The sequence below is a fragment of the Rhizobacter sp. genome, assembly GCF_046595475.1.
Classification (GTDB): Bacteria; Pseudomonadota; Gammaproteobacteria; order Burkholderiales; family Burkholderiaceae_C; genus Rhizobacter.
The window spans coordinates 1-55,563 of record NZ_JBKJOQ010000039.1 but is presented as its reverse complement, the minus strand read 5'-3'; the positions used below and the strand labels follow the sequence as shown (position 1 = coordinate 55,563).

Below are 55,563 nucleotides of genomic sequence, written 5' to 3'. Positions count from 1 at the left end.
ATGGCGCACAGCGGGCTCTCGCTCGTCACCACCTTCGATGGGCTGGCCGACCACTGGAACACCAAGCCGCCGCTCGTGGTGTGGCTGATGTCTGTGGCCATCCGCTTGTTTGGCGCCACCGAATGGGCCGTGCGCCTGCCCTCGGCGCTCGCCTCGCTGGCCACCGCGCTTTTGGTCTATGGCTTTTGCAGCCTGCGCCTGCGCCGGCCCACCGTAGGCTTTGCCAGCGTGATGGTGCTGCTCATGACCTCGGGCTACATGGTTCATCACGGGGCCCGCGCGGGCGACTACGACGCCATGCTGACCCTGTGCACCACCGCCTTCCTGATGTCGGCCTATCTCTATTTGCACGGGCGCAGCGCCGACCGTGCCAAGTGGCTGGCGCTGTGCACGCTGTGGGTGCTGCTGGCCTTCATGACCAAGACCATTCAGGGCCTCATCTTCCTGCCCGCGCTCTTGCTCCCTGCCGCCTGGCAGGGCCGGTTGCCGCACATCTTGCGCAGCCGCGCGGTGCACGCGAGCGCGGCCAGCGTGCTGCTGGTCGCAGTGGGTTACTACCTCGCTCGCGAGCGGGTCGATCCAGGCTACTTCGAGATGGCGCAGGCCAACGACCTGCTGGGCCGCTTCAACACCGTGCTGGACGGCCACGAAGGCCATGCGTGGGATTACCTGTTCCGCTTCGACCGCTCGATCTGGCTGCTGCCCGGCCTGGGTGCGGCAGTGTGGTTGGCCTGGCGCGGCAAGGGTGAGCGGCGCCGGTTGGCCGCCTACTTTGGCGTGCTCTGCCTGTTCTACCTGGCCGTGATCTCGCTCGCGAAGACGAAGCTGCCTTGGTACACCATGCCGCTCTACCCGCTGCTGGCCATGCTGGTGGCCCTCGGCCTGGAAGACTTGATCCGGCGCGCCGCTGCCGCACACCACCGGCCGGCGCAGGTGTTCGGCGGGTTGTGCGTGGCGATGGGCGCGCTGGCGCTGGCAAACAATCTGGTGGTTCAACATCACTTGGCCCAGGTGTCGGCCATAGACGAACGCGATCACTACAGTCTCTTTCTTCGCTCACCGGTGTTGCGTGCGGCGGGGCTGCGCAAGCTGGTGGTGCTGCACCCCGGCTACCCGAGCAGCCAAGGCGTGTACTACATGGCGCCCACGCTTTTTTACGCGCAAGTGCTCAGGCGACAGGGCTACTCCGTGGTGGTGCAGCCGACCACCGAGCCTGTCCCTGCCGATGCCGAAGGGGTGGTGCTGTGCGGTGGCGCACGCGCGTGGTCTGCCGCACCGCCTCTGGTGTCGGAGCGCGATTGCGGCGTGTACCCCGCCAAGCCCACGCTCGCCCATGGACAAGGCTGAGTTCGACGCCGTCGCCGACGCGTATGCGCAGCTGCACGCGCGCAACATCGCGGCCTCGGGCGAGACTCCGGAGTTCTTTGCCCGCTACAAAGTCGAAGACACGGCGAAAGAGGCCCGCGCGCACGGCGTGCAGGCCAGCGAGATCCTCGACTTCGGCTCGGGCATTGGCAACTCGCTGCCGCACTTCGGGGCGTTGTTCCCGCAGGCGCAGCTGACCTGCGCCGACGTGTCGGCGCGCAGCCTCGCGGTCAGCCAGTCGCGCTTCCCCCATGCCCCGGCGCGCTACCGCGAAATCACGGTGCCCCTGCAGCTGCCCTTTGGCACCGAGAGCTTCGACCTCTCGTTCTCAGCCTGCGTGTTCCACCACATCCCGCATGCGCAGCACATCGCCTGGCTGGCCGAGCTGCGCCGCGTCACGCGGGCCGGCGGGCTGCTGGTGGTGTTCGAGCACAACCCCTTCAACCCGCTCACCGTGTCGGCCGTGCGCACCTGCGAGTTCGACGAGAACGCGCAGTTGGTGCGCGGCCACGCGCTGCTGCGCAGTGCCCAGGCGGCCGGCTGGCAACAGGCGCGCCTGGTGTACCGCATGTTCTTCCCGCGCGCCCTGGCGTTCGCGCGGCCGGCCGAACGCTGGCTGCGCCGCGTGCCGCTGGGGGCGCAGTACTACCTGGTGGCGCGCGGCTGAGGCGCGAGCCCGGGCCAGTGCGTGGCGCCGGGCACCGTGGCCGCGCGGCCATGCTCGCGCAGGCCGAGAACGCCCATGAACAGCGAGGCCGACAGCACCTGCATGCCGGCCAGCAGCAAGGCCAGCGCCGGGATCACGAGGCGCATGCCGACCCGAGGGTCGAGCGGGCCGAACTGGCTGTGGTCCCAGGCCGCGACCGACATCAGCGAGAGGCCCAGCCCCAACAGCACCATCAGGCCACCGCAGACCAGGCCACGCTCTAGCGAGAACCAGCGCGCAAAGCGCGCGATCTGTGGCGTGAGCGGCAAGAAGCCGTGGTCCGCGGCGAAGACCCTGGCGAACACCGCAAACGCCACCAGCTGCAGCCCGATCACTGAGGCGCCGGCGGCATAGAGCATCGTGTGGACGTCGAGCACCACCTTGCCCACCGGCAGCGGCCCCTGCAGCAGCACCGCCTGCCCGAGGCCGCCCAGCCACAGCAGCGCGAGGCCGGGGTAGAGAAACAGCCAGCTGGGGCTGAACAGCAGCAAGAAGCGCAGGTGCCGCCAGCCATCGCGCCAACTGCGCAGGTGCGGTGGCCGGCCCCGCCCGTCGGGCGACAGCGTGGTCGGCACCTCGGCGATGTGCAGGCCCTGAAGCGACGCCTTGACCACCATCTCGCTTGCGAACTCCATGCCGCTGCAGCACAGGCCCAGCGACAGCACGTCCTCGCGGTGGAAGCCGCGCAGCCCGCAATGGAAGTCGCGCACGCGCGCATCGAAGAGCACGCGGCCGACGGTGCTCAGCACCGGGTTGCCCAGCCAGCGGTGCAGCCGCGGCATGGCGCCCGGCGCGATGCCGCCTTGGAAGCGGTTGCCCATCACCAGCTGCGTGCCGTGCCTCAGCTCGGCGACGAAGGCATCGAGCTGGCTGAAGTCGTAGCTGTCGTCCGAGTCGCCCATGACCACCCAGCGCCCGCGTGCGGCCTGGATGCCGGTGATCAGCGCGGCCCCATAGCCGCGGCGCGGCACGTCGACCACGCGCGCACCCAGCGCCCGTGCGATCTCCTGCGAGCCGTCGGTGGAGCCGTTGTCGGCAATCAACACCTCACCGTGGATGCCGGCACGCCGCAGGAACGCGTGTGCTTTGTGGATGCACACGCCGACCGTGCGCGCCTCGTCGAGGCAGGGCATCAGGATGGTCAGTTCCATGGGGTGGGTCGGCTCGGTGCCAGTTCAGAGCAGGGTCGAGGTGTCCTGTTCGGCCGGCGCGTCGGCGCTCAGCTTGAGCTCGGACAGCAGGCGCAGCTCTTGTTCGCTCAGGCGTTCGCGGCGGCGTGAGTGGCGCGGGCGCTGCTTGCCGGTGAAGACGTCGCGTGGCACCTCGCCGTAGGCCTGTACGACGGTGTTGATGCGCGCGCGCGCCTCGTCGTCGGCATGGGGCAGGAAGTCGCTGCGCGACAGCTTGCGCAGCTCGGGCCGGGCCAGGTGACGCTCGAAGCGCACCGCCACCTCGAAGGCCGAGCGGCAGCTGCGGCGCACCCCGGTGATCAACTCGCGACCCTGCGTCTCGGTCATGCGGTCCTTGCGTACCAGGGTCTTGACCAAGCGCACGAAGTAGTCGAAGCGCAGCACCAGTTCGGCGATGGCGTACCCATAGGGGCTGCGGAAACCGATCTCCAGTTCGGCCGGCTGCTTGGAGCGTTGCACCGACAGGCTCAGGCCGCGCTTCTTGCAGGCCTCGATCTCCTGTTCGCGCGAGGTCGTCGCTTCGTCGATCAGCTGGCCGGCGGTCTCGATGGCGGCGCTGGTGGAGATCAGGCCCCAGTCGGCATAGGGGTTGTCGTTGCTCGACAGCAGCCAGATCGAGCGCGCCGCGGCGGCGGCGCGGCGCCCACCCACGATGCCCGAGACCTGGCTCTTGGAGTCATGCGCACGGCCGGCAAAGAGAAACATCGCCTCCTTGGTGTGCATCACCATCTTGTCCTGGTCTTCGTCGACCAGGTCGCCCACATCGATCCGGTGCCGAGCCGGCGCCTTGGGCGCGCGACCGAGCGTCGGGGCCGCCGCCACGTGGACCGGCTCCAGCACGTCGAGTTCGTCATCGGCCTCGTGCATGGCGCTCAGGCCGTGCAGCGGCAGGCCCACGGGGGAGGACGCGGGGTGGACGCCGTTGATCGGTGGTGTGGTGGTGCTCATGGTGGATGCCTCCTGCGCCGGCGGCGCATGTGTGTGTAGGTCAGGTGGACTCGATGGCTGCGCACAGCGTGGCCAGCGAGAAATGCGGGAAATGCTCTTTGAGGCGCCTGTAGCGCAGGCGTGCGCTGGGCTCTTGCGCACACAGCGTCTTCCAGCAGCGGTAGATCGCGTAGGTGGTCTCGGGCTCGGGCAGCGGCGGGCGCCCGCCGCGCGACTCGCAGCCCAGGCGCTTGCGGTGCTGCGCGATCACGCGCGCGCTGACCTTGGGGAACAGCGTTCGCACCAGGGCCGGCGTGGCGCCGTTCAGGATGAAGAAGTCGAGGTCGGTTTCGTCGCGCTTGAGGGCGCGGTACGAGTTGACCACCGCGGCGGCCTTCTTGTGGTCGATCACCACCCCCAGGCATGCACTGGAGCCGCTCAGGATCTTGGCCACGTCGTTGATGGGCATGGTGCTCATCTCGCTGACCAGGCTGTCCTCCCAGCCCATGTCCTTCAGCGAAGCGCGTTCCTTGGTCGACATGCCACCGAACAGTCGGTTATGCAGAAACAAGGCCACCAGGCGACCAAGCGTGTCGTCCTTCTCGATGGGAAAGATGGCCTGGCCGCCCGATGCGGTGAGGTTGGAATGTGCTGATTCGTGCATGCTGTTTACCCCTTGAAACGACGTCTCTGTTTTCGTGCAGCTGCGGCTTGTGAACTGCTTGCAGCACGCGCTTTTTGCGCTTGTCATCGAAGCTGACGCGATTCGCTTGGTCGATGACGAGGATGAATGTTCGGTGGCGCTGAGGCCGTTCGATAGAACGCACATGCTGCGACCGTATCGGGCCATTGGGATGCGTGACCACAGGTGTCCAAACCCCCCTGAAAGCGCGCGTTATCACCAACAACTCTTGAATCTGCATGCTGGTCTGGTTTCAGTTCGTTGCAATGTTTTCGCGCGCTGGTGAAGAGGTGTTTGAACCCAGATGCTGTGGCGAGCGATGTAACTCAGATGTACTTCTTGTAGTACGTCCACTGCACCCGCGCGAGCACCGTGATGCCGAGCGCGAAGCCCACCATCGTGAGCACCGGGTTCACGTGCAGGGGCAGGCACAGGGTGGTGATCAGGAAGGAGCCCACGAGCGCGTACTGGAAGTACTTGGTGCGGTGGTAGACGCTGGCCGACTCGCGCCCCGCGCAGGCGCGGCGGATGGCGCGCTCGGCCCGGCCGTCGGCATGCGCCACCAGGTAGAGCAGGCCCAGCAGCGGCAGCATGCCCACCAGCATGGCCAGGCGAACGCCGAAGACCTGCGTGGCCACGAAGACCACTTGGAACACCGGCGCGGTGACGCCGATCACGCGGCCGAGGCTGCGGTTGAGCTCGGAGGCCGCGGCCGCGGGTGTCGGGTCCTGGGCCATCGACTCCAGGCCGGTGGCGACGAAGAGCGTCTGGTGCAGCCACTGCGTGAGTTCCTGCGCCACGCGACCCATGTGCGCGAGCGGGCGGCCGGGCGCGATGTCGCGCAGGGCGGCGTCGAACAGCGAGGCCAGGGCCGCGGTGTCGCGGTGCCATGCACTGAAGTACAGCCACAGGCACAGGCACCAGAAGGCCAGCAGCAGCGCGGCCATGCCCATGACCACGGTCAGCACCAGCCGCACCGGAGACAGCAGGGCCGCGGCAAGCTGCCGGTTGGGAAGCAGGATGGTGTCGCTCATGGTGCGGTGGCTCCCAGGGCAGGTGAGTGCGCGTGCGCGGGCCGGGCCGGGTCTTCGTAGCGCGCCGCCAGGCGCCGCGCAATGTCGGTGGCGCTGGCCAGGAAGTGCGGGTCCCCCTCGGTGGCCAGCAGCGGGATGCGCAGCTTGTAGAGCTGCCCGCCGTTCAGCAGCGCGAAGGCATGGCCCTTGGGCAGCTGGCCCAGGTCGGCGGGTGAAAGCGCCGTCACCTTCTCGAGCGTGAGGCGGTCTTCGTTGCTGCTGGTGAACTCGGCAAACTCCTCGGCGTCGTTGGAGTCGCCGGCGCGCGAGACGGCCGTCATGCTGGCCACGTAGACCTCGCTCAGGCGCAGGATGAAGCCCTGGGCGGTGGCGTCGTCGAGCACGCGCATGTAGATGCGGGTGTTGAAGTTGCCCTCGATCTGCCGCGCCTTGGCGGGCGTGCCGATCTTGGCCTCGATGTCGGCCGCGGTCTGGGTGTAGGCCACCACCTGGAAGCCCGCGCCGCCGGCCTTGTTGATCATCGGGATGAACTCTTCGCCGATCAGCTCGTTGAACTCGTCGGCATGGATGCACAGCTTGCGCGCGGGCAGCGCGCTGCTTTGCCCGTCGTCGATGCCGCGCTTGTAGATGCGGCTGGCCACGCTGGTGAGGTCGGCGAACATGGCGCTGCCCACGGCCGCGGCCACGCTGCTGGAGCTGAGCGCGTCCAGACCCACGTAGACGATGCCGCCGTTGCCGATCACCGTGCTCCAGTCGAACACCGGGCGCAGGTCGGTGGGGTCGGTGTAGTCGGGCGACAGCAGCTCGCCGGCCTTGCCCCCGGTCAGCTTTTCGAGCAGGGGCCGCACCGAGGCGACCAGCTTCTCAAAATGCGAGCGCGGGTGCGAGATCACCGAGATGAGCGACTCGGCCACGTCGTCCTGCAGCTTCTTGCGCTGCATGTAGGCGATCAGCTTGGCCGCGCGCGGGCTGCGCTCGCGCAGCTCCTTGTCGATGCCGCTTGCGCGCAGGTCGGTGCGCGCCGCTTCGATGTCTTCGCGCCAGCCGATGGCCTCGCGCGTACGGTCCAGCCACCACTCGATGTAACGCACGGTGAGTGCGTCGCTGTCGTTCAGGTAGCGGCGCAGGTTCTTGTAGCTCGGCCGCTCGCCGAGCGCGACCACGCCGCGCATGGTGCCGTTGACGTAGTGCCACACGAACTGCTTGAAGCTGCTCGCGCTGCCCTCGCCGGGCACGCCGTTGGCGATGCGGTCGGCCACCTCGGTGATGCGGGTGAAGTCGCCGATCGGGTTGTAGCGCGCCGACAGCTCCGGGTAGCCGAGGTGGAAGAAGTAGAAGCTGTCGCTGCGCCCGCTGCGCTCGGCCTCGGCATACAGGCGCTGCAGCACGCCCAAGTCGCCCTTGGGGTCGAGCACGATCACGACGTGGCCGGCGTGGATGTCTTGGCTGGCCATTACCTCCAGCAGGCGCGACTTGCCCACGCGCGTGGTGCCCACCACCAGCACGTGCCCCGGTCGCTCCGACACGTTGAGGCCCACCTCTTCCTCGTCAGGCTCGACGCCGTGCATGCCGAGCGAACCGCCGAGTTCCTGGGCGGTCGACAGCCGCGCCGGCCTCATGGCCGGGATCAGCAGGCCGACGAGCGTGGTGGCAAGGCCATCGCGCCGCACCCGTGTCATCAGTGAGTCGGCGCTGCGCTTGTGCGCGTCACGGCCGTCCAGGCGCGAGAGTTCGCGCTGCAGGTCGTACCAGCGCTGCGTGTGGCGTGCGGTCCAGCGGAAGCCCCGGCCCAGGAAGGTCTGCTGAGCGGGCCGCGGCAATTCGTCAGGCGTGAGCAGGTAGGGGCGGGGTTGCTCCAGCCCACGCCGGTAGCGAACGATGCGCAGGCCTTGGTTGGTGCGCCACGCGGCATGCAGCACCAGCAAGGCGCCCAGCACGAACGCGGGCAGCGCAGGCAGCGCGAACGACGGGTAGGACAGCATCAAGGCCAGCGCCGAGCAGAACGAGACCAAGGCGGCGCCGAACTCGACGGGCTGGCGCAACAGATTGTCGATGGGGTAGCTCACAGGGCCTCCTTACATCAGGCGCGACAGCCCCGGGTGGGGCGGTGGCGGTGTGGTGATGAAGCGTTGCGGCGCCTGGATCACCAGCGCCCGCAGCACGGGGGGTGTCTTGCCGTCGCTGCTGCGCTTGAACTGGAAGCGGTGCATGTTGGCGTTCTGCGGCCCGCGCAGGTGCCAGCCTTCGGCGCACACCGCGCGCAGCACCTCTTTGCCGAAGGCGGTGATGTCGGGCGGGGTGGCCTGGAGCGGCCCGTTCGGGTGCTCGCTGGCGTATTGCTGGAAGATGCCCGGCGCCACCAGCACCATGCCGTCGGCGGCAAAGTGCACCCGGGCATCGGGCGCGTTGCTCAGGATGGTTTGGTCGGCCAGCCCTTGCGTCAGCCACTGCATGAAGCCTTGTGCCAGCGCAGGGCCCGAAGTCGCGGGGGGTGCGTGCGGCGCGGGTGAGGCGCGGGTGGGTTCGGGCCTGTCGTCGGCTGCCGTCGTGGCGGGTTCTTGCGGGGCTGCGTTCGCGGGCAACAAGGCTGCTGCCGCGGATGTGATTGCGGCCACGGGTGCGTCCACCGATGCGGGCTCGGCCGCAGCGGGCGGCGGCAGCGTCACGGCAGCTGCAGCCGCCTGGACCGTGACCGCCGCGGGCCTCTCCAGCGTGTGTGTCGCGTCGCGCCCGCTGCGCACCAGGTGGTGCAGCACGTTGTGGCCTTGGGGCTGGGACAGGAAATCCTGCAGGTGCTGCGACAGCTCCTCGTCCTCGAGCAGCCACTGCAGGCTGTGCGCGTCCATCCAGGGCCGCAGCAGGTCGCGCAGCGCCGCCGGCTCGGCCACCACCCAGGCGCCGCTCCAGCGCAGGTCGTGCAGCATCGCGGCCACGAACACGCCGAAGGTCCAGCGGTACGAGCGCGGCTCGATGTCTTCGGCCAGAGCACCCGGTGGCAGCAGCATGGCCTGGCGGTAGCCCAGGCTGTGGTACGTCTGGGTCAGCAGCGTGTGGACCTCGCCGCTGCGGCCGGCGTTGGCGTAGTGCGGGTGGGCCAGCACGCGCCGCACGAGACCGAGGCACTCGCGCTCGAAGCTGACGGCGGAAAAGCGACTGCGGTCGCGGATCGCGCGCAGGCGGCCCCGGTGCGGTGCCAGCAGGGCATCGGCCTCCTCGGCCGTGAGCGGCACCACGGAATCGACGCGGGTCGGCGTCGCCGCCAGGCGCTCACCCGGGGCCCGCGGCGCGGCACGCAACACCCACCAGCCGGCCAGACCCACGGCGCCGAGCGCCAAGCTTGCCAGAAGTTTGAATGCTGTTGCGTCCATGAGGTTCGCGCCAATGCGGTCCATGCCAGCCTTCGCCGGTCATGCGCAGGCATGACCGCTGATGTCGCTCGAAGGCACTGGAGGGATGTTAGGAATGCGCGTCGGCGGCAGCGTCGAAAACCGCCAGTGATCGCTGTTTGGGTTTGCGCTGTCCCGCTGCTGTCGAGGGCAGCGCCTGCGTCAAGCGCTGCGGATTCGACGATTTCTTCACGGCAGGTCTCGGCGCGTGCGGCCGTGTCGGCGTCAGGCACCCGTAAGACAAGCGCGACGCGCGTCGCGGGCCTCGCATCCACCCTTTCCGTCGCTAAAAGAAAACGCGTGTGCGTGTGCCAGCGCGCACGCAAGTACCACACGACTTTTGAAGCTGCAAGCGACAACGCCTGCGCATCCCGTGGCCTGTTTCTCCTCGTCTGTCGCGGTTCCCATTTCTACGATCGCCTTACCGAATGACGAATCAGACATCCCGACACCTCGGTGGCATCCATGACCATGAACATCACTCGCCTTCTGACATGCACCCTGCAGCGCCTGGCCGCGCAGGTGGCGGCGGGCGTGGTGCTGGTCGGCCTGCCGCTGGCGTCGCTGGCCTGCTGGCAAGAAGCGGCTGAGCGCTACAACATCAACCCGCACGTGCTGCATGCCATTGCCCAGTGCGAGTCCAGCCTCAACCCGCAGGCCATGAACCGCTCGCACACCGAGCGCACCGGCACTTACGACATCGGGCTGATGCAGATCAACTCGTCGAACCTGCCGGCCCTCAAGGCCTACGGCATCGGCGAGAGCGAGCTGCTCGACGCCTGCACCAGCATCAACGTGGGCGCCTGGATCCTCGCGCAGAAGATGCAACGTCACGGCAACAACTGGGAGGCCGTGGGCGCCTACAACGCCGCCTGCACGCAGCTCAAGGGCGAGGCCTGCACTGCGGCGCGCAACCGCTATGCCCGCTGCGTGTACCGCCACCTGCCGCGTGAGCTCAAGGGCGAGCCAGCGAGCGCCTCGCCCGCGTCGGCACCGGCGGCCGAGGTGGCCCGGGCCGAGCCGCAAGCCGCCCCTGCCAGGCGGGCCGCCTCGCGGGCTCGCCCGAGCACGCTGATGGCGGCCAACGCGCCGCAAATCGTCGCCGTGAAAGTCATGCCATGAGATTGCACACCCCTTGCAAGTTCGCCTTCTTCGCCGCTGCCGTGGCGGCCCTGGGCATCGCCCCGGTGGGCTGCGCGCAGCGACCGGCCAGCGTGACCCACCGCGCACCGGCCGTCGAAGAGGCCTTGGCCATCACGCAGGTCGGCTACGGCGCACGCGCCACGTACGTCACCTGCCCGCTGTCGGGCTGCTCGCGCCCCACGCCCAAGACCATCATCGAGCCGCATGCACCCGAGCGGCCGGAGCCGCCGGCGATGCTCGCCGCTGCGCCAGAGCCGGTCACCGAGGCGCCCGTGCCTGCACCCGCACCTGAGCCAGCACCGGTGACCGTGCTCGAGCCCACGAAGGCCGCGCCGGTCGAGGCCGTGCCCGTGCCCATGGCCGCACCGGCAGCCACCGACACCCCCGAAGCACCCGTTGTCGCCAAGGCCCTTGAAGACCGCCGTGTCTTCGTGTCCTTCCCGATTGGCTCGGCGCGCCTGAGCCCCGAGGCGCGCACGCAGCTCGACCGGCTGGCGCCGCGCGTGCAGGGTGCCGAGCGGGTGGTGATCCGCGGGCGCACCGACGAACGCGGCGACAGCGACACCAACGACCGGCTGGCACTGCGCCGCGCGATGGCGGTCTATGCCCACCTCAAACGTGCCGCCCAGGTGTCTGGGAAGCCATTCCAGCTTCTCGCCAAGGGTGCGTGCTGCTACGTCGCACCCAACGACTCGGAAGAAGGTCGTGCGGCGAACCGTCGGGCAGAGATCGACATCGTCCTCCCCCTGCAGGCCTCTGCCATCCCACCCCGCCGCATAACAAACAAGGCGCGCTCTTCATGAACCACATCACCAAGAAACCTGATCTTCCGGCATCCATGCAAGAGCGCACGCCCCTCCCCGGGTGGAAAGCGATCCTCGTTCGCGAGGAAACCTTCCGGCGCCTGCAAAGCATTCAGAAATCCACGATCGATCCTCACCTGGACCTGCGCTACCTCGGCGATGCCGCGGTGCTGCTGGCCCTGGACGGGGCGCATGACAAGTCGATCGTGAGGCGAGCGTGCGACGAGCTGAAGCGGCATCTCTGATGCCCAGCCAAGCCAGTGCTTCAAAACCAACCTCATGGAGAAAGAAATGACCCTGACCCAGATGAAATCCTTCCTGCCCTCGATCCGCAAGGCCGCCGTGATGGCGCCGGCGATGGCGCTGCTGGCCCTGGCCGTGGACCCCGCACTGGCGGCCGACGCCGGCACCGGTGCCATGGCCACGGTGTTCGACCAGATCAACGGCATCACGCCCGGCGTGAAGGCGATCGTGGCCATCGTCGGCTTCATCGTCGCGCTGGTGAGCCTGGTGGCACTGCGCAGCTTCTCGGCCGTGCTGTTCTTCCTGGGCCTCGCGGTCTTCGGTGCCGGCGGCCTGGCGATGGCGCAGACCCTGCTGGGCGCGACCGTCTCGCTGATCTGACGCACGCCCGCGCAGCACCCAGAACACCATGAGTGCCAACAGCACCTATATCCCACGCCGGCTGGACGACCAATGGAAGGTCGGTCTGTGGGATATGGACGTCGCCATTCCGTGGCTGCTGACCTTCGCGATCTTCTACACCGCGCTGGGAGGAATGCTGGGCATCTTGCTGGGTGCGGCGGGGTCCACTTTTGTCGGGATCCAGGCTTCCAAGCTGAAGGCCGACAGGCACCCCGCGTTCGTTATGCATTGGGCCTACTGGCATCTCCCAGCATTCATCGTGCAGTTCCACCGCACGCCTCCCTCACATCACCGGAGGATGATCGGATGAACCCGACCGTCGTCAGTACCGACCTCAAACAGCTGCGCAACGCGGTGTCGCTGCAGCGCTATTCGATCTTCGGCCTGGTCGGCGCCGTGGTGCTGTGCCTGCTGACCGTCTACAACCTGGTCGGCCGCGAGCGCACCGTGCTCGTGCCGCCGGTGATCGAGAAGAGCTTCTGGGTCACGCATGACAAGGTGAGCGGCTCCTACCTGGAGCAGATGGCCGCCTTCGCCACCTACCTGATCCTGGACGTGGCGCCGAGCTCCATCGAGTGGAAGAAGAACCTGCTGCTGCAGTACGTGCTGCCGTCCAACGTGGCGGAGTACGAAACGCGGCAGAAGCTGGAGGCCGAGCGCATCAAGACCCTCAACGCCTCGACGCAGTTCGCCATCACCGGGCTCAAGCCCAACGAGCGTGACATGAGCGTGCTGGTGTTCGGCCAGCTCGCCACCTACGTCAACGGCCACCGCACAAGCGACGAGAAGCGCAACTACCGGCTGCAGTTCGTCTACACGAACGGCCGCATCCACCTGACCAAGTTCGAAGAGGTGACCGTCAATGAAACCCTGCAGCAAAAACTCAAGTAGGGCCGCCTTCGCCGCAGTGCTGGTGCTGGCCTCGGGCAGCAGCCAGGCGCTGCAGACGGTCGAGGCGCGCGACGGCGTGTCGGTGGACGCCGCCATGTCGATCAAGGAGCCCACGCGCATCAAGGTCGACGGCGCGTCGATCACCGACGTGTTCGGCAACATCCACTCCAGCAACTGTGGTGCCCCGGGCCTGACCGCTGCATCCAAGGGCGGGTCGTCGGGCGTGAACCACGCCGGCGAAGTGGTGCTCGAGTGCGACCGCGACAAGGGCGAGATCTACGTCAAGCCGGTGGGCCTGGGCACCAAGCCGGTCAACCTCTTCATCTCCACTGCCAATGCCACCTACACGCTGGTGCTGCGCCGCGTGGACATGCCGGCCGACACCATCGTGATCCGCGACCGCGGCGCGAGTGTCGCCTCTGCCGGTGCCGCCAGCAACCGCCTGGGCGGCGCCGGCAACCACGTGAAGACGATCAAGAACCTGCTGGCCACCATGGCCAGCGACCGCCCCGCCGCCGACGTGCGGGTGCAGGACGTGCGCCGCCCCGTCGAGCTGTGGAAAGAGACGCGTTTCGTGCTGCTGCGCACCTACGAGAGCCGCGGCATGGTGGGCGAGAAATACCTGCTGACCAACTCCGGCGCCGAGCCGATGGTGCTGGCCGAGCAGGAGTTCGACCGCGAAGGCAGCGACGTGCTGGCCGTCTCGATCGAGAACCTGAACCTGCGCCCTGGCGAGAGCACCGTGGTCTACGTCATCCGCACCGAGGGCTGAACCATGATGTCCGAACAGATCAAGCAGCTGCGCGCCAGCGTGCTCAGCAAGCTCGACCCCAAGCAGCGACAGTGGGCCCTGCTGGTGAGCATCGGACTCGGCTTCGGCGCGGTGATGTACGCCATGTTCGCGATCTCCGACAAGACGCCGCCGGCCGCGGCGGTGGTCGACCCGGTGGGCATCATCCCGGTGAAGAAGGACGTCTCCCCCATCATGGCCACCGGCCAGGCGGTGCGCCCGGCCGACGCCTGGATCTCCAAGGCTGGCCAGGAGCTCGACCAGCTGCGCCGTGACCGAGAGAACGAGAAACTTCGTCTCGCGCAGCAGGAGAAAACCAACAAGGAGATGCTGGCGCGCTTCGAAGAGTTGAACAAGAAGCTCGCCCAGCCGGTGGCGCAGGCGCCCGTGCCCGCAGCGGCTGCCTCTGACACCCGCGTGGCAACGGCTGTGCCGGCGCGCAACCTGCCACCCCTGCCACCGCCGCCGCGGCCGCGCAACGGCGCCGACAACAGCGGCCCCATGGCCATGCCCTTCGGCGAGCCGGGTGCCGGCCCCTACGGCTCACCCGCCTCGACCCTGGTGCGCGTGTCGATGTCGGACGCGGCCGCGGTGCCGCCCACGCTCGCCGCCGCCGTGCCGGCGCAGGGCGCCCAGGGCGGGGATGCAGGCCGGGGTGCATCGCGCAACCTCGACAACTTCCTGCCCATCTCCTTCACCAAGGCGGTGCTACTGGGTGGCCTGGACGCGCCGACCGGCGGCCATTCGCAGACCAACCCGCACCCGGTGCTGCTGCGCCTGGAAGACAACGCCGTGCTGCCCAACCGCTTTCGCGGCCAGGTGCGCGAATGCTTCGTGGTGGGGGCCGGCTACGGCGACCTGAGTTCCGAACGCGCCTACATCCGCACCGAGAAGCTCTCGTGCATGCGCAACGACGGCACGGTGATGGAGATCAGCATCAAGGGCTCGATCTTCGGCGAGGACGGCAAGGTCGGCGTTCGCGGCCGGCTGGTGTCCAAGCAGGGCCAGGTGCTGGCCAACGCGCTGATTGCCGGCGTGATCAGCGGCATCGGCAGCGGTGTGCAGGCGAGCTTCACCAACACCCAGACGAGCGCGCTCGGCACGGTGCAGACCACCGACCCCAACCACGCGCTGCAGGCCGGCATGGGCGCGGGCTTCAGCAAGGCCATGGACCGCATGGCGCAGTACTACATCACGCTGGCCGAGAAGATGTTCCCCATCATCGAGGTCGATGCCGGCCGCTTGGTCGATGTGGTGCTGACCGAGGGCGCGGTGCTCGAGATGCCGCTCGGCGCCGGCGCAGGCCCCGGGCCGGGCCGCACCAGCCGCGGCAACGACAACAACAGCAGCAGCTACTACCCGGTGCGCGGCACCCCGACCCGCACCATCGGAGCCTCCAATGACGACTAGCCCCCGCGTCTGCGCCTGCGTGCGCGCCATCACCTTGCCGCTGTTGATGGGCCTGGCGTTCGCGGCCGGTGCCGCGCCGCAGTCCAAGGACGAGCAGCGCGTGCTCGGGCAGCTGAAAAAGCTGTACCCGGCGACCCAGTTCAGCAAGGTGTCGAAGACGCCACTGAAGGGCGTGTACGAGGTGGTGATGGGGCCCAATGTGGCCTACGTCGACGCGACCGGCCGCCACTTCCTGTTCGGCCACCTGTTCGACATGCAGACGCAGACCGACCTCACGGCCCGGCAGCTGGTCGGCGGGGGGGCGCCGGCGGTGACCTACGAGACCGCGCCGCCCGCACCCGGCACCCCCATCGACCTCGCCCAGCTGCCGTTGGGGGACGCGCTCAAGCGCGTCAACGGCACCGGCGAGCGCATGCTGGTGGTGTTCTCCGATCCGCTGTGCCCTTACTGCAAGCGGCTCGACGCCGACCTGCCCGAGCTGGCCAACACCACCGTCTACACCTTCCTCACGCCCATCCTCGGGCCCAACTCGCGCAAGGCGGCCGAAACCTTGTGGGCCGAGTCGGCACCCGGTCGCGACAAGGAGCTGGCGGCGATCGACCGCAACCTGGCGTTGGCCAGCCGCCTCGGCGTCAACGGCACGCCCACGCTGATCCGCGCCGACGGGCAGCGCACAGCCGGCGCGATGCCGCCCTCCGATCTCGCGCAGTGGCTGGACGCCAGCGCGAAGCCGGCGCTGCGCGCCGCCCAATGAACCGTGCCCCATGCACCGAGGACACCTGACATGAAACCCGTTCGCCTCCCTGTCCGCACCACTGTCCTGGGGCCGGCGGCCCTGCTGCTGAGCGGCCTGCTGGCCGGCTGCTCGGGCTTGGGCGGCGGCTCCAGCCTCACCTGCAAGTTGCCCGACGGCGCGCGCTGCGATTCGGTGTCCAACACCTACTCCGAATCGACGCGTGGCGAGCTACCCGGCCAGCGCAAGCGCAACGCGTACGAGGGCGCCCCGGCGGCGCCGAGCGGCACCAGCCAGCGCGGCGAAGGCGGGCAGCTGTACGCCGACCCGCGCTTCACGCAAATGGGCATGCCGCTGCGCTCGCAGCCGCGCATCGTGCGGGTTTGGATCAAGCCGTGGGAAGACTCCGACGGCGACCTGCACGACCAGACCTTCGTCTACCTGCCCGTCGATGAGGGCAAGTGGATGGTCGACCACAAGCAGCGCGAAGTGCGCGAAGCCTATGCACCAGCGCGCGCGAGTGCGCGCAGTGCGGCGGCCGCCACCGTGGGCGCGGCGCAGCCCTTGCCTGCCGCCTTCCTGAAGCCGGCGTCACCGGCCCCCGCTGCCGGCAGGCCGACCGAGCGCCTGAGCGAGGCGGTGCAGAACGCGCAGAAGGCGCGACCCGCGCCGGTCTCCAACCCGGCCAAGAACCAAGGTGGCAACAGTGGCAGCTAGGCTCCTCAAGGGCGGCCGCCCTGATTCGGCCGAACGCAAGCCCGGTTTCCTGGACCAGCTGTTCTCGCGCGCCAAGGGGGCTGCCAGTGGCGACCAGGGCGCGCCCGACCAGTTCACCACCTGGCTGCCGTACTCCTCGTACCTGCCCGACGAGAAGCTGTTCGTCAACAACGAGACCATAGGCTTCGTGCTCGAAGTGCTGCCGCAGTCGGGTGCCGACGAGCGCATGACCGAGATTCTGTCCTCGCTGTTCAGCACCTGCGGCAAGGGCTCGGCGATCCAGATGAGCCTGCTGGGCTCGCCCTTCATCCTCGGGCCGCTGCGCCGCTATGCCGAGCTGCGCATGCCCGACACGGACACCGAGGCCAAGTCGATCGAGTACGGCCGGCAGGCGCGGCACAACAACATCTTTCGCTCGCTGGCACGGCGGCGCACCGGCTTCTACCTGCGCGGTGCGCACCAGTCCATCGCCAAGGGCTTCCACTACACGGTGCGCGACTTCCGCCTGGTGTTCAGCGTCAGCGTGCCCGGCAATGTGGATGACATGACCCGGCGCGACGAGCTGCTGGCCCTGCGCGACTCGATGTCCACCACGCTCAATGCGGGCGGCTTCCCGAACCGCCCCTTCGGCGCCAGCGACCTGATCAACTGGGTGGCCAACCTGGTCAACCCGCACCGCTTCTACACACCGCGCCCGCCGGTGCTGCGCTACGACGCGAGCCGCGAGCTGCGCGACCAGATGGTCGACTTCGACACCATGCAGGAGGCGATGCCCAACGCGCTGCGCTTCAGCAAGCCCAACCAGCCCGATGTCGAGGCACGCTTCTTCTCGATCAAGGCCTTTCCCGAGGCTTTCGCGCTCTGGAACATGAGCTCGATGATCGGTGACCTGATGCAGCCCGCGCTGCAGTACCCCTGCACCTTCATGCTCACCATGGGCGTGCACGTGCTCGACCCGACCGAGACGCGCTCGGCGATCCAGGCCAACCACGCACGCGCCATCCAGAACGCGCAGTCGCAGCTGGCCAAGTTCATGCCCGATTCGCAAAAGAAGCTCGAGGACTGGTCGGCCGCGGCGCAGATCGTCGACGAGGGCGGCACCCTGGTCAGCCTGTACCACGAGATCGCCATCTTCACCTCGCCCGAGAAGGCGGTGGCGATCGAGGAAACCACGCGGGCCATCTGGCGCGCGCGCGGCTTCGAGATCAACAACGACATGTTCCTGCACCGGCAGTCGCTGCTGGCCAGCCTGCCCATGACGCTGAGCCCCAAGTTCCACGACGACATGAAGCGCATGCGCCGCGTGACGCGCAAGACGGTGGCCAACGCGGTGCACCTGGCGCCCATGATCGCCGAGTGGGCGGGCACCAAGACGCCCACGCTGATCCTGGGCGGGCGCCGCGGCCAGATCATGGGCTTAGACCTGTACGACAACGACCAGGGCAACTACAACGCCGCGGTGATCGGCACCTCGGGCTCGGGCAAGTCGGTGTTCCTCAACGAGCTGGCGTGGTCCTACCGTGCCATCAACTCGCAAGTGCGCATCATGGATCTCGGGCGCTCGTTCGAGAAGCTGTGCAACCGCGCCGGCGGGCAGTTCATCGAGTTCAACACGCGCTCCGAGATCTGCGTCAACCCGTTCTCGGTGGTGAAGGACATCAACACCGACATGGCCATGCTCGCGCCGGTGATCGCCAAGATGGCCTCGCTGACCACCCAGCTGGAGGAGGTGCAATACAAGGCCATCAACGGCGCCGTGCTGCGCCTGTGGAAGATGTACGGCGCCGACATGACGATGACCGCCTTGCGCGACCTCTTCAAGTCAGGCTCGCTGCCCGACCTGGAGATGCACAACGACAGCCGCCTGCGCGACCTGGCCATCATGCTGGAGCCGTACACCGCCGACGGCCAGTACGCCCGCTTCTTCGAAGGCAAGGGCAACGTCGACTTCAGCAACGACTTCATCGTCATCGAGAACGAGGAACTCAAGCGCGCGCCGGACCTGAACGTCGTGGTCAACATGATCATGCTGTACCAGATCACGCAAGACATGTACCTCTCGCGCGAGCGGGGCGACCACCGCAAGAAGATCCTGATGATCGACGAGCTGATGCAGCAGCTCGGTGGCGGCAGCGGCGACGACGACGTGAAGGCACGCGTGATCGAAGAGGCCGCGCGCCGTGCCCGCAAATACGGCGGCAGCCTGATCACTGCCACCCAGGGCGCCGACGACTACTACTCGTCCAAGCAGATGGAGGCGGCGTTCCAGTTCTCAGACTGGGTGTTCCTGCTGCGCCAGAAGAGCGAGTCGATCGACCTGCTCGACCAGCGCAAGCGCATCGCGATGGACGAGCACAAGAAGCGCCTGCTCAAGTCGCTGCGCACCGAGGCTGGGGCTTTCTCTGAGCTGTACGTCTTCTCGCCCATGGGCGAGGGCGTGGGCCGGCTCATCCTGGACCCGTACACCCTGCTGCTGTTCTCCAACAAGGCAGACGACAACCAGGCCATTGACCGCCGCCGCGCGGCCGGCATGTCGGTGGACGACGCGATCACCGACGTGTTGCGTGAACGAGGAGTACGCACATGAACGCCCGGGCATTCAGCTTGCAGCTGCTGGTCACCCTCGTCGCCGTGGCGGCGCTGCTGGGCCTGTACCACCGCTTCGTCATGGCACCGGCCATGCGCATCGGCGTCGTCGACGTGAGCGAGGTCTATCGCCTGAAGGAGAAGCAGATCCTGGAGGTGGTGACCAAGCCGGCGGTCACCGACGCCGACAAGCAGAAGGCGGTGACGATGGCGCTCGAGTTCACCAAGGCACTGCCCGCGGCGCTGGAGCAACTGCCGCGCGAATGCAACTGCTTCGTGCTGGTGCGTTCCGCCGTGGCAGCGGAGACGCCCAACATGATCGACCTCACCCCTGCGCTGCGCAGCAAGATCGGGGTCTGAACCATGGACCTGGCCGTTCTGCGCGGCGCGAGGCTGCTGCGCGCCTTCCATGCTCAGCACCTCGAGATGTGGCGGCACATTGCGCGCCGCTGGTACGTCTACGTCGCTTTCGCGCTGACCGCTGCCCTGATGGCGCACTACTTGGGCATCAACTTCACCAACAGCGTGCCCGAGCGCGTGGTGTGGTTCGAGTTCGGCGCCACACCCCGGCGCGGCGACCTGATCACCTTCCGCTTCGAGGCCACCAGCGGCCCGGCCGCGCCGCTGAGTGGCATGCGCTGGCTCAAGCGCGTGAAGGGGGTGCCGGGCGATGTGATCACGGTGAGCGATCGCACGGTGTACGTCAACGGCGTGCTGATCGGCAAGGCCATCGAGCGCACGCCCAAGGGATCGGTCCTGCGGACCGTCGCACCAGGGGTCATCCCGCCGGGGCACTACTTCATCGGTGGCAGCAGCAACGACAGCCTCGACTCGCGCTATGGCGAGATCGGCCTGGTGCGCAGCGACCAGCTCATCGCGCGTGCGCATCCGATCCTCTGAGGCCAGCGGCAATGCACACCACCTTGCAGATTTTCCTGAGACAGCTCGCGGGCCTCGCGTGCGGCCTGGTCGCCGTGCTGCCAGCGGCGCGCGCAGAGAACCTCGGCACCATCGGGACGGTGTACGAGATCCGCGAACAGCACGCGATCGAGTACATCAAGGCCAAGCTGCTCGAGAAGCAGAAGAACGGCGACCTCGCCCGCTGGGAGAAGGAGTCCAAGGAGCGGGTGGTCAATTCGGTGCGCAACCCGGCGCCGATCCCCGGCCTGGGCCAGACCGAGACCGCGCGCACCTTCTACTACGACCCGACCATGACGGTGGCCCAGAACATCGTCGACCACCAGGGCCAGGTGCTGATCCCGGCGGGTTATCGCAAGAACCCGCTCGAGGTCTTCACGATGACCAAGTACCTGCTCTTCTTCAACGGCGAAGACCCCAAGCAGGTGGCCTTCGCGCGCCAGCTCATCCAGCACTACGACGGCCGGGTGAAGCCGGTGCTGGTGGCCGGTTCCTACCTCGATCTCATGCGGCGCTGGAACCTGCAGGTGTACTACGACCAGCGCGGTGCGCTCACGACCCGCTTCGGCATCAAGAACGTGCCGGCCCTGGTGTCCCAGGAAGGCCTGATGCTGCGCATCGACGAACTGAAGGTGAAGGGATGAAGCGCCTATGCCGCCTCCTGGCGCAGCTGGCCCTGCTGGCCGGCGCAGCCTGCTTCGGCGTCGCCCAGGCCCAGTCGCCCGCGCGGGCCATGACCTCGTGCGAAGGCAAGTTTCCCAATCCCATTACCGACGTGTGCTGGTCCTGCCTCTTTCCCATCAGCCTTGCAGGCGCTCCCATGGGCGACGGCCGCGACATTCCCGGTGACAACGGCGACCCCATCTGCATCTGCCCGGCGCCACCGCCCGTCTTCGAGCGCGTGGGGCTGACCCTGGGCTACTGGGAGCCGGTGCGCTCGGTCGACGTGACGCGCAAGCCCTTCTGTCTGGTCGGCCTTGGGGGCATCGACCTCGCGAGTGACGGCGGTGGCGGCAGTGCAAGCGGTGGCGCGTCGAGCTTCCTGCCCATGCCTGAGCACACCCAGCAGCACCGCAGCAGCGCGGCACAAGACGGCAGCTTCTACCAGGCCCACTGGTACGCCAACCCCATCATGTACCTGCTCGAGATCGTGATGGACGCGGGCTGCATGGAGTCGGGCGGCTTCGACATCGGCTACCTGACCGAGGTTGACCCGCTGTGGAACGACGACGAGCTGACCAACATTCTCAACTTCGAGTCGGCGCTGTTCTCCAACATCATCGTGCAGGCCACCTGCGCGATCGACTGCATTGCGGCGAGCATCCCCGGCGCCGGCATGCCGCTGCCCTTCATGTTCTGGTGCAACGGCTGCAACGGCACCACCTTCCCGCTCGACGGCAACGTGCAGGCCCACATCGGCGGCGTGCAGGCGGCGTCGCTGGTCGCGTCTCGCCTCACCCACAAGCTGCAGCGCGAGCTGATCGAGTGGACCTTCCACACCTTTGCCGCGGTGTGCGGGCCCTTCCCCAACCCGATCATCGACAAGGTGGCGTTCAAGCAGCAGCTTGCCTACCCCATTCCGCAGACCGAGCGCACGCCGTACTGCTGCAACTGGCAGGGCGAGACGACCACGATCTCGGGCGCCGGCAAAGAGTACCCGTATGCCGGCGAAGACTTCAACTTCTTCATGTTCCGCAAGCGCGTGTGCTGCTTGTTCTAGTGCCGCCTCGCACGACGGAGACCCCATGCATCGCCCTTCCATCAACCGCTGGCCGGCCACCCTTCTCGGGGCGGTGGCGCTGCTCTCGGCCCTGGTGCCGCTCGCCGGCTGGAGCCAGGTCGGGCCGACCGTGACCGACCAGGACATCGAACGCACGCGGGCCCAGCTCAAGCAGCAGATGGGTGCCGTCACCGACGCGCAGGTCGAGGCGGTGCGCAAGCGGGTGATCGTGCCGCAGCAGCAGGGCGCCAACGATCAGGCGCTGCGCGCGCACCGCCCCCAGTTGCCCCGGCTGGAGGCCATGCCCTCGGTGCTGGTCCAGCCCAAGCTCGACATCGGTGCGTTGTCGGGCCAGTTCCTGAGCCAGCAGAAGCCGAGCCACCCGAGCGAGGTGATCGCCACCTCCAAGCTCTATGTGTTCGTGACCATGGCCATGCCGGCCGAGGCCCTCAAAGGGTTGGTCGCCCAGGCCGAGCGGGCCCGTGCCACGCTGGTGCTGCGCGGCATGGTCAACAACTCGATGAAGCAGACCGGCGCGGCCATGCGCAAGCTGGTCGGCACGCACAAGGTGGGTTTCACCATCGACCCCGAGGCCTTCGACCGCTACGGCATCACCCACGCGCCGTCCTTCGTGCTGACCAAGCCGAGCGTCGACGGGGGCAAGCCTTGTGCCGAGAAGCAGTGCGCGCAGAGCGACGGCTTCGCCCTGGTCGCCGGCGACGTGAGCCTGGACTACGCGCTCGAGCGCATCGAGCAGCGCGCCCCCCGTTTCAAGAGCGAAGCGCAGAGTTTTCTCAAGCGCATGAGAGGTTGACATGAAGAGGAAGATCGCCTGGGCTTTCATCGCCGCGCTGCTCGCCAGCGCCGTGTTGCCGTTCGCGGCAACGGCTCAAACCGCGCCCATGACGCCACGGCAACAGGACGCGCATGACCAGGCCAAGACGACGGCACGCGGTGCCGCGCAATCCGGTGGGTTCCTGGACGGCATGGCGGGCGACAAGGGGCGCACGCGCGCGGCCAACGGCTCGCTGACGGCGCCGCCTGGCACCCAGGGTTCGTCGGGCGCGGCCGAAGCGCTGATCGTGGCCTGCTGGAACGAGGTGTACAGCGGCCAGGTGCGCGGCCAGCAGCTGTCCGACGACTGCGAGCCGGCCATCCGCGGCACCGGCCTGAGTTCGAACCGCACCTCGGACTCGTCACAGCTGATCGAGTCGCTGTGCGGCGCGACCATCGACTACGACCTCGCGCCCCGAACCCGGCTGTTCGAGCACTGCCGCAACCTGCTGTCGGCCAAGAAGATGAACCTCGACAGCCTGAACGGCCGCGCGGCCGCGCTCGAAGGTCGCCAGCAGAACGTGGCGGCCAACCCGCGCGCCCAGCCGACGGTCACCCAGGACGACATCAAGAACAGCTACTCGGCCTGCACCACCGGCAGCCAGCAGGTCGCGCCGGCCACCATGGAAGAAGAGATCTGCGAGACATCGCGCACCTCGAGCCGCGGCAACAGCTGCAACAAGACGCTCACCGCGCGGGTCGACTGGGCCTGCCCGGCTGGTGCCATCTCGGGCCCGACGCGCGTGCAGGCCGGCACGCTCGCCGCCGCCGGGCGCTACACCTGCCAGGTGCAGGTGCCACGCAACCAGTACACCTGCCCGGCCAACAGCACCGGCCCTAGCAGTCGGGTCGTCCCGCCCGGCACACAGCCGCAGCAGGCCTGCGTGCGCAACGGCGACGGCATGGTCTTCGCCGCCACCCTGACCGTGGTGCAGGACGTCGTCACGCGCGACGCCACCAACACCGTCACCGACCAGTGGACCAGCGGCTGCGCTGGCCTGGAGGCCAACACGCCGCCGGACCGCCGCGCGCCGCCCTTCGGCGGCACCGTCGGACCGATGGCGCCCTTCGACAGCTCGCCCGACACGCGGCGCTGCTCGGTCAGCGCCACCACCTGCGGCGATGTCGGCGGCCTGGCGCGCCTGGTCAACGACGTGCCGGTCACGCGCGCCTGCTGGCAGTACAACGAGACCTTCGATTGCATGAACACCCAGGTGGTCAACCAGTGCGAGGCCAACACCGCCTGCACCCAGACCAGCGACACCTGCCTGGAGTGGGACAACGCTTCCACGCCGCGCAGCTGCACCCGCCACGAGTACCGGCGCAGCTGCCAGGTTGCGCCACCGGTGGTGCGTGACGTCACCAGCTGCGAGAACCAGACCTACTGCCCCGATGGGCGCTGCTGGGACACGGGCTACAAGGCCAACAACGAGTTCGGCGAGGCCATCAGCCTGTTCTCCGGCAGCCAGCAGGCGGCGCGCTACTTCAACGCCAACGACTTCCAGATCTTCAAGGGCTACCCCGCGGCCTGCGCGCACCGGCTGGGCCTGGTGCTCAACTGCTGCGCCAAGAACTGGTTCGGCGACCTGCTCTACGACGCAGTGCATGCGGCCGAGGCGCTGCGGCCGCCTTCGTTCGGCAGCGGCGGTGGCGGAGGCGGCGACGAACAGCTTTTCAACGACAAGACGTACGACTTCTTGTTCGCCAAAGACTCGTCGGGCCAGCTGGCCGCCGGCCTGCGCGCCGTCGGCACCATGAAAGGCGAGGCGGTCGGCATCTACAACGACATCAAGGACCAGGACTGGAAGAAGGCCATGGTGCGGCTGCTGATCACCAGCCCCAAAGCCATCATCGATTCCGGCATCAACGCGAGCATCGACGGCATCGTGCAGATGACCTCCCTGTTCGGCCTCATCGACGGCTGCAGCGAAGACGACAAGCTGACGCAAGAGAAGAAGAAGAACCACCTGTGCATCGACGTGGGCTCACGCTGCGTCACCGAAGTGCCCATTACCGGCTGGTGCTGGGAGCGCGAGTACCGCTCTTGCTGCTTCAACTCGATGCTGGCCAAGCTTGTGAACGACCAGGGCCGCAAGCAACTGCTAGAGAAGCAGATTGCCGGCCAGCTGCAACCGCCCAACCTGGCCCGCTCGCTGTTCCCGGCCAATGCCAGCAACCCCAATCAGCGCTTTGGCACGGGGGCCAGCCCCAATTGCCTGGGCTTCAGCGTCGACCAGTTGAGGGCGATCGATTTCTCGCTGCTGGACCTGACGCCATTCCTGGCCACCATCGACCCCAAGCTGCCCAACAAGGACGCGCTGATCGCGCGCTTGTCCAGCATGTACGCCAACTGTGCGGGCGGCACCGGCCAGTGCGACGGCAACACGCCCGAATCACAGGCCTTGGACGCCGACGACAGCCGCGCCGCCGTCGACCGCAATGGCAGCCCGGTGCCCAAGCAGCTGCTCTCGCTCAAGCCGCTGATGCGCCAAGCCTTTGCACTGCCGTACGGCCAGGCCGCCGGGCCCGCCGCCATCAACTCGGCCGACTGGCGTCAGCTGCGCAACTACCGATTCCGCGAGGCCGATCCGCCGGTCACCGCGCGGGTCACCTCGCTGTACGCCACGCCGGGGCGCGCCGATTGCAAGGTGATGCGCGTCGAGATCACGCGTGCGCGGGTCACCCGCAGCTGGGACGACAAGCAGGTGCCGATCACCGATGCCAACGGCACGGTGACATCCTGGCGCGCCGCGGCGCCAGGCGAGGTGTCTCGCACCACCGTCTCGGGCAGCACCTCGACGAACAAGCTCAACGGTGGCATGGCCGAGATGCCAGGCGCGTGGCGCGGCGGCCAGGAGATTCCCGAAACCACGATGGTGTCGACGGTCAGCTTCTGCGCCGACGGCACGGTACCCGGAGTGAGGCCATGAACTTCGACCTGCACAGCGCACGCCACGCGGCTCGGGCCCTGCTCGCCGCGCTTGCCATGCTGGGCGCAGCGGCGCCGGCCCTGGCCGCCGCGGCCGACGAGGAGGCGGTGGAAGCCGACAACTACTGGCGCGAAGGCAACCGCGGCTGGTTCTTCTACGAGCGCAAGCCCAAGAAGCCGCCGGTGGTTGCGCCAGAAATCGTTGCGGTGCCGGTGCCTGCACCGGCCAGCGCCGACCCGGCCAAGCCACCCAAGCACCCCGACCTTGTGCGCTTCGAGGCGCTGCAGAAGCGGGTGGAAGACACGCGCAACATCGCGATCATCAACCCCACCGAGACGAACATCCGCGAGCACCTGGAGGCCCAGCAGCTCGCGCTCGACACCGCCAAGCGCTTCGGTGAAGCCTCCAACCGCGTGATGTGGGCCTCACCGCAGTTCGACCCGTCGATGACGGGGCGCCCCACCTCGCCCGGCGGTGCGTCGCTCTATGACGCCGAGCAGGACCGGGCGCGGTCGCGCGGCTTCGCCTCGCTGTCGCAGACGCATGCGTTCTTCTTCTTCTTCAAGTCCGACTGCCCCTACTGCCACCGCTTTGCGCCCACGCTGCTCCAGTTCAGCGCCCGCACCGGCATCGAGATCCTGCCGATCTCGCTGGACGGCGGCGGCATCGACGGCTTCCCCGACTTCAAGCCCGACAACGGCATCGCCGCGCGCTTGAACGTGACGCAGGTGCCGGCGCTCTTCCTGGCCGAGCCCGGCACCGGCAAGGTGCTGCCGGTGGGCTATGGCGTGATGGCGATGAACGACCTTGAGCGGCGCGTCGAGCACATCACCCGGCCGGATGCAGAAGGCGTCGCGCCCTCCACCGTGAAGTTCGTCGGCGGGCTGGCAAGCCGCTGAGACGACCCCCGCACACCAGCAGAAGGAGCACAAGATGAACACCCACACCCCCTCGCGCTTGCGCAGGCTCGTGGCCGCCGTGAGCGCGGCCAGCCTGCTCGCCACCTCCAGCCTCTCGGTGCGGGCCAGCATCGACAGCGAGATGACTGACCTCTACAACGGCCTGGCCAACCTGCCGGCAGGCGTGGCCACCGGCATCACCGATGGCGTCTTGGCGAGCGGGCCGTCGGCCTTCCATGGCCAGACCTACCACACCTACATGGGCGGGCGGGTCTACAAGCGCCTGCCGGTGCGCAACATCCAGCTCGCCAACATCGAGATGCCGCATTTCAGCGCAGGCTGCGGCGGCATCGACATGTTCCTTGGCTCGTTCTCGCACCTGGACGGCGACAAGCTGGTGGAGTTCCTGCGCGCCACGGCCATGAGCGCGGTCGGTGTCATCACGCAGGTGGCGCTCGGCGCCATCACGCCGCTGCTCGCGAGCAAGCTCGAATGGGCCAAGGACGTGATCGACAAGATCAACGGCATGAACCTCAACAGCTGCGAGGCGGCTCAGCACCTGGTGGCCGGCGGCCTGAACGCGACGACCCAGAACAAGAACACCGAGTGCATCCAGCGCATGATGGTCTATGAAGGCATCGACGCCGACAAGGCCAAGGACCGCTGCTCCACCGTCGCCGGCAACGCGGATGCCGATGCCTTCGGCGGTGAGGCCGACCCACCGCCTTTCACCGGCAACCTGACCTGGGAAGCGCTCAAGAAGACGCTGGGCTCGGCCCCGCGCGACGAGCGCGAGATGATCATGAGCATGGTCGGCTCGCACCTCTACTACCCCGACGGACCCGGCTCGAGCGAGAAGATCAGCACGGCAACGACCCCGAAGCCGATCGTCGCCAACGTTACCGACATCTCCACCGTGCTGTATGGCCAGGAGGCCAGCCCGACAGCGGGTGGCCGCGTGATGGTGAAGATGTGGCGTTGCGACGAGGCCGATCGTTGCATGAACCCGACGGAACAGATGGTGTCCTTCGAGTCCTACGCGGAACGCGTGGGCCGGCTGATGCGCGAGATGGCCGATGCCATCCGCACCCACAGCGACCTGTCTGCCGAAGCCGAGTTGATGACCTTCATCAACCAGACCACGCTGCCGGTGTACGACATGATGTCCATCGGCACCGAGGTGGCCAATTCGCACATGGCCGAGCAGTTGGCCGAGACCTACCGCGACGTGATCGCAGCCGACTACGCCTGGGCCCTGCTGGAACGCAACATCAGGTCCGGTCAGAAGGCGCTGGCGCAGCAGTTCAAGCTCAGCAAGCCTCAGGAGGCGGTGCAGAGCAAGATCATCCTTGAGGCGAACGAACGGCTGCGCTTCATCAACATCCAGCGCAACGAGGCGCTCACCAAGGTGGCCGACATCAACAACATCACCACCTCGCTGCAGACCTTGCAGCGCACGATGGCGACGCACATGCCCGAACGGGTCATCGCCATGACCACGGGCGCTCCGGGGCCGGGCGCCACCGGCAAGAAATAACACCAGACGCAGAAGCCGGGGCGAACCGCTATGGAAATCATCACCTACAGCAACGTGCAGCTGCTGGCCGGCATCCTGCAGGGCATCGCTTCCCTCTTCGGCGGCGAAGACTACCGCGGCATGCTGGTGGTGGTTGCCTGCATCGGCTTCATGGTGGCGCTGATGGGCTATGCCTTCCAGCCGCAGCGCCTGACCGGCTGGTACTGGATGGCGACTGTGCTGCTGGTGAGCGCTGGCCTGGTGATGCCCAAGACCCGCGTGCAGCTCATCGACCGGCTGCAGAACTGTGCCGGCGGCGGTTGCGTCACCGTGGTGGAGAACGTGCCTTTCGCGCTGGCCGTGCTGGCCAGCATCACCACCCGCATCGGCGACACCCTGGCCAAGTCCTTCGAAGACACCTTCGGCCCCATCGCGATCAATGTCCCCGAAGGCACGCTCGCCCCCCTGTCCGCCTTCCCGGATCTCAACTACCGCGCCAGCGGCCTGATGTTCGGCAACAAGATCGTGAAGGAGACGGCGCGCGTCACCTTCCCGGGCGTGAACTTCCGCTACAACCTCGTCAAGTATCTGGACAACTGCGCCGGGCCCGACATGTCCGACGGCACGGTGGAGCCGAACGACGTGCACACCAGCACCGACATCTGGGCCACGCTGGGCGGCGGCGGCAACGCGGCCCGCTTCACGCCCACGGCCGGTGGCGTGGTGATGTCGTGCGCGGCCTTGCGCACCCAGCTCGACACCGGCATGGGCGCGGAGATCACCGCCGCCATGGACACGCTGGGCCAGCGCCTGAACGCCGATGCGCTGGCCGACGGACAGGCCCTTTCATCGGCCGGTGCGCAGGCGCGCGTGGGAAGCCAGGTGTCGCAGGCCTACCTGCGCGCCCGGCTCGGCGGGGCGGGGGGCGATGCCGCGACCATGATCCGCCAGAACGCGATGATCAATGCCATGGGCGACGCGGCCGCCATGCGCAGCCAGCGCACCAACGACCCGACTTCCGTGATGGTGGGCATGGCCGAGGCGCAGGCCAAGGTCTCGACCAACACCTCGTGGATCACCGGCGCGAAGGTGGCCGAAGAGGCCATGCCGCTGATCCGCAACGGCATCGAGGCCATCCTCTATGCCGCCTTCCCGATCGTCGTGCTGATGATGCTGGTGGTGTCGGGGCGCACCGCCGTCAAGCTGATCACCTCGTACGCCAGCACGCTGCTGTGGATCCAGCTGTGGCCGGTGCTGTTCGCGGTCCTCAACTACATGGCCACCGCCGCGGCGGCGCGCCACTTGTCTGCAGCGGGCGCCATGCCGGGCGGCACGAGCGGCGTGTCCTTGCTGACCGCCGCGTCGATCTACGAGAACTCGATCTCCGACGTGGCCGTGGTGGGCTACCTGGTGATCTCGATTCCGGTGATCGCCTGGTCGCTGGTCAAGGGCATGGAGGCCATCGGCGCAGGCGCGCTGGCCGGCGCCGGCGCGTTCACTGGGGGCTCCAGCGTGGGGGCGGCACAGGCCGCCACCGGCAACATCAGCTCGGGCGTGACGCGCATGGACGACGTGAACCTCGCGCCGCACTATGGCTCGGCCAACTACCGCACCTACGAGGACGGCTTCAGCAAGCGCACCGACGACATGAGCAGCCGCAACCTGGACAGCGGGCAGCTCAAGCAGAGCGACATGGGCGTCAGCGTGAGCATGGTGCACCGCGATGCAGAGTCCAGGAGCCTCGACGCCACCCGAGAGGCGGGCGTGGGCAGCCGGTTGAGTTCGCAGGCCGACAGCATGATGAATTCGGCCATCACCGACGGCCTGTCGCTGGCCCGCACCAACAGCCGCACCGGTACCCAGACCGATGGCTCGGGCGAGAGCACGACCACCGCCACCGGGACCACGAACCGCTTGCGCGACGGCACCATCGAGACGAACTCGGTGGGCAGCGCCAACCGCGAAACACACGGCAAGTCGGCGGCGCTGACCGGCACGGCCACCACCAACATCGACAAGTCGGTGACGGGCACGGTCGGCGGCAAGGTCGGCATCAGCAGCCCCTTCGGCGGCGTGAGCGCCGGCATCGAGACGGCCATCAGCGGGCGCGAGGGCGAGGGCGTGACCGGCAGCAACAGCAGCCAGCGTGCGATGTCGCACGACGAGCTGGCCGGCAGCTTGACGGCGGCACAGAACAGTGCCACCAGCGATGAGACGCGCTCGCGCTTGCGCTCGCTGACGCAGGACAGCCGCTTCCAGACGGCCGTGGCCAATGGCGACGCCGCCGCGGTCAGCGTGAACACGGCGTTCTCCCGCTCGGAGTCGCTCAAGCATTCGAGCGAGGAGCACTTCGACCAGAGCCAGAAGCTCAGCTCGCAGGCGAGGAACATGCACGAGAACGCCTCGTCGATCAGCGTGAACATGAACAACTACGCCTACGAGCAGATGAAAGGCGGTGTAGGCGACTTCGCCACGGCGCAGCACCACGACCCGGCACGCGCGGGCCAGCTGATGAGCGACGCCGCGGCACCCGGCATCCGCAGCTTCGGGGACGCCGAATACACCGCCGGCTACGGCCAGCAGGCCCAGCCCGACCCGGGTCGCCTGGACCCGGACCGCGTCGGGGCCATGGAGGCCGAGTACCGCAACGGCGCCCCGACCAGTGCGGGCGTCGACGCGCATCGCGCGGCGGCCGAAGGGCGGGTCTCCGGCGAGATCCATGACAAGCACCTGAGCCTGCAGTCGGCCCCGGGCGGCGGCGGCGGGAAGGGGGCGGCTCGCAAGCAGGAGATGCAGCGGCAGTGGGACGAGGTCGGCACCCAGCAGACCGGCATCCGCTCCGCGGCCGCCGATGTGACCACCAAGGCCGAAACCCGCGACATGCAGACCAGGCCGATCGTCACCCCCGCCACGGGTCAGATCCACCTGGAAGGCAGCGCCGAGAAGATCCACGCGGACAAGCCGCCGATCGAAGACCCACGAGACAAAAAGTGATCGCACCGATCAACACCATCTGAGAGAGCAGCAACGTGATCGACACCGCACCCGACTACAGCGACAAGCCCACCCCGCGCTACCAGGGCGGTGACGCCCATCTGGTGACCGAGCTTCTGACCGAGTTGCGCGCGGCCCGCGATGCGGCCTCTGCCCAGCAGGCCGAGATGGCCCGAGAGCGTCGCAGCGAACGCCGCTGGCGCATGGCCACGCGCATGGTGGTGTTCGGCCTGCCGGCGCTGCTGGGCCTGGCCTACACCATCTTCTTGTTCGGCTTTCTAGGCGGCGGCAGTGCCGGCCCGCGCGCTGAGACGGTGGGCATCGTGCGCATCGACGGCGAGATCGGTGCCGAGCAGACGGCCTCGGCCAAGAACGTGATCGCCGCGATGAAGAAGGCCTTCGAGTCGCCCAAGACCAAGGCAGTGGTGCTGGCCATCGACAGCCCGGGCGGCGCGCCGGTGGAGGCTGAGCGCATCAACGACGCGCTGCTGGCCCTGAAGAAGAAGCACGCCAAGCCGGTGGTGGCGGTGATCAGCAACATGGGCGCCTCGGCCGCCTACATGGTGGCCATGCACGCCGACAAGATCTACGCCGGCAAGTACAGCCTGGTGGGTTCGATCGGCGCCATCGTCAGCGGCTGGGACCTGCACCGCGCGCTGCAACGCCTGGACGTGTCGCAGCGCACCTACGCCTCGGGCCCGCTCAAGTCCATGCTCAATCCCTTCGAGCCCATGTCGGCCGCCGCCGACGCCAAGGCCTCGGGCTTGGTGGTGCAGATGGGCAAGGCGTTTACCAGCGAGTTGGCCGCCCAGCGCGGCAAGCACCTCAAGGCCGGCACCGACTACGGCACCGGCGAGGTCTGGGGTGGCGAAGAAGCCAAGGCCCTCGGGCTCATCGACGAGATCGGCACGCTCGACCAGGTGGTGAGCAACAGCTGGGGCGTGGGCATGCACGACTTCGGGCCGCGCAAGGCCAACGACTTCGGGCTCATGGGCCAGTTCATGCAGGGCATGGCCGAGTCGATGAGCCGGGCACTGGTGGCCGAAGCGCGCCTCTCGGTGCGTTGAAGCCATGGCCGAGTGGCTGCTGCGGGTGAAGGCGCGGGTGCAGACCTCGGCCGGCGCAGGCCTGCCGCTGCGCTGGTGGCTGACGCTGGCCGCGGCGGCCGCGCTCAGCCTGCTGTTCGCCCCGGCCGCCATCGGTGTGGTGGGCCTGCTGTGGCTGGAGCGCGAGCGGCTGATCGCCGCCCTGCTGCGCTCGGTGGAACAGGTCGATGCGCGCGGCATGGTGGTGGGCTTTCTGCTCGTGTGGCCACTCCTGTGGTTGGCCCACGGCGGCATGACGCCGGGCGACGACGTGCTGCGCCACTTCACTGCCTGGCGCCACGACTATGACTACCAGCGCCTGTACGCCTACCTCGACCCGCGCTTTCCGCAACAGTCGATGTGGGTGGGCTACGAATGGCTGATCGGCCACCTGCACCGCGCGCTGGGCCTGGAGCTCGCGATCCCGGTGCTGCAGTGCCTCATCTACGCGGCGGCGGCGTACTCGCTGTGGCGCGTGGCCTTGACGCTCATTCCCGAATGCGCCGATCGGACTGACGTTTGGACCTGGCGCCTGGTGATCGTGTCGGTGCTGTTGCTCACGCAGCTCATTTTCCGCATCGGCATGGCCCGCCCCGAAGTGCTGTTCACCCTCTGGGCCATGTCGGCCATCTGGATGCGGCCCTGGCTGTGGCTGCTGGTGGGCGCGGCGATCCAACCGCTGTACTGGCTGGGGGTGGTGTACGTGCCCGCCGCCGCCTTGCTGCAGGCCTCGTGGCGCACGCGTGCAGTGTGCGGTGGGGTCGCGCTGGTGGTGGGCCTGGCCTTCTGGCTCGGCTATGCGGGCCTGGCCTGGCCGCACTTCTTGTGGCTCTCGCAAGACTGGATCCGACTGCGCCTGGCGCCGGTGGGCGAGAACGAGACCATCTTCCTGGCGCTCATGATTCCGGCCTTCGTCGGCACGCTGCTGGTGCTGGTGTGGCGCGGCCAGATGGATTGGCGGCGCGACTGGCCGGTGTTCACCCTGCTCGCGTGGTTTCTGCTGCCTGGGCAGATCCGCTACTTGTCGACGGTGCATGCGCTGCTGGTGCTGCTGGTCACGCGCTCGGTCGCACTGCCCAGGCTCGGCACTGCCGGGCAGATCGCGGTGTGGGTGGCGGTGCTGGTCTCGTCGACCTACGGCGTCACCGCCAGCGGCAAGCTGGCGTCCAGCTTTTCGAAAGGCCTGCCGCACTTCAAGTCGCTTGCGGCCGGTGACCAGGTGCTGACGGCCTTCGACCAGGCCACCTACTTGCTGCCCGCCGAGAACCCGGGCATACGCTCGGCACCGGCGATGGAACTGGGTGCAACGATCCAACCGGTGCAGGCACTGGCGGTGGCCCTGTCGGGCACGGGCAAGCTCGACTGCCGGGCGCTGCAGGGGTATGGCTTCACCCACGTGGTCGAGAAGCGCATGGCGGCCACCGCACCGTGCCTGGAGATCCTGGAGATCAGCAACGGCTGGCGGCTGTGGCGCGTGACCGGCAGCTGAACCCGCCCGGCACAAAGGTCGAGGTTCTTGCTTGACTTGGGTGGTCGGGCCGGTAGCATGGTTTGGTCTTTTGCCACGCACCTGTGCGTGTGCCTGCCGGTCAGCCCACTCACACCGGCCGGGTTCTCACGAACTCCGGGCTTGCTTCACACCTTGTGAAGCCACAAAAATTTGCAGCGGCGTCCTGCCGCTGTTTGGGCTCTGCTCCATCAAAACAACAAGAACAACAAAGGACACTGTCGTGAAGAAATCAATCGCATGGTCTCTGGTTTTCGGGGGCTTGCTCTCGCTGCTTGCGCGCTCGGCACAGGCGGATGAGATCGACATCTACGGCGCGGTCGACGTCTCTCTGATGTACGCGTCGCAGAACAAGCAACTGGTCTTGCAGTCGGGGGGTACCAACAACACCTACCTCGGACTGCGCGGCTCCAAGAAGCTCGACCAGCTGGACTGGCTGGAACCGGGATTCATTTTCGAGGCGGCACTCGCCGTCGACACCGGCACCGGAACGAGCAGCAACCTCAACAACGCCTCTGACACTGCAGGACCCACCTGCACCGTCGAAGGCGCCCCGGGCGCCGCATGCACCGTCTCGAACGGTGCGGCCCAGGGCCTGGTGTTCCAACGGGAAACGCGTCTGCGTCTCTTGCTGGGGCCTGGCGATGCACCTGCCGCACAGCACACGGCCGGCGAGCGGGACCAACTGTCCTTCGGTCGCTACTACGTGCCTGCGCTGCTCAACCTGTCGATCTTCTCTCGATCGTTCGGCTTGTTCGGCCTGGGCTCGCCGCTCACGCTCGCTTCCACCAACCAGGGCGCAACCGCCGTGCGCGCCAGCAACAGCCTGAACTTCATGTCGCGGTCCTTGCGCGGTTGGTCGTTTGCAGCGATGGCGGCGCTCGGTGAGCGAAGTCATTGGAAGGAAGGCGACCTGCTGGGTGGACGTGTGGGTTTCGACGGGGACATCGTGCACCTCGGCGCGGCCTTCCAGTACACCAAGCACGTGGCCGGCGACGTGGCAGTGGGCAACCTGGGCGCCAGCCGCAAGCTGGGGCCTGTCAACCTGGCGGTGATCGGCCAGTACTCACGGCTGGACACCGCCGTGCCTTGGAGCGGCCTGTATGGGCAACTGCAAGGTGACGTGGGCCTGACTGCAGTGGACACGCTGCAATTGGGTGTGGCCTGGCTGGCGGTGCAGCATTCACCGTCCGATTCGGGTCAGTTCACCCTGGGCTACAGCCGCAAGCTGTCGAACCAGGGCACGCTGATCTACACCAAGTCGTCCTACGTGCTGAACCGGGGCGACTCGGTGAACCGCACACCCGGCACGGCAGTGCCGCGTGCGGGACAGGATGCGGTGGCGATGAACGTCGGCTTCTTGCAGACGTTCTGACCTTCCGCTTGCCTGTCTCTCGATCTGCGACGGCGAGCCCTTTCCGGGCTCGCCGTCGCCCCTTCTTGCCTCCTGATCGGCGTTCCGTTCGGCCTGAGGTATCGAAGGCCAGCGCTGGGCTTCGATACCTCAGCCCGAACGGAGCTAGTCTGAGGTTCGTCGCCAACCAGGTCTTGCCTTGAGCTGGAGCTGAAGCCTTGTGCAAGACAGCGCCTGCGCGCGTCTTGCACAAGGCAATTGCCTAGCCGCTTTCTTTGCTGGCCACATTCGGCTGGACTGATGCACCTGCGCATCCTTCGCTGCGGACTTGTCTGCTGTGTCGATTGCGCCAAAGGGGCCCCGTGCCCGTTGGCGTTGCTTGCTTACCCAGCTTCCCGGACCTTGCGTCCGGTTCGTCACGTCTTGCTTCAACGCAATCAAACCCTGCAACCACGAGGTTCAGTCATGAGCATCCATACGAGCATCGACTCATCACTTCTACATGCGATCTACCGTTACGGAACGGAGCCCGTTTCTCTCGAGAGCAACGTGAAGGCCAGCGTCACTGACTTGCGGATCCTCGATCTGCAAAGCGACCCTGGCGTCACGCTCAACCCGGATCTCAAGTGCGCGGCACTCTACGAGTGCCATCAGCCACTCGAGAACGCGAAAGAGATCGTGGTCTGGCACATCTATGTGCTCGACCCCAAGCTGGTGCAAGTCATCAGGGCCGTGGCAGTGTGTCGCCGCTGCCATCCACGTTCCGTGTTCCAGGCCCAGTTCGAGCTGAGCGCCATCCTCCGGGATGGAACGATCGGCTTCGGCATCTCCCTGTGTGTTGGCATTGCCAGCAAGGTGGTGGAGCTGGGTCGCATGGACTGAACACGCGTTGCAGGCCGGCCCCGCGCAAGCGGTGGTCGGTCTGTGACACGACAAATGACAACCAACAACACGCAACCCCAACAAAGTCGGTGATCCCATGGACGCGATTCCGTTCAATGAAGTCAAACCCAATGAAGTCAAGAACCTGATCAAGGCTTACGAAGGCGATCTCGATCGCTCGAGCAAGTCGAAGCCACTCGAAGTCGAGTTCCACGTCTCGGCCTGCCGCTTGGTGCGACTAACCGCTGAAGAGGTCACGCCCGCTGGCGCGATCACCTCTCTGGCGGTCGTGCTGGCGGGCTACCTCTACGGCACACGCCACGCCTATCGGCTCTACCTGGTGGAGCCGCATGAGGTGGAGGTGTTCCGCAAGGCGCTGAGTGGTGTGCCCAGCGGTGTCGTTCTGACACCGCTGGTGCATGTGGAGCTGCAGCCGCAGGTCACGATGACCTCGGAGGATGCCGGTCACTCTTCGGTGGTCGTCATGCTCGGTCGGCTGCCGGAAGTGGAGCATCTGGTTCGCATGCTGGGTTTGTGAAACGTCTCAACAAAGGTCGGTGAATCTCATGAACAACGATAAAAGTCACGAAGAAGTCAGCTTGCTGATCGAACGCTGGTATGGCGCTACGCAGCCCTGCGATCCGCGTGCGGTGTTCGCCTTCAACATCACCCGCTGCAGCCTGGTTCGCTGGGATCAGGCGGTCAAGACCCCATCAGGCCTCATGGCCTCGGTGGCCGTGATCCTTGGGGGCTTCATCGAGGGTCGCGGAAAGCGTGTCCGGCTCTACCTGGTCGAGCCCGACGATGTGGCGCCGTTCTACGAGGCCTTGTGCAACGTGGTGGGTGGCGCGATCGTGACCGCATTGGTCCCGATTGCACTGCGGCCGCTTGCCATCTTCGACGCCATCGATCCTGATGGGTCGTCGGTCAGCGTACTGCTGGGTCGGCGGCCCGATGCCAAGGTGCTGCTGAAGGCACTTGGCGAGTTCGAGCCCACGCGTTAGCGAGGGTTCTGCAAGGCAGAGGCTGTCCCGGTACCGAAAGGTGTCGGGATGGCCTTCGCCCCTTTTCTGCTTCTGTCTCGGTCAATCTTCGAAAGCCGTCTCGCGGCTTTTAAGCACGCATGCATTCGCATGTGTGTCGTTCCATCCATTGCGTCAACCAACAACAACAAGAAAAGAGGACGTATGAGTCAACAAGACATCACACAGTACCGCGGTCTGGGTCTCATGGCACTGAGCCTGTTGCGTGCGGTGAAGCTCGCCCGAAAGCTTCTGCTTCCGGGTGGTGAGCGGATCAAGCGCTGCAACATGGTGATGAGCTCGGGGCTGGGCGGTGCGATCGACATCGAGCTGCCCGCGACCGACGTGATCGAAATGGCGGTCGATCGAATCCGCTTGGTGTGCATCGAATCCGGCGACGAATTCGACGGCACCCTGGTCATCGTGCTGTACGGCCAGATCTTCTCGCCGAACCAGCGTGCCTGCCTGATGCTGTCGTCGCCAGCCGACGTCACGGCGTTCAGGCAGGTGCTGATCGCTGCCGGTACCGAGGACTTCCATCCCACGGTGAGCTTGGTAGGTCGGGTGGCGCCACAGGCTTGCTTGTGCGACACGCCCGAAATGCAAGGCGGTTTCCATCAGCTGATGTTCACCGATGCGGGGGACTTCATGGCCTCCGTGTCCGAGCCCTGCGGCCCGACGTCGGCGGACAACTGAAACGTACCTGCCGCTATGCGTCTCCGGACGTGCAGCGGTGTCGCGGGTTGCCAAGGGCGTGTTCGACGACCCCCAGGCGGTCACTTACTTGAGGAACGTGAAAGCGCTCCGCAAGTCGCTGGCCCGCACACGGCCCACCCTTCGCAAGAAGGGTGGGCCACCTTTTTCGAAGCCGCATCTTTTTGTGCGAGTTCCTGCTTGACGGTGGCACCGCCGCCCGGGTAATGTTCTCAACGCGCCGGCCCAAGGCGCACGGGTTGCGACAAGCAGCCCCATGCCGATCAGTCCTCACATCGGCAGGCCTCAACAGGCCGGACACGCCTCCAACCGGCATTTGCTGCAGCGGGCACCGCCCCACGCTGAACCTTCTTCGCGATCTGGCTCGAATGCGCCACCACGCTGCCTTGGGCGCGACGCATTCGATCACGATTGCACCGGGGCCTCCCCCCGTGTTTCGGCATCTGCGGTTCTCTCCGAGCCTTTGTGCTCACTTTCGCCTTTGCGCGATTTCTTTCTCGGTTCCCACCGAGTTTTTTGCGATCACTTTCCTTGTGATCGCTTGGCGCACCTCCCCGGTGTGTTTCTTCTTCAGCTCCCGCTGAAAAACCTGCGCTGTGTTGCGTCTCTGTCGTCCTCCACGGACTCACTGAGATGCGGCCTGCGTTCGCTTGAACTTGCCTCTGCCATTCCGGCAGTGCGTGAGCTTTGAGCATTTCAAGAACTTCGAAAGCCGTTCCGCGGCTTTCAAGACCATGGGCAATTCCGCTCATGGGTTAGACAAGAGGGCAATAACAATGACAAATCAAAACGTTCACTCCGCTCCGTCAGCTCTGAAGGTGTCGATCGCCACTCCACAACAGTGGGATGAGATCGACAAGATCGTCTGGGCTGCGTACACCGGCGACAAACCAGCATTGGTTCTCGCTGACATGAAGTACCTTGCTTGCAATGCCGACAAGAAGGATGTCATTCGTCTCGTGGCAACACGTGACGACGACATCCTCGCGACTCAGTCCGTGCAGTTGCTCTGGAACGCCGACGAGGTGACTGACTACCTCGGCGCGAAGTTCCCGACGCGCTCCACGCCTGTGCTCGTGACAGGACGCGCAGCGGCTCATCGTCTGTACCTGCGTGCCGGAGGTTTCCGCGCGTTGATGCACGCCGCGATCGCCACGGTGATCGACATTGGCGAGAAGGTTGGTGGCGCGTGCGCACTCAATGTGCATGCAGCCGGCAATCCGCTCATCAAAAGTCTGGTCAAGATCGGCTGGGACACGTTCGACATCGAACGCACCAAAGGGGTTTTCCAAGGACCTCAGGCCGTCACCTACTTGCCCGACGTGAAGGCAGCTCAGCATTCGCTGAACCTGCTCAACGCCAGCAACACGGTGCCTACCTACCGGTTCGAAGGCAATCCGCTTCCTGACCTGTTGATGACCTTCAAACGCTAGCGCTCGCTGGCACACGTAGTTGAACTGGACTGCTGGCTCTCACAAGAGCCGGCAGCTCCTTCACACACACGGACCCTCACAAAGGGTCTAGAGGGAAAAATCATGACAACAAAAACAGATGCCGCACCCTATTGGGGTCGCGGTGAAGTCGAATGGCTCGTATCTGGAATGGGTACGGTGCTTCTGGGTGGTCTCTTTCGCCACCTTCGCCTGGCCAATGTCTCTACGGCGCAGCTCTTGTTGCTGCGCTATGGCGGACAGATCGGCATGGGTCTCATCGCGGGCGTTCTGATGACAGGAGGCTTAGGCTTCCTGAAGTTGAAGAACCCGCTGCACATCCTGGCGCGTGGCGTGGCAGTTTTCGTTGCTGCGACATGTGTCGTGAACGCGCAAGGCTATCTGCCTGTGACCACTCAGATCGGGGTGGGTTTCATGTGGCCGGTCTTGCTGATTGGTTGGGTGGCGACTCGAGGCGAGTCTGTGACCCGAATCAACTGGATCCAGCTGGCCTTGTGCTTGCTGGGTGTCTTTGTTGAATCGGGCATGACGCTCGAATCGATACGCTCTCCCGGCATGCTGTGGATGATGGGTGCGGTGGTCTCGAATGCCGCCAACGTTCAGCTCGGGCGCGATGCGCTCAGGCTTGGCGAATCTCCACTCACTTCTGTCAGCTGGACTGGTTTTACCGGTCTTGCTGGCGTGGGGGTGTGGTGGTTGCTGCAACCCAAGGCCTTTGGCCCTTTGCCATCGGACGTGGGTTCGTTGTTTCCGGGTCTGGTCGTGCTCCTTGCGGGCGCGGTTCAGATCCTGCAGACAAAGGCCTTCGAACGTGCAACAGCTGCAAAGCTGATGCCCTTGACCTACATGCAACTGGCGTGGGCGGTGCCGCTGGACATCATTGTCTTCGGCCACTACCCCAGCGCTACAGCGCTGATGGGCCTCGGTTTCATTCTCGCGGGCGTGGTTCTCCCGAACCTGCTCGACTGGATGCGACCCAAGCCTCAACGCTGATCTCTTGAACGCTCGAACCGGATTTATCCGGTTCGAGCGTTTCTCTTTGGGTGCCTGGTTTTGTCGCTCAGAGAGGGTGCGGGTGCGCGTGCATTGCACCGCAGTGGAGGCTGCGGGGCTTGCCGGCAGCGGGGGGCGACTCGATCACGCGAACCAGCCGCGGGTTGCGCAGCCGGGTGGGTGTGAGACCGAAGTTGCGCTGGAACTTGCGCGAGAGGTGGGCCGAGTCGGAGAACCCGGTCAGGTGCGCGATCTGGGTCAGGCTCATCTGCGGTTTGCGCGTGACCATCTCCCAGGCCATGATGGTGCGCCTCCAGGCCTGGTAGCTGCGAAAGGGCAGCCCCAGCGCCGAAGAGAACAGGTGCGAGAGCCGCGAGCACGAGATCTGCAGCTGGGCGGCCAGTTCGTCGAAGGGGCGGTCGATGTCGTCTTGCAGTGCGCTCATCACCCAGCGCACGCGTTCGTCCACCGGCTTCAGGGGCTGCGCGTCTTGAAGCACGACCTCGATGACCTCATCGATCAGCGGCAGGCTGGTGGCGGCGTCGACATGCTCGCAGAAAAGCGCCCGAAAGCGCGGCTCCAGGTGTGCGAAGCGGCGCGGGTCCAGGGGCTTGATCGGCTGTGCGAGGAAATCGCGCAGGCTCGGAAAGCGTGGGTGGTTGGGGCTGACCACCACGCTCACGTACAGACCGTCGGTCGCTCGCAGCGAGTGGTCGGCCATCGGCGCGGTCACGGCGGCGCCCAGGGCCGTGGTGGTGGCGCTTTCGGTGTCGCCGAACTGCAGCACGGCGCCGTCCAGGCTGATGAAGATGCCGATCTCCGGGCGGGCGATGCGCGGGATCGAGAAGCGCCGCGCGGCCACCAGGGTTGCGACGTACCACTGGGGAAAGATCCGCAAGGCGATCTCGTGCGGCCTCGCCGCGGCGCTGTCATGCACCCGGCGCGGTTCCGGGCACGTTCTTGAGGGCCAGCAGTGCGTGAACCAGGCGCTGGAGGACGGATTGAACTCTAAGGAATCCCGAGTGTGCTGCATGCTTGTCCTCGTCCATGTAGATCTTCTTGTTGATCTCGAGCTGGATGGAATGGCGATTGCGTTCCGGCGCGCCGTAGCGGCGCACCAGCTCCACGCCTTTGAACACCTCGTTCACGCCCACGGTGAACCCTTCGGCGCGCAGGAAGGCGGCCACGTAGTGGGTCAGGGCGGTCGACGAGGTACTGCCGTCGCGGTCGCCCACCAGAAAGTCGTAGGGCATCACATGCCCCATGCTGGCCGGGTAAAAGATCGAGCGCGATGGCATGGAGTGGCAGTTGACGTGCATCGAGTAGCCGTGCTGGGCGTGGGCGGCGGAGATCGCCTCCTCGACCGCGGCGTGGTACGGGTACCAGCAGCGGGCGATGCGCTCGTCAATCTGGCGGCGCGTGAGCGGCTGGCCGTAGATCTGGTCCGCGCCCTCGAGCAGGCGCCAGATCAGGCCCATGCCCATCTCCGACTTGGCCGACATCGCGAGGCCGGTGCGCTCTTCGGGGGACAGCAGTTCGGGGTCGATGTCGTCGGGCGCGCGGTTGACGTCAAGGTAGCTGCGCGGGAAACCTGCCGACACCAGCGGCACGCCCATCTCGGGGCTGAAGCTGTACAGGTCGGCCACCAGGAAGTCCTCGGCCTGGCGCAGCTTGTCCAGTTTGCACACGTAGTCGAAGTCATCGGGGTAGTCGGTGCCGCTGTGCGGCGAGTCGAGCACGAGGGGCGAGAGGGAGCCGGTCGCGGCCATGATGCGGGGCTGCATGGGCTCAGGCGTCCAGAGAGATGTTGGCGACGCGCGCGGTCTCGCGCATCTGGTCAATGGTGGCGTGGATCAGCGCACCGAACTCCTTGGGGGTGGAGCCGGTCGCGAACAGCCCGAGCTTTTCGCACTGGGCCTTCACCTCGGGCTGCTGCAGGACACGCACGAGCGCGCCGTTGATGCGCGCCACCACGGCGTCGGGTGTCTTGGCCGGGGCCACCATGCCGAACCATGAGGGATCGTTGTTGTCGGGCAGGCCGGCCTCGGCGAAGGTGGGCACTTCCGGCATCTGCGGCAAGCGAGAGGCCCAGCTGATGACGAGTGCACGCAGGCGGCCCGCCTGAACGTGCGGCAAAGACGAAGCCACCTGGTCGAAGCCGATGTCGATCTGGCCGCCGATCAGGTCGGTCACCACGCCCGAGGCACCACGGTAGGGAATGTGGACGAGGTGGAGCTTGGCCGAGGCCTTGAGCCGCTCGCCGTACATGTGGCCGGCCGAGCCGATGCCCGGGCTGCCGTAGGTGAGCTTGCCAGGGTTGGCGCGTGCGTAGGCGAGGAACTCCTTGAAGTTGCTCACCGGCAGCTTCGGGTTGACCACGATGATGCCGGGCGCGCGCACCAGCTCGCACACGGGAGTGAAATCACGAATTGCGTCGTAGGGCAGGCGCTTGTACACCACAGGGTTGACGCCATGGGTGGAGACGGTCGCCAGCCCCAGGGTCCGGCCATCGGGTGCGGCCTTGGCGACTTCGGTCATGCCAAGGGAACCACCTGCACCGCTGCGGTTGTCAATGACCACGGTCTGGTTGAGTTCCTTGGCCATCAGGGGCCCGACGATGCGCGCCACGGTGTCGGTGGCGCCACCCGGTGGGAAAGGCACGACGATCTTCAGCGGGCCGGTTTGTGCGCGGGCAGTCGACCAGGGCAGGCCCATCGGGGCCATGGACAGGAGAAGGGTTCGGCGCTTCATGATGGTGTGTGCAGGGTTGGTAGTGGGCGCAGTGTGCTGGCCACCCATCCGGGCAAAAAGCGAAAGATGTTCGTCAGATCGTTCCACTTGTTCAGCATGTCCCGACTGCTCCCTCCCCCCCACCTGCTGCGTGCACTGATCGCCACCTCCCGCCATGGCAGCGTGGTGCGCGCGGCTGAAGAACTGCACCTCACCGCGGGTGCGGTGAGCAAGCAACTGCTCGAGCTGGAGCGGCGCTTCGGCATCACGCTGTTCGAGCGCGTGCGCAAACGCCTGGCCCTCACCGAAGCCGGCCAGCGCTATGTGGAGCGCGTGGCGCCCCTGCTCGACGAGATCGAACGCGTGACACTCGACCTGCTGGCCGACAGGGCAGGCGCGGTCGCTGGTGAACAGCAGGTGCTGCACCTGTCGATGCTGCCCACGGTGGGTGCCAAGTGGCTGATCCCGAGGCTGGCCGATTTCCTGGGCAAGCACCCCGACATCGACCTGCAGTTCGTGCCTTTCATCGACGGCTACGACTTCACCCGGCCCGAGCTCGATTGCGCGATCCGCTATGGCCGAGGCATCTGGCCCGGTGCCGTGGCCGACTACCTGATGGGGCACGAGGTCGTCGCGATCGCGCCGCCCGGCACCGGGCAGCGTTTGCGGGTGCCGGCCGATGTCCTGCAGTTCACGCTGCTGCACCACGTCACCGAGCCGCAGGCCTGGTTCACCTGGTGCGAATCGCATGGCGTCTCGGGGCCGAACCTGCTGTCGGGGCCGCGCATGGACCAGGTGTCTTCGCAGGTGCGGGCGGTGATCTCCGGCATGGGCCTGGCACTGGTGCCGCGCTGCCTGGTCGAAGAGGAGCTCGCCTCCGGCGCGGTGGATGCGGCACCCTTTCCCGTCTTCATGCAGCAGACGGGCTATTACTTCTGTTGCCCGCAGGGCAAGGCGCAGCTGCCTGCGCTGCGGCTGTTTCGCGGTTGGCTGCTAGAGCAGGCCAGTCTGCCGGCGGCCTGAGGCTGCGCCGCCTTTTTGTCAGGTCGCCTGGGCGGGCTTGACGGCCACGGCCAGCACGTTCTTCCCGAAGTGCCGCGCGGCCACGGTGTCCAGTGCCCGGCTGAGCGGCAGCAGCCAGCGGTCGAAGAAGCGCAGCGCGCGGTCCGACGGCTCGCCGCTTTCCGAGCCGATGAACCTGAAGGCCCAGGCCAGCCCGAAACCGACCGAGTCGCAGTAGCGGCTGCGCGTGACCTGCAGCGAGGCCTCGGCCAGCTTGTGTTCCAGCTCGCCGCGGGTGTAGCGGCGGTAGTGGCCCACGCGGTCGTCGAGCGTGGTCCAGATCGAGCGGAACGCCGGCACGTAGACCAGCAGCAGGCCGCCGGGCCGCAGGCGCTGCTGCAATTGCGCGAGCGCGCCGACGTCGTCCTCGATGTGCTCGAGCACGTTGGACGTGAAGATCAGGTCGTAGCCCTCGCCGGCGTCGGTGAGCGAGGCATGGGTGACGAAGCCGCGCTCAGCCAGCAGGCGCCGCTGCGCGGGGTCTAGCTCAACGCCTTCGGGCCTTAGGCCGGTGCGGGCGCGGAAGATCTGGCTGAGGGTGCCGATGCCGGCGCCGAAGTCGAGCACCCGCCATGCGGGATCGACGCCGGGCGCCGGCAGCTGGCGCATGAACAGGTCGACGATCCAGGCGTTGTAGCGGGCCAGCAGGCTTTCGCCGCGCAGCAGCAGCGCGGTGCCGGCGTAGCGGGTCTGCAGGGCGTCTTGCAGGGGGGTGGGTGTGCTCACGTGCGGATAGTTGGGCAGGCAGGCAAGCGGGCGTGTCCTGCACGTGGCCTCAGGGGCCGCTGATGACGTGCAGCGCCACCGAGTCTCGCGCCTTGGAAGGGGTGTGGCCGGTGAACTGGTGAAACGCGCGCGCGAAATGCGAGGAGTCGGCAAAGCCGAGGCGGTGCGCGATGTCGGTCAGCGAACTCGCGCCCTTGTCCTGCAACAGGTACTGACCCGCCTTGGCGATGCGCTGCCAGGTCTGGAAGCTGCGCAGCGACATGCCCACGTCGGTGGCGAACAGGTGCGACAGGCGCGAGGGAGAGAGGTCGGTTTCGCGGGCCAGGCTTTCCAGCGAGCGGGCCGGGTCGGCCAGCAGTTGCTTGAGCAGCTGCGCGATGCGGGCGTCTCGAAACGGCACGCCGGGCAGCAGCGAGGCCGTGCGGGTAACCACCTCGTCGAAGACGCGGCGCGCCTGGGTGAAGTCGAGTTCACCCCGCGAGAGGCCAGCCAGGCCGGCGTCGAGGTCGCCGAACATGTCGCGCGCCAGGGGCAGCATGGGCTGCATGGACAGCCGGCGGAACTGGCGGTGCAGGGGCGTGATGCGGAACGACAGGTGCTGGGTGCCGCGCGCATCGAAGGCACGCCGCTGGCGATAGGACAGCGCCACCGCATCGAGCTCGTGTGCTGCATCGGCGGCCCACACCTTGAACGGCCGCCTGCAGGAGGTGAGGGCGACGATGGTCTCGTGCGGCGAGGCTACGTCGATCTGAAGCTCGCTGTCGCAGTAGACCGAGCCCAGCCCTGCAAAGACGTACAGCGGCACGCGGCGCCGGTGTGCGCTCGCGGCCGGCGAAGGGTGTGCTTTCGGACGGGTAAGAGGCGAGTTCACGGCGCGCGCATGATGCCCCACCCGAGGTGGGCATGGCAACGTAAATCACCCGCATCCGGCGGGTCGGTGGCGAGGGGGTTTTGGTGCTTCACGAACGTTTCATCTCGGCGTCGCTCGGGATGTGCTGGCCGGGTGGCAGGCCGTCTCCGATCACTTCCATGAGGCGCATGTCGCGCATCATCGACGGCGTGAAACCCAGGCTGTTGTGACAAGTGCGCGAAAGGTGCGCCGCGTCGGCGAAGCCGGCGACCCCAGCGATCTCGGCAATGCTCATCTCGGGCCTCTGCACGATCATCTCCCAGGCCTGGCGCAAGCGCGCCCAGGCCTGGTAGCTGCGAAACGACAAGCCCAGCTCTTGCGAGAACAGGTGCGACAGCCGCGACGCCGACAGTCCGAGTTCGGCGGCGAGCTGTTCGAAGGGGTGGTCGATGTTGGCGTCGAGCTTGCGCATGACCCAGGGGATGCGCTGGTCCAACGGGGGTGCGCGCACCGCATCGGCGAGCACCACGTCGAGCAGGTCGTCCATCAGGTCGCAGGCGTCTTCTACGCTCATGGTGTTGCGGCACGCCGCGTGCATACGGGACGCAAGTGGGGCGAACGGCGCATGGCTCAGCAGCAGTACGCTGCCGTCGAGAAAGTCGCGCGCGGTGCGAAAGCGCGGGTGGATGACATGCAGGATCAAAGTGATAAAGCCGGGGCCCCTGCTGCGCACCGAATGACGTTGCATCGGCGGCAGGACCACCGCCGTGGCCGGCCCCTTGTAGGCGCCGATCTCGACGTCGAACGGCTCGCCGCCCGCCGTCAACCGGATCACGACGTCGTGGCGCGCGATCTTGGTGACCATGGCGTCGAAGGTGGTCGACATGGAGGCGATGGCGCCGTGCAGGAAGACGCGCCGGACAGGCGTTTGCAAGCCACTGCCCTTGCCCGGGGTGGGAGCGGATCTGCCGGCTTTTGTGCTGGATGCAACCATCACGGATGCCTGTATGTGCGATGCCTGGGCAGCCTTGCCCCGGTGACGCCCTGCAGAAGGCTCGCGGCGTCGAGACCGTAGATTGCCTCAAGAGCCGGCCCCTGACCACCCTGGCTACCCTACCCCAGTGGGGCGCCGGCCCTTGCCGACCGGCTGGCGCGGGCCTTTGCGTGAGGAGGCCTTCGCTAGAATGAATTCAAACAGGGAACACAAGACATGAAACTCATCGGCGCGCTCACCAGCCCTTACGTTCGCAAAGTGCGCATCGTCATGGCCGAGAAACGGCTTGACTACCAGATGGAGCTGGAAGACGTCTGGAATCGCGACACCATCGTCAAATCCAACCCCTTGGGCAAGGTGCCTTGCCTGGTGATGGAAGGCGGCGAAGCGGTATTCGACTCACGGGTGATCGTCGAGTACGTCGACACCCTGTCACCGGTGGGCAAACTCATTCCCGAGCGCGGGCGTGAGCGTACCGAGGTGCGCACCTGGGAAGCGCTGGCCGATGGCGTGATGGACGCGGCCATCCTCGCGCGCCTGGAGCAAACCTGGGCTGGGCGCAGCGAAGCCCAACGCAGCCCCGCCTGGGTCAGCCGCCAGATGGACAAGGTGCACGCCTCGCTGGCCGCCATGAGCCAAGGCCTGGGCGAAAAGCCCTTCTGCTCCGGCATTCATTTTTCGCTGGCCGACATCGCAACCGGTTGCGCGTTGGGGTACCTCGACTTCCGCTTCGCCCACATCGACTGGCGCAGCCAATACCCCAATCTGACGCGCCTGGACGCCAAGCTGGCGCTCCGCCAAAGCTTCATCGATACCAAGGCGCCACCAGCCTGAGGCCGGTGGTGCTCAAGCGGCCTTCAGTGAGAGGCCGCTCGCGCGCCGATCGAACTGGAGCTTGTGGTACACGCGGCGTATGCCACATGCCACGCTGTGCACACTCGATTGCCACTGCTGGGCGATCTCGTCGATCAGGTAGCCCTGCGCCGCCCATTGCAAGATCTCTTGCTCGGTGCCGGTGAGCACCAGCGGGTTGAGCGACTCGGTCATGGCGTCGAACTCTGGTTGCGCAGGCATGCGAAAGTGCGACAGCACCTGGCGCGCAATCGTCGGTGAGATGGGCGACTCGCCGCGCCACACCTGCTCTAGCGCGCCCACCAGCGCTGCGCGCGCTTCGGTGTGCACCCAGTACCCATCGGCACCGGCGCGCAAGGCTTCGAGCAGCGCGGTGTCGTCGTGCGCGACCATCGTGACCAGCACATGCGGGCCCGGTGTGCGGGCGCCCTGGCGCAGCTCGTTGAGCAGGGGTTGCACCGGGCCGTCTTGCACGCGCATGTCGGTGACGAGAATGTCGGGTGGCCCTTGGCGGATCAGCTGGCGAGCCTGCTCGACCGTGTGCACGGTGCCACTGACCCAGAAGTGTTCGGTCGCATCGATCAGGGCGCGAAGCCGGGGGCTGGCCTCGTGGTCACGCTGCAGCAAGACGATGGACGGCATGAGGGCGTTGAGTGAATGCGGGCCAAAGGGGTGAAGCACATTGTTGTGTCAGCCACCTGATGGTGCATCCCCGCAAACCCGGTTGCTCCCCGTGTTTCAGGGGGTCGCTGCAAAGCTGTGTGCGTGGGCCATCGGCCAGTAGAGCTTGAACACGTTGTGCTGCATCTCGCCGCTCAGCAGCTCGCCCGGTTTCACGAAGGGCAGCAAGTTGGCCAGCAGCTTCACGTGGTGGTCGCTGCAGCGGCGCACGATGTGCGAGGCGGTGATGGCCCCGGGGTGCGACAGGCCGGCGGCTTGCACCAATTCTTTGAGGGCCTTGAGTGTGTTGTGGTGGAACAGCTCCACCCGCTCGGCCTTGCTGGGCACCACCAGCGCGCGCTGGCGCTGCGGGTCTTGCGTGCTCACGCCCGTGGGGCAGTGCCCGGTGTGGCAAGCCTGGGCCTGGATGCAGCCCAGCGCAAACATGAAGCCGCGCGCCGAATTGCACCAGTCGGCCCCCAGCGCCATCATGCGGGCGATGTCGAAGGCGCTGATCACCTTGCCGGCGCAGCCGAGCTTGATCTTGTCTCGCAGGTTCAGGCCCACCAGAGTGTTGTGCACCAGCAGCAGGCCTTCTTGCAATGGCGCGCCCACGTGGTCGGTGAACTCGACAGGTGCCGCGCCGGTGCCGCCCTCGGCGCCATCGACGACGATGAAGTCGGGGGTGATACCCGTCTCAAGCATGGCCTTGGCGATGCCGAACCATTCCCAGGGGTGGCCGATGCACAGCTTGAAGCCCGTGGGCTTGCCCCCCGACAGGCCCCGCAGCCGCTCGATGAAATGCATCATCTCGATCGGGCTGTCGAAGGCGCTGTGCCGCGCAGGCGACACGCAGTCGACCCAAGGGGTCACGCCGCGTGCGGCAGCAATCTCGAGTGTGACCTTTGGGCCGGGCAGCACGCCGCCATGGCCGGGCTTGGCGCCCTGACTCAGCTTGAGCTCGATCATCTTGACCTGCGGTTCGCGCGCGTTGGCCTCGAAGCGTTCGGCGTTGAAGCTGCCGTCGTCGTTGCGGCAGCCGAAATAGCCCGAGCCGATTTCCCAGATCAGGTCGCCGCCGTGCACGCGGTGGTGCTCGCTGATCGAGCCCTCGCCGGTGTCGTGTGCGAAGCCGCCGCGCTGGGCGCCCGAGTTGAGCGCCAGGATGGCGTTCGACGACAGTGCCCCGAAGCTCATGGCCGAGATGTTGAACACACTGGCCGAGTAGGGCTGCGCACGCAGCGCGCCGATGGTCACGCGAAAGTCGTGCGTGGGCAGTTCGGTGGGCACGATCGAGTGGTTGATCCACTCATAGCCGGTGGCGCCCACGTCCAGTTGGGTACCAAACGGGCGCTTGTCTTGCGCGCCCTTCGAGCGTTGGTAGACCAGCGAGCGCTGCTGCCGCGAAAACGGCGCGGCTTCGTTGTCGCTCTCGATGAAGTACTGGCGCATCTCCGGGCGTATGAACTCCAGCAGAAAGCGCAGGTGGCCGATGACCGGGTAGTTGCGCAGCACAGAGTGCCGCGTCTGCAGGACGTCGCGCAGGCCCAAGCCCAGCAGCAGCGCGAACAGCAACGCAAGCCAGCCACCGGTGCCAAACGCAACCGCGGTGAAGGTGCACAACAACAGCCCGACCGCGCACAGCAGCCAGGCGGTGTAGCGTATGGGGAAGTACTGATTGAGCGTGAGCAGCCAGGCGCGCATGGTGTTCCCGTCGTGATTGAAGGCTACGCTGGCATCAGCCGGTGCATCGCTGGGGGGCCATGGTAGTCGCTCGCAAATGGCGTGAATTTGTCGAAATGGAGCATGGACACAGGCCTTTCACCTTCGTATGCTGCGCTCGTCTTTGCTTCAGCCGATCTTTGGATGCCCGAACCCTTTCACTTTCCGCCGCCCTCGTGGCGACACCTGGTTTGCCTGCTGGTCGCTGTGTCGTTCACTTGCTTGCCCATGCTCGCCGCCGCGGCCACGCCACCCGCCACTGCCAACCTGAAGCTGCGTGACACCCGCTGGGTCTTGCAGACACTTGACGGCACGCCCGCCGCGCCCGCTAACAAAGGCGCCAAGGTTCATCTGGTGCTCGGCTCGGGCTCGCAGCATCTCAGCGGTTTCGCTGGTTGCAACCGCATTCGCGGCCGCTACACGCAACGCGGCACGCAGCTCGTGTTGAAGGCGATCAGCAGCACGCGCAGGGCCTGCCCGCAGATGGCGCAAGAACAGCGCCTCATCGCGTTGCTTGGGGTGACCGATGCGTACCGCATCGAAGGCAAGGTGCTGAGCCTGATGCAAGGAGAGGCGGTGCGCGCCACTTTCAGCGCTGCCGGTGTGAAGTAGTGCGCGGCCGTGAGTGAAGCGCAAAAAATGTCACGTTTGTGTACGCGAGTGTCCGAGGAAGAACCATGCGATGGAACGTGAACGGCGACGCAGTATCGAGCTGATTGAGCAGCTTCAAGGCAATCTGCACTCGACAAGCCCCGGTTGAGCCTCTAGCCTGCCGACAAGCAACCCGTAATCGAAAGTAACCAGGTTGAATGATCTCGGAAACGCGCCGATAAGCGTCCCCCTTCGATCAGCCCCCTTTCTTCGTCAATCAATCTCAGGACCTGTTCCATCATGATCAACCGCAGACTCTTCCTCAGCCGCTCCGCCCAGACTGCCACCGCACTCGGCACTGCCAGCTGGCTCACTCAGGCCCAGGCTGCGGCTGAGCCCTTCATCTCGGCCAAGCACGTCACCTTTGGCAGCTCGCTGCCGCTGACCGGCCCGCTGGGCGGCTCGGGCAAAGAGCACACCATGGGCCTGCAGGCTGCCTTCGCCGCTGTGAACCGTGCCGGCGGCGTCAACGGCCGCGAGCTGCGCCTGATCACCATGGACGACGCCTATGTGCCGGCCCGCTCGGCCGCCAACGTGAAGCAGATGATCGACGAGAACTCGGTGCTGGGTCTGATCTCGCAGGTGGGCACTCCTAACACCGGCGCCATCCTGCCGCTGATCGAGAAGGTCGGCATGCCGCTGGTCGGCCCCATCACCGGCTCGGGTGCCGTGCGCAACGCGCAGCTGCGCAATGTGTTTCACGTTCGTCCGAGCTACGGCGAAGAGGTCACGCGCATGGTTGACCAGCTCGTGCGCATGGGCCTGCAAAACATTGCCTTCGTTTACCTCGACAACCCCTTCGGCAAGGAAGTGGTGGCCATGGGCCAGAAGGCCCTCACCGAGGCCAAGCTCACGGCGGCCGGCAGCTTCCCCTTGGCCTTTGACGGCAAGAACGCCGCCGAAGTGGCTCAGAAAGTGGCCGACTCGCGCGCAGGCGCTGTCTTCCTGGCCACCACCGGCTCGGGCGTCACCGATTTCGTGATCTCGGTGCGCGGCCTGATCGGCGCTCTGCCGATCGTGGGCCTGTCGGTCACCTACTCTGACCTTGCACGCCTTGGCAAAGACCGCGCACTGGGCCTGGCCATGGCCACGGTGTTCCCCAGCCCGAAGAGCAAGAAGTTCGCGCTGGTCCGCGACTACTCCGTCGACATGGACGTGATGAAATTCGATGCACCCAACGGCGGTGGCATCGAGAGCTGGGTCAACGCCAAGGTGCTGATCGAGGGCGTGCGCCGCGCGGGCCGTGACCTCAATCGCGACAAATTGCGTGCCGCCTTGACGACCATCCGGGGCTTTGAACTGGGCGAGCTCGTGGTCAACTTCAGCGCAGCAGCGCCATACATCGGCACACTGCCCGTCAAACTCGGCGTGATAGGCCCCGACCTCTCGATACGCGTCTAAATCAAACGCGGCTTTGCCGCCTCACCTGGAGCATCACCATGAACCGCAGACTCTTTCTTGCTCGTGCCGGCCGCAATGCCGCGGCCATCGGTGCTGCCAGCTGGATCGTGCCCGCGTGGGCCGCCGAAGAAGGCATCACCGCGCGAACGATCACCATCGGCAATTCGACCGCGCTCACAGGCCCGCTCGGCAACGCGGGAACCGATCACAGCAAGAGCATCCAGGCGGCCTTTGCGCAGATCAACAAGGCCGGCGGCATTCATGGCCGCGAGTTGCGCTTCATCAACAAGGACGACGGCTACCAGGCCGCGCGCACTGTCGAAAACATCAAGACGATGATCGACGACAACAGCGCCTTCGCGTTCATGTCCATCATCGGCACGGCCAACAACGGCGCCATCTTCCCGATGACCGAAAAGGCTGGCATTCCGGTGCTGGGCCCCATCACCGGGGCGTCCTCTCTGCGCAAACCGGAGCACAAGAACGTGTTCCACATCCGCCCCAGCTACACCGACGAAGTGACGCGCATGGTGCAGCAGTTGGTGCAAATGGGTATTCAAGACATTGCCGTCGTCTACCTCGACAACCCGTTTGGCAAAGAAGTGCTGGGCAACGCGCAGCGCGCGCTGGGCGAGCAGAAGTTGAAAGCCGTGGCCGCGTTGCCACTGGCAGTGGACGGCAAAAACCACGCCGAAGTGGCGCAGCAGATTCTTGACAGCAAGGCCGGCGCTGTGTTCCTGGGTACCACTGGCACCGGCACCACCGATCTGGTGCTGTCGCTGCGCGAAAAGGCTGCAGGCCTGCCGGTCATTGGGCTGTCGGTCACGTTCACCGACATCGCGCGCCTGGGCAAGCACATCACTGGCCTGGCGATGGCGTCTGTCTTCCCCAGCGCGAAGAGCATGAAGTTCGCCGTGGTGCGCAACTACTACGCCTCGTGCGAAGCCTCCGGTTTCAAGACCAATGGCCTGGGTCTCGAGAGCTGGATCAACTCGCAGGTCTTGGCCGAGGCCCTGCGCCGCGCGGGGCGCGATGTCACGCGCGACAAGCTGCGCGCCGCCCTGGCCAGCATCCATGGCATGGACATAGGCGAGGTCGTCATCAACTTCACCAATGGCGGCCCGTACGTCGCCATGACGGCGGTGAAGCTGGGCGTGTACGGCGCCGACGGCGTGCTGCGCACCTGACGCATCAGCTGCTGAAGTAACCCTGCAGCGCGCGGGCCACGCCCGCGTGCGCTTCTTCGGGTACGAAATGCCCGCTTTCCAGCGCTTGTCCGCTCACGTGGCCGGCGCATTGCGCCTGCCACAGCTCCAGCGGTTTGAACATGCGGTGCACCACCCCGCGCGTGCCCCACAGTGCGAGCACGTCGCACACGATGCGCTCGCCGGCCTCGCGTGACGCCCGGTCGTGCTGCAGGTCGATACTGGCCGAGGCGCGATAGTCTTCGCAGAGGCCATGAATGTTCTCGGGCCGGCAAAACACGCGCTCGTACTCGGCCAGCGCCTCGGGCTCGATGTAGCCCATGCCGGCAGCGCCCCAGCCGCCCAGCGTCCAGTGCAGCGTGAACAGCGGGTCACCCCCGATCAGCCTTTCAGGCACCGGCGCCGGCTGGATCAGCATGAACCAGTGGTAGTACGCGCTGGCAAAGCGCATGTCGGTGGCTTCGTACATGTCGAGCGTGGGCGCGATGTCGATCACGCACAGGCGGCTCACCGACTGCGGGTGGTCGAGCGCCAAGCGGTGCGCCACGCGGCCACCCCGGTCGTGGCCCACCAAGCCGAAGCGGTCGTGGCCCAGGGCCTGCATCAGCGCCACCATGTCGGCGGCCATCGCGCGCTTGCTGTGGGCCGCGTGCGCGGGGTCGTCAGGCGGTTGGGTCGAGTCGCCATAGCCGCGCAGGTCGGGCATCACCAGGAAGTAACGGTCTCTCAGTGCCAGTGCCACGCGGTGCCAGATGGCGTGTGTTTGCGGGAAGCCGTGCAACAGCAGCAGCGGCGGCCCATCGGCCCGCCCGCCGGTGCGCGCGAAGAGCCGCACGCCGTTGACCTCATGAAACCTCCCCTCGAAACCGTCGAACCATGCCATGCAGCACCTCCAGGAGCGCGATCTTGGCATGCGTGGCGAGGCGCGCGCGGTGCGTGAGCGACGCTATCCTGTCGTTCTGATGGATTCGACGATCACCCACCGCCAACAAGCTTTCGATGTCTTCAGTGCCTTGCAGCAGCAAGCTTTGCTGCAAGGCGTGGCGATGCGCGAGCCACCCCAAGAGCCCGACACCTGCTGTGGCCGCGGCTGCAATGGTTGCGTGTGGGAAGGCTACTTTGCGGCGGCCAACTACTGGCGAGAAGAGGCGTTGCTGCTGTTGAGCTGAGTTCGCATGCGCCGCAATTCCCGTTTTCACAGGAATGACGCCGAGAGCTCAGTCTTCATCCGCCGTGATCACCAACCCCAGCCGCCGCGCGCCGTGCACCTCGGTGCTGGCCACCACTCGCAGCGGCTGGCCCGCCGACACCACGCGCCGAAAGCGGTAGTCAAGCGAATCGCGCCCCTCGGCCTGCGTGGCCTCGCGCCGTTGCCACTCTTGCGAGCCGTCGACCAACACCCGCATGGCATGCCATGCATCGTCGCGACCGCGGGCGTCCACGCTCAGGCAGCAGAACACCTCGAAGCAGCGGTCGCGCAGCGCGTCAGGTGGGATCGTCAGCTGGGATACGTCTGCGTCGCCCACGTCGGCTTCCCAATGTTCTGCCGGCGTGTCTTGCTTCTTCATCTGGGGCATGGGGCCAGTCTAGCGGCGGCGCCAATGCTGGGACAATCGTCAGGTCATGGCCATCCGCACCCTCACTGCCACCCGCTACATCACGCCGCTGCGCGAGGGCGGCTCGCTGCCGGCCATCGTCGAAGCCGATGACGATGGGCTGTATGTGCTCAAGTTCCGTGGCGCGGGCCAGGGCCCCAAGGCGCTGATTGCCGAGCTGGTGGCGGGCGAGATCGGCCGCTTGCTCGGCCTGCCGGTGCCCGAGATCGTGCTGGCCCAGCTCGACCCCGAGCTTGCCCGCACCGAGCCCGACCCCGAGATACAAGACCTCATCCGCGCAAGCACCGACTTGCTGAGCAAGAGCGGCGGCCTCAACCTGGCGCTCGACTACCTGCCTGGCTCGGTCACCTTCGACCCCTTGGCCTGGCAGCCCGATGCCACGATCGCCTCGCGCATCGTCTGGTTTGACGCCTTCGTGACCAACCTAGACCGCACCCCGCGCAACGCCAACATGCTGATGTGGCACCGCAAGCTCTGGCTCATCGACCACGGCGCTGCGCTCTACTTCCACCACCAGTGGGACGGCTTCATGGAGCGCGCGCCGAGCCCGTTCAAGCTGATCAAAGACCACGTGCTGCTGCCCTTCGCCAGCCAAATCACTCAAGTGGACGGCGCCATGGCCGCCGCCCTTACGCCCGCGGCCCTGGAGGCTGTGCTGGCCCAGGTGCCCGACAGCTGGCTCACCGAAGACCCCATGTTCTCGGGCCCGGCCGCGCAGCGCCGCGCGTATGTCGACTACTTCGTGCGCCGCCTGCAAGCGCCGCGCCCCTTTGCAGAGGAGGCGGCCCGTGCCCACGCTGCACACGTATGACTACGCCATCGTGCGCGTCGTCCCGCGGGTGGAGCGGGGCGAGTTCATTAACGCCGGTGTGGTGCTGTCGTGCAAGTCGGCGGGCTACCTGATGGCCGGCATCGAGCTCGATGAAGCGCGCTTGTTCGCGCTAGACCCTGCGGTCGACCTGCAATCGATACACGACACGCTGGCCACCTTCCCCGCCATCTGCGCGGGCGGGCCAGCGGCCGGCCCGTTGCGTCACCTGTCGGCGCGCGAGCGCTTCGACTGGCTGGTGGCCCCGCGCAGCACCAGCATCCAGACCTCACCGGTGCACACCGGCCGCTGCACGGATCTCGGCGTGACGATGGCGCAATTGATGCAGCGCATGGTGCGCAAGCCGACGCCGCGCGCCTGACGCCGTACCGAGCGCGACGCGCCTCAAGGCGCTGACGCCAGCGCTGCGCGCACCGCCTCCACGCGCTTGCGGTTCAC

55 protein-coding genes (1 of these 55 only partly in view) are annotated in these 55,563 nt (G+C 66.7%); 39 read left to right on the top strand and 16 right to left on the bottom strand.

Going from position 1 to position 55,563, the window contains the following annotated elements:
* Nucleotides 1-1,347, top strand: partial view of a GtrA family protein gene (locus AC30QB_RS07215; protein WP_489545514.1) — the 3' portion only. 540 nt of this gene lie to the left of the window's left edge; only the last 1,347 of its 1,887 coding nucleotides appear in the window; its start codon lies beyond the left edge, outside the window; its stop codon occupies nt 1,345-1,347.
* A complete protein-coding gene (locus AC30QB_RS07210) occupies nt 1,334-2,032 on the top strand; it encodes a class I SAM-dependent methyltransferase (protein WP_489545513.1) in 699 nt (232 codons plus the stop codon). Before AC30QB_RS07215 ends, AC30QB_RS07210 begins: the two co-directional genes overlap by 14 nt.
* On the opposite strand, the gene AC30QB_RS07205 is transcribed toward AC30QB_RS07210, so the two are convergent.
* The 6 genes from AC30QB_RS07205 to AC30QB_RS07180 form a co-directional block, all read right to left on the bottom strand.
* Nucleotides 2,011-3,222, bottom strand: a complete 1,212-nt coding sequence (locus tag AC30QB_RS07205) for a glycosyltransferase family 2 protein (protein ID WP_489545512.1) — start codon at nt 3,220-3,222, stop codon at nt 2,011-2,013. The two genes, AC30QB_RS07210 and AC30QB_RS07205, sit on opposite strands and share 22 nt — an antisense overlap.
* A gap of 24 nt (nt 3,223-3,246) precedes the next feature.
* Nucleotides 3,247-4,209, bottom strand: coding sequence for a PFL_4669 family integrating conjugative element protein (locus AC30QB_RS07200; protein ID WP_489545511.1), 963 nt, complete (start codon nt 4,207-4,209; stop codon nt 3,247-3,249).
* Between the two features lie 40 nt (nt 4,210-4,249).
* Nucleotides 4,250-4,852, bottom strand: coding sequence for an STY4526/YPO1902 family pathogenicity island replication protein (locus AC30QB_RS07195; RefSeq protein WP_489545510.1), 603 nt, complete (start codon nt 4,850-4,852; stop codon nt 4,250-4,252).
* A gap of 344 nt (nt 4,853-5,196) precedes the next feature.
* Complete coding sequence (locus tag AC30QB_RS07190; RefSeq protein WP_489545509.1) at nt 5,197-5,904, bottom strand: IncC plasmid conjugative DNA transfer DtrJ family protein; 708 nt, start codon at nt 5,902-5,904, stop codon at nt 5,197-5,199.
* Entirely contained in the window at nt 5,901-7,970 is a 2,070-nt protein-coding gene (gene traD / locus AC30QB_RS07185; protein ID WP_489545508.1) for a type IV conjugative transfer system coupling protein TraD, read from the bottom strand. Before traD ends, AC30QB_RS07190 begins: the two co-directional genes overlap by 4 nt.
* 9 nt (nt 7,971-7,979) lie before the next feature.
* Nucleotides 7,980-9,272: a conjugal transfer nickase/helicase domain-containing protein gene (locus tag AC30QB_RS07180; protein WP_489545507.1), complete on the bottom strand. Its 1,293-nt coding sequence runs from the start codon at nt 9,270-9,272 to the stop codon at nt 7,980-7,982.
* Between the two features lie 489 nt (nt 9,273-9,761).
* Here AC30QB_RS07180 and AC30QB_RS07175 point away from each other — a divergent pair, with 489 nt between their 5' ends.
* From AC30QB_RS07175 to AC30QB_RS07035, 29 genes are all read left to right on the top strand, one after another.
* On the top strand, nt 9,762-10,412 hold the full coding sequence (locus AC30QB_RS07175; RefSeq protein ID WP_489545506.1) for a lytic transglycosylase domain-containing protein: 651 nt from the start codon (nt 9,762-9,764) through the stop codon (nt 10,410-10,412).
* On the top strand, nt 10,409-11,236 hold the full coding sequence (locus AC30QB_RS07170; protein ID WP_489545505.1) for an OmpA family protein: 828 nt from the start codon (nt 10,409-10,411) through the stop codon (nt 11,234-11,236). Before AC30QB_RS07175 ends, AC30QB_RS07170 begins: the two co-directional genes overlap by 4 nt.
* Nucleotides 11,233-11,481 (top strand): hypothetical protein, encoded by a 249-nt coding sequence (locus AC30QB_RS07165; RefSeq protein WP_489545504.1) that lies wholly within the window; start codon nt 11,233-11,235, stop codon nt 11,479-11,481. The genes AC30QB_RS07170 and AC30QB_RS07165 overlap by 4 nt, the downstream gene beginning before the upstream one ends.
* 46 nt (nt 11,482-11,527) lie before the next feature.
* A complete protein-coding gene (locus AC30QB_RS07160; protein WP_489545503.1) occupies nt 11,528-11,860 on the top strand; it encodes a hypothetical protein in 333 nt (110 codons plus the stop codon).
* A 28-nt stretch (nt 11,861-11,888) separates the two neighbouring features.
* Nucleotides 11,889-12,191, top strand: a complete 303-nt coding sequence (traL, locus tag AC30QB_RS07155; protein WP_489545502.1) for a type IV conjugative transfer system protein TraL — start codon at nt 11,889-11,891, stop codon at nt 12,189-12,191.
* Entirely contained in the window at nt 12,188-12,772 is a 585-nt protein-coding gene (gene traE, locus AC30QB_RS07150) for a type IV conjugative transfer system protein TraE (protein WP_489545501.1), read from the top strand. Before traL ends, traE begins: the two co-directional genes overlap by 4 nt.
* Nucleotides 12,744-13,544: a type-F conjugative transfer system secretin TraK gene (locus tag AC30QB_RS07145; protein WP_489545500.1), complete on the top strand. Its 801-nt coding sequence runs from the start codon at nt 12,744-12,746 to the stop codon at nt 13,542-13,544. The genes traE and AC30QB_RS07145 overlap by 29 nt, the downstream gene beginning before the upstream one ends.
* Before the next feature lie 6 nt (nt 13,545-13,550).
* Nucleotides 13,551-14,972, top strand: coding sequence for a TraB/TrbI/VirB10 family type IV secretion system protein (locus AC30QB_RS07140; RefSeq protein ID WP_489545499.1), 1,422 nt, complete (start codon nt 13,551-13,553; stop codon nt 14,970-14,972).
* Nucleotides 14,962-15,726 carry a DsbC family protein gene (locus AC30QB_RS07135; RefSeq protein ID WP_489545498.1) on the top strand — a complete coding sequence of 255 codons (765 nt, stop codon included), beginning with the start codon at nt 14,962-14,964 and terminating at the stop codon, nt 15,724-15,726. The genes AC30QB_RS07140 and AC30QB_RS07135 overlap by 11 nt, the downstream gene beginning before the upstream one ends.
* 30 nt (nt 15,727-15,756) lie before the next feature.
* Entirely contained in the window at nt 15,757-16,422 is a 666-nt protein-coding gene (gene traV, locus AC30QB_RS07130; protein ID WP_489545497.1) for a type IV conjugative transfer system lipoprotein TraV, read from the top strand.
* Complete coding sequence (gene traC / locus AC30QB_RS07125; protein WP_489545496.1) at nt 16,412-19,009, top strand: type IV secretion system protein TraC; 2,598 nt, start codon at nt 16,412-16,414, stop codon at nt 19,007-19,009. The genes traV and traC overlap by 11 nt, the downstream gene beginning before the upstream one ends.
* Nucleotides 19,006-19,368, top strand: coding sequence for a hypothetical protein (locus AC30QB_RS07120; RefSeq protein WP_489545495.1), 363 nt, complete (start codon nt 19,006-19,008; stop codon nt 19,366-19,368). The genes traC and AC30QB_RS07120 overlap by 4 nt, the downstream gene beginning before the upstream one ends.
* A 3-nt stretch (nt 19,369-19,371) precedes the next feature.
* Nucleotides 19,372-19,908, top strand: coding sequence for a signal peptidase I (gene lepB / locus AC30QB_RS07115; protein ID WP_489545494.1), 537 nt, complete (start codon nt 19,372-19,374; stop codon nt 19,906-19,908).
* A gap of 11 nt (nt 19,909-19,919) precedes the next feature.
* Complete coding sequence (gene traW / locus AC30QB_RS07110) at nt 19,920-20,570, top strand: type-F conjugative transfer system protein TraW (RefSeq protein ID WP_489545493.1); 651 nt, start codon at nt 19,920-19,922, stop codon at nt 20,568-20,570.
* Entirely contained in the window at nt 20,567-21,646 is a 1,080-nt protein-coding gene (locus tag AC30QB_RS07105) for a TraU family protein (protein WP_489545492.1), read from the top strand. Before traW ends, AC30QB_RS07105 begins: the two co-directional genes overlap by 4 nt.
* A 25-nt stretch (nt 21,647-21,671) precedes the next feature.
* Nucleotides 21,672-22,460, top strand: coding sequence for a type-F conjugative transfer system pilin assembly protein TrbC (gene trbC / locus AC30QB_RS07100; RefSeq protein WP_489545491.1), 789 nt, complete (start codon nt 21,672-21,674; stop codon nt 22,458-22,460).
* A gap of 1 nt (nt 22,461) precedes the next feature.
* Nucleotides 22,462-25,410 (top strand): conjugal transfer protein TraN, encoded by a 2,949-nt coding sequence (gene traN, locus AC30QB_RS07095; protein WP_489545490.1) that lies wholly within the window; start codon nt 22,462-22,464, stop codon nt 25,408-25,410.
* The gene (locus AC30QB_RS07090) at nt 25,407-26,309 is read left to right on the top strand and encodes a conjugal transfer protein TraF (RefSeq protein WP_489545489.1); all 903 of its coding nucleotides are present in this window, start codon (nt 25,407-25,409) and stop codon (nt 26,307-26,309) included. Before traN ends, AC30QB_RS07090 begins: the two co-directional genes overlap by 4 nt.
* A 34-nt stretch (nt 26,310-26,343) precedes the next feature.
* Nucleotides 26,344-27,846: a conjugal transfer protein TraH gene (locus AC30QB_RS07085; RefSeq protein WP_489545488.1), complete on the top strand. Its 1,503-nt coding sequence runs from the start codon at nt 26,344-26,346 to the stop codon at nt 27,844-27,846.
* Between the two features lie 30 nt (nt 27,847-27,876).
* Nucleotides 27,877-30,819, top strand: a complete 2,943-nt coding sequence (locus AC30QB_RS07080; protein ID WP_489545487.1) for a conjugal transfer protein TraG N-terminal domain-containing protein — start codon at nt 27,877-27,879, stop codon at nt 30,817-30,819.
* 35 nt (nt 30,820-30,854) lie between these two features.
* Nucleotides 30,855-31,886 (top strand): S49 family peptidase, encoded by a 1,032-nt coding sequence (locus tag AC30QB_RS07075; protein WP_489545486.1) that lies wholly within the window; start codon nt 30,855-30,857, stop codon nt 31,884-31,886.
* 4 nt (nt 31,887-31,890) lie between these two features.
* A complete protein-coding gene (locus AC30QB_RS07070; protein WP_489545485.1) occupies nt 31,891-33,393 on the top strand; it encodes a hypothetical protein in 1,503 nt (500 codons plus the stop codon).
* 241 nt (nt 33,394-33,634) lie between these two features.
* Nucleotides 33,635-34,786: a porin gene (locus tag AC30QB_RS07065; protein WP_489545484.1), complete on the top strand. Its 1,152-nt coding sequence runs from the start codon at nt 33,635-33,637 to the stop codon at nt 34,784-34,786.
* Nucleotides 34,787-35,230: 444 nt separating this feature from the next.
* Nucleotides 35,231-35,647, top strand: a complete 417-nt coding sequence (locus AC30QB_RS07060) for a hypothetical protein (RefSeq protein ID WP_489545483.1) — start codon at nt 35,231-35,233, stop codon at nt 35,645-35,647.
* A gap of 97 nt (nt 35,648-35,744) precedes the next feature.
* Nucleotides 35,745-36,185: a hypothetical protein gene (locus AC30QB_RS07055; protein WP_489545482.1), complete on the top strand. Its 441-nt coding sequence runs from the start codon at nt 35,745-35,747 to the stop codon at nt 36,183-36,185.
* 28 nt (nt 36,186-36,213) lie between these two features.
* On the top strand, nt 36,214-36,651 hold the full coding sequence (locus AC30QB_RS07050; protein ID WP_489545481.1) for a hypothetical protein: 438 nt from the start codon (nt 36,214-36,216) through the stop codon (nt 36,649-36,651).
* Between the two features lie 225 nt (nt 36,652-36,876).
* Complete coding sequence (locus AC30QB_RS07045; protein WP_489545480.1) at nt 36,877-37,365, top strand: hypothetical protein; 489 nt, start codon at nt 36,877-36,879, stop codon at nt 37,363-37,365.
* Nucleotides 37,366-38,033: 668 nt separating this feature from the next.
* Nucleotides 38,034-38,816 (top strand): hypothetical protein, encoded by a 783-nt coding sequence (locus AC30QB_RS07040; protein ID WP_489545479.1) that lies wholly within the window; start codon nt 38,034-38,036, stop codon nt 38,814-38,816.
* A 102-nt stretch (nt 38,817-38,918) separates the two neighbouring features.
* Nucleotides 38,919-39,827 (top strand): DMT family transporter, encoded by a 909-nt coding sequence (locus AC30QB_RS07035; RefSeq protein WP_489545478.1) that lies wholly within the window; start codon nt 38,919-38,921, stop codon nt 39,825-39,827.
* A 67-nt stretch (nt 39,828-39,894) separates the two neighbouring features.
* Here the strand turns inward: AC30QB_RS07035 and AC30QB_RS07030 are convergent, their stop codons facing one another.
* The 3 genes from AC30QB_RS07030 to AC30QB_RS07020 are packed head-to-tail and all read right to left on the bottom strand — an operon-like array spanning nt 39,895 to nt 42,578.
* Nucleotides 39,895-40,725, bottom strand: a complete 831-nt coding sequence (locus AC30QB_RS07030) for an AraC family transcriptional regulator (protein WP_489545477.1) — start codon at nt 40,723-40,725, stop codon at nt 39,895-39,897.
* A 31-nt stretch (nt 40,726-40,756) separates the two neighbouring features.
* Entirely contained in the window at nt 40,757-41,611 is an 855-nt protein-coding gene (locus AC30QB_RS07025) for an N-formylglutamate amidohydrolase (RefSeq protein WP_489545476.1), read from the bottom strand.
* A 4-nt stretch (nt 41,612-41,615) separates the two neighbouring features.
* Nucleotides 41,616-42,578 (bottom strand): Bug family tripartite tricarboxylate transporter substrate binding protein, encoded by a 963-nt coding sequence (locus tag AC30QB_RS07020; RefSeq protein ID WP_489545475.1) that lies wholly within the window; start codon nt 42,576-42,578, stop codon nt 41,616-41,618.
* 96 nt (nt 42,579-42,674) lie between these two features.
* Here AC30QB_RS07020 and AC30QB_RS07015 point away from each other — a divergent pair, with 96 nt between their 5' ends.
* Nucleotides 42,675-43,580, top strand: coding sequence for a LysR substrate-binding domain-containing protein (locus AC30QB_RS07015; protein ID WP_489545474.1), 906 nt, complete (start codon nt 42,675-42,677; stop codon nt 43,578-43,580).
* 18 nt (nt 43,581-43,598) lie between these two features.
* Here the strand turns inward: AC30QB_RS07015 and AC30QB_RS07010 are convergent, their stop codons facing one another.
* The 3 genes from AC30QB_RS07010 to AC30QB_RS07000 all read right to left on the bottom strand — a co-directional run bounded on the left by AC30QB_RS07010 (nt 43,599) and on the right by AC30QB_RS07000 (nt 46,129).
* Entirely contained in the window at nt 43,599-44,345 is a 747-nt protein-coding gene (locus tag AC30QB_RS07010; protein WP_489545473.1) for a class I SAM-dependent methyltransferase, read from the bottom strand.
* 49 nt (nt 44,346-44,394) lie between these two features.
* Nucleotides 44,395-45,216, bottom strand: coding sequence for a helix-turn-helix transcriptional regulator (locus tag AC30QB_RS07005; RefSeq protein ID WP_489545472.1), 822 nt, complete (start codon nt 45,214-45,216; stop codon nt 44,395-44,397).
* Nucleotides 45,217-45,304: 88 nt separating this feature from the next.
* Complete coding sequence (locus tag AC30QB_RS07000) at nt 45,305-46,129, bottom strand: AraC family transcriptional regulator (RefSeq protein WP_489545471.1); 825 nt, start codon at nt 46,127-46,129, stop codon at nt 45,305-45,307.
* Nucleotides 46,130-46,405: 276 nt separating this feature from the next.
* On the opposite strand from AC30QB_RS07000, the gene AC30QB_RS06995 reads away from it, so the two are divergent.
* Nucleotides 46,406-47,023 (top strand): glutathione S-transferase C-terminal domain-containing protein, encoded by a 618-nt coding sequence (locus tag AC30QB_RS06995; protein WP_489545470.1) that lies wholly within the window; start codon nt 46,406-46,408, stop codon nt 47,021-47,023.
* 12 nt (nt 47,024-47,035) lie between these two features.
* On the opposite strand, the gene AC30QB_RS06990 is transcribed toward AC30QB_RS06995, so the two are convergent.
* Both AC30QB_RS06990 and AC30QB_RS06985 read right to left on the bottom strand, forming a co-directional pair.
* The gene (locus tag AC30QB_RS06990; RefSeq protein ID WP_489545469.1) at nt 47,036-47,683 is read right to left on the bottom strand and encodes a LuxR C-terminal-related transcriptional regulator; all 648 of its coding nucleotides are present in this window, start codon (nt 47,681-47,683) and stop codon (nt 47,036-47,038) included.
* Nucleotides 47,684-47,779: 96 nt separating this feature from the next.
* The gene (locus AC30QB_RS06985; RefSeq protein ID WP_489545468.1) at nt 47,780-49,405 is read right to left on the bottom strand and encodes an FMN-binding glutamate synthase family protein; all 1,626 of its coding nucleotides are present in this window, start codon (nt 49,403-49,405) and stop codon (nt 47,780-47,782) included.
* 162 nt (nt 49,406-49,567) lie between these two features.
* Here AC30QB_RS06985 and AC30QB_RS06980 point away from each other — a divergent pair, with 162 nt between their 5' ends.
* The 3 genes from AC30QB_RS06980 (at nt 49,568) to AC30QB_RS06970 (ending at nt 52,662) form a co-directional block, all read left to right on the top strand.
* Nucleotides 49,568-50,035, top strand: a complete 468-nt coding sequence (locus AC30QB_RS06980) for an META domain-containing protein (protein WP_489545467.1) — start codon at nt 49,568-49,570, stop codon at nt 50,033-50,035.
* Nucleotides 50,036-50,314: 279 nt separating this feature from the next.
* Nucleotides 50,315-51,475, top strand: coding sequence for an ABC transporter substrate-binding protein (locus AC30QB_RS06975; RefSeq protein ID WP_489545466.1), 1,161 nt, complete (start codon nt 50,315-50,317; stop codon nt 51,473-51,475).
* A gap of 38 nt (nt 51,476-51,513) precedes the next feature.
* Complete coding sequence (locus AC30QB_RS06970) at nt 51,514-52,662, top strand: ABC transporter substrate-binding protein (protein ID WP_489545465.1); 1,149 nt, start codon at nt 51,514-51,516, stop codon at nt 52,660-52,662.
* 4 nt (nt 52,663-52,666) lie between these two features.
* Here the strand turns inward: AC30QB_RS06970 and AC30QB_RS06965 are convergent, their stop codons facing one another.
* Nucleotides 52,667-53,563: an alpha/beta fold hydrolase gene (locus AC30QB_RS06965; protein ID WP_489545464.1), complete on the bottom strand. Its 897-nt coding sequence runs from the start codon at nt 53,561-53,563 to the stop codon at nt 52,667-52,669.
* A 79-nt stretch (nt 53,564-53,642) separates the two neighbouring features.
* On the opposite strand from AC30QB_RS06965, the gene AC30QB_RS06960 reads away from it, so the two are divergent.
* Nucleotides 53,643-53,849 carry an oxidoreductase-like domain-containing protein gene (locus AC30QB_RS06960; protein WP_489545566.1) on the top strand — a complete coding sequence of 69 codons (207 nt, stop codon included), beginning with the start codon at nt 53,643-53,645 and terminating at the stop codon, nt 53,847-53,849.
* Nucleotides 53,850-53,897: 48 nt separating this feature from the next.
* On the opposite strand, the gene AC30QB_RS06955 is transcribed toward AC30QB_RS06960, so the two are convergent.
* On the bottom strand, nt 53,898-54,257 hold the full coding sequence (locus AC30QB_RS06955) for a hypothetical protein (protein WP_489545463.1): 360 nt from the start codon (nt 54,255-54,257) through the stop codon (nt 53,898-53,900).
* 52 nt (nt 54,258-54,309) lie between these two features.
* On the opposite strand from AC30QB_RS06955, the gene AC30QB_RS06950 reads away from it, so the two are divergent.
* Together AC30QB_RS06950 and AC30QB_RS06945 are read left to right on the top strand one after the other, a co-directional pair.
* A complete protein-coding gene (locus tag AC30QB_RS06950; protein ID WP_489545565.1) occupies nt 54,310-55,107 on the top strand; it encodes a HipA family kinase in 798 nt (265 codons plus the stop codon).
* The gene (locus AC30QB_RS06945) at nt 55,085-55,486 is read left to right on the top strand and encodes a DUF3037 domain-containing protein (protein ID WP_489545462.1); all 402 of its coding nucleotides are present in this window, start codon (nt 55,085-55,087) and stop codon (nt 55,484-55,486) included. The genes AC30QB_RS06950 and AC30QB_RS06945 overlap by 23 nt, the downstream gene beginning before the upstream one ends.
* Nucleotides 55,487-55,563 lie beyond the last annotated feature (77 nt).

What these genes read in the sequence shown, in the direction of transcription:
- AC30QB_RS07210 (WP_489545513.1), top strand. Translation starts at nt 1,334, where the DNA reads ATGGACAAGGCTGAGTTCGACGCCGTCGCCGACGCGTATGCGCAGCTG.
- AC30QB_RS07205 (WP_489545512.1), bottom strand. Translation starts at nt 3,222, where the DNA reads ATGGAACTGACCATCCTGATGCCCTGCCTCGACGAGGCGCGCACGGTC.
- AC30QB_RS07200 (WP_489545511.1), bottom strand. Translation starts at nt 4,209, where the DNA reads ATGAGCACCACCACACCACCGATCAACGGCGTCCACCCCGCGTCCTCC.
- AC30QB_RS07195 (WP_489545510.1), bottom strand. Translation starts at nt 4,852, where the DNA reads ATGCACGAATCAGCACATTCCAACCTCACCGCATCGGGCGGCCAGGCC.
- AC30QB_RS07190 (WP_489545509.1), bottom strand. Translation starts at nt 5,904, where the DNA reads ATGAGCGACACCATCCTGCTTCCCAACCGGCAGCTTGCCGCGGCCCTG.
- AC30QB_RS07180 (WP_489545507.1), bottom strand. Translation starts at nt 9,272, where the DNA reads ATGGACGCAACAGCATTCAAACTTCTGGCAAGCTTGGCGCTCGGCGCC.
- AC30QB_RS07175 (WP_489545506.1), top strand. Translation starts at nt 9,762, where the DNA reads ATGAACATCACTCGCCTTCTGACATGCACCCTGCAGCGCCTGGCCGCG.
- AC30QB_RS07170 (WP_489545505.1), top strand. Translation starts at nt 10,409, where the DNA reads ATGAGATTGCACACCCCTTGCAAGTTCGCCTTCTTCGCCGCTGCCGTG.
- AC30QB_RS07165 (WP_489545504.1), top strand. Translation starts at nt 11,233, where the DNA reads ATGAACCACATCACCAAGAAACCTGATCTTCCGGCATCCATGCAAGAG.
- AC30QB_RS07160 (WP_489545503.1), top strand. Translation starts at nt 11,528, where the DNA reads ATGACCCTGACCCAGATGAAATCCTTCCTGCCCTCGATCCGCAAGGCC.
- traL (WP_489545502.1), top strand. Translation starts at nt 11,889, where the DNA reads ATGAGTGCCAACAGCACCTATATCCCACGCCGGCTGGACGACCAATGG.
- traE (WP_489545501.1), top strand. Translation starts at nt 12,188, where the DNA reads ATGAACCCGACCGTCGTCAGTACCGACCTCAAACAGCTGCGCAACGCG.
- AC30QB_RS07145 (WP_489545500.1), top strand. Translation starts at nt 12,744, where the DNA reads ATGAAACCCTGCAGCAAAAACTCAAGTAGGGCCGCCTTCGCCGCAGTG.
- AC30QB_RS07140 (WP_489545499.1), top strand. Translation starts at nt 13,551, where the DNA reads ATGTCCGAACAGATCAAGCAGCTGCGCGCCAGCGTGCTCAGCAAGCTC.
- AC30QB_RS07135 (WP_489545498.1), top strand. Translation starts at nt 14,962, where the DNA reads ATGACGACTAGCCCCCGCGTCTGCGCCTGCGTGCGCGCCATCACCTTG.
- traV (WP_489545497.1), top strand. Translation starts at nt 15,757, where the DNA reads ATGAAACCCGTTCGCCTCCCTGTCCGCACCACTGTCCTGGGGCCGGCG.
- AC30QB_RS07120 (WP_489545495.1), top strand. Translation starts at nt 19,006, where the DNA reads ATGAACGCCCGGGCATTCAGCTTGCAGCTGCTGGTCACCCTCGTCGCC.
- lepB (WP_489545494.1), top strand. Translation starts at nt 19,372, where the DNA reads ATGGACCTGGCCGTTCTGCGCGGCGCGAGGCTGCTGCGCGCCTTCCAT.
- traW (WP_489545493.1), top strand. Translation starts at nt 19,920, where the DNA reads ATGCACACCACCTTGCAGATTTTCCTGAGACAGCTCGCGGGCCTCGCG.
- AC30QB_RS07105 (WP_489545492.1), top strand. Translation starts at nt 20,567, where the DNA reads ATGAAGCGCCTATGCCGCCTCCTGGCGCAGCTGGCCCTGCTGGCCGGC.
- trbC (WP_489545491.1), top strand. Translation starts at nt 21,672, where the DNA reads ATGCATCGCCCTTCCATCAACCGCTGGCCGGCCACCCTTCTCGGGGCG.
- traN (WP_489545490.1), top strand. Translation starts at nt 22,462, where the DNA reads ATGAAGAGGAAGATCGCCTGGGCTTTCATCGCCGCGCTGCTCGCCAGC.
- AC30QB_RS07090 (WP_489545489.1), top strand. Translation starts at nt 25,407, where the DNA reads ATGAACTTCGACCTGCACAGCGCACGCCACGCGGCTCGGGCCCTGCTC.
- AC30QB_RS07085 (WP_489545488.1), top strand. Translation starts at nt 26,344, where the DNA reads ATGAACACCCACACCCCCTCGCGCTTGCGCAGGCTCGTGGCCGCCGTG.
- AC30QB_RS07080 (WP_489545487.1), top strand. Translation starts at nt 27,877, where the DNA reads ATGGAAATCATCACCTACAGCAACGTGCAGCTGCTGGCCGGCATCCTG.
- AC30QB_RS07070 (WP_489545485.1), top strand. Translation starts at nt 31,891, where the DNA reads ATGGCCGAGTGGCTGCTGCGGGTGAAGGCGCGGGTGCAGACCTCGGCC.
- AC30QB_RS07060 (WP_489545483.1), top strand. Translation starts at nt 35,231, where the DNA reads ATGAGCATCCATACGAGCATCGACTCATCACTTCTACATGCGATCTAC.
- AC30QB_RS07055 (WP_489545482.1), top strand. Translation starts at nt 35,745, where the DNA reads ATGGACGCGATTCCGTTCAATGAAGTCAAACCCAATGAAGTCAAGAAC.
- AC30QB_RS07050 (WP_489545481.1), top strand. Translation starts at nt 36,214, where the DNA reads ATGAACAACGATAAAAGTCACGAAGAAGTCAGCTTGCTGATCGAACGC.
- AC30QB_RS07045 (WP_489545480.1), top strand. Translation starts at nt 36,877, where the DNA reads ATGGCACTGAGCCTGTTGCGTGCGGTGAAGCTCGCCCGAAAGCTTCTG.
- AC30QB_RS07035 (WP_489545478.1), top strand. Translation starts at nt 38,919, where the DNA reads ATGACAACAAAAACAGATGCCGCACCCTATTGGGGTCGCGGTGAAGTC.
- AC30QB_RS07025 (WP_489545476.1), bottom strand. Translation starts at nt 41,611, where the DNA reads ATGCAGCCCCGCATCATGGCCGCGACCGGCTCCCTCTCGCCCCTCGTG.
- AC30QB_RS07020 (WP_489545475.1), bottom strand. Translation starts at nt 42,578, where the DNA reads ATGAAGCGCCGAACCCTTCTCCTGTCCATGGCCCCGATGGGCCTGCCC.
- AC30QB_RS07015 (WP_489545474.1), top strand. Translation starts at nt 42,675, where the DNA reads ATGTCCCGACTGCTCCCTCCCCCCCACCTGCTGCGTGCACTGATCGCC.
- AC30QB_RS06995 (WP_489545470.1), top strand. Translation starts at nt 46,406, where the DNA reads ATGAAACTCATCGGCGCGCTCACCAGCCCTTACGTTCGCAAAGTGCGC.
- AC30QB_RS06990 (WP_489545469.1), bottom strand. Translation starts at nt 47,683, where the DNA reads ATGCCGTCCATCGTCTTGCTGCAGCGTGACCACGAGGCCAGCCCCCGG.
- AC30QB_RS06985 (WP_489545468.1), bottom strand. Translation starts at nt 49,405, where the DNA reads ATGCGCGCCTGGCTGCTCACGCTCAATCAGTACTTCCCCATACGCTAC.
- AC30QB_RS06980 (WP_489545467.1), top strand. Translation starts at nt 49,568, where the DNA reads ATGCCCGAACCCTTTCACTTTCCGCCGCCCTCGTGGCGACACCTGGTT.
- AC30QB_RS06975 (WP_489545466.1), top strand. Translation starts at nt 50,315, where the DNA reads ATGATCAACCGCAGACTCTTCCTCAGCCGCTCCGCCCAGACTGCCACC.
- AC30QB_RS06970 (WP_489545465.1), top strand. Translation starts at nt 51,514, where the DNA reads ATGAACCGCAGACTCTTTCTTGCTCGTGCCGGCCGCAATGCCGCGGCC.
- AC30QB_RS06965 (WP_489545464.1), bottom strand. Translation starts at nt 53,563, where the DNA reads ATGGCATGGTTCGACGGTTTCGAGGGGAGGTTTCATGAGGTCAACGGC.
- AC30QB_RS06960 (WP_489545566.1), top strand. Translation starts at nt 53,643, where the DNA reads ATGGATTCGACGATCACCCACCGCCAACAAGCTTTCGATGTCTTCAGT.
- AC30QB_RS06955 (WP_489545463.1), bottom strand. Translation starts at nt 54,257, where the DNA reads ATGCCCCAGATGAAGAAGCAAGACACGCCGGCAGAACATTGGGAAGCC.